This window comes from Mycobacterium sp. H4Y (assembly GCF_000364405.1).
Classification (GTDB): Bacteria; Actinomycetota; Actinomycetes; order Mycobacteriales; family Mycobacteriaceae; genus Mycobacterium; species Mycobacterium intracellulare.
Genome location: NZ_AKIG01000001.1, coordinates 806,771 through 864,441, shown reverse-complemented (window position 1 = coordinate 864,441; position 57,671 = coordinate 806,771). Strand labels below are relative to the sequence as shown.

46 protein-coding genes and 2 tRNA genes (2 of these 48 running past the window's edge) are annotated in these 57,671 nt (G+C 68.2%); 23 read left to right on the top strand and 25 right to left on the bottom strand.

What is annotated here, in order from left to right; genetic code table 11:
• Both W7U_RS03960 and W7U_RS03955 read right to left on the bottom strand, forming a co-directional pair.
• Positions 1–1,703: the 5' portion of an acetyl/propionyl/methylcrotonyl-CoA carboxylase subunit alpha gene (locus tag W7U_RS03960; protein WP_008255119.1), read on the bottom strand. The gene continues 295 nt to the left of window position 1, outside the view; only the first 1,703 of its 1,998 coding nucleotides appear in the window; its start codon is at positions 1,701–1,703; its stop codon lies off the left edge, out of view.
• A 5-nt stretch (positions 1,704–1,708) separates the two neighbouring features.
• The gene (locus W7U_RS03955) at positions 1,709–3,298 is read right to left on the bottom strand and encodes a carboxyl transferase domain-containing protein (RefSeq protein ID WP_008255118.1); all 1,590 of its coding nucleotides are present in this window, start codon (positions 3,296–3,298) and stop codon (positions 1,709–1,711) included.
• A gap of 195 nt (positions 3,299–3,493) precedes the next feature.
• On the opposite strand from W7U_RS03955, the gene W7U_RS03950 reads away from it, so the two are divergent.
• Both W7U_RS03950 and W7U_RS03945 read left to right on the top strand, forming a co-directional pair.
• The gene (locus tag W7U_RS03950; RefSeq protein ID WP_008255115.1) at positions 3,494–4,150 is read left to right on the top strand and encodes a TetR/AcrR family transcriptional regulator; all 657 of its coding nucleotides are present in this window, start codon (positions 3,494–3,496) and stop codon (positions 4,148–4,150) included.
• A 63-nt stretch (positions 4,151–4,213) separates the two neighbouring features.
• Positions 4,214–4,993: an MmpS family transport accessory protein gene (locus tag W7U_RS03945; protein WP_020822085.1), complete on the top strand. Its 780-nt coding sequence runs from the start codon at positions 4,214–4,216 to the stop codon at positions 4,991–4,993.
• Between the two features lie 63 nt (positions 4,994–5,056).
• Here the strand turns inward: W7U_RS03945 and W7U_RS03940 are convergent, their stop codons facing one another.
• Complete coding sequence (locus tag W7U_RS03940) at positions 5,057–6,409, bottom strand: MFS transporter (protein WP_036428674.1); 1,353 nt, start codon at positions 6,407–6,409, stop codon at positions 5,057–5,059.
• Between the two features lie 68 nt (positions 6,410–6,477).
• Here W7U_RS03940 and cmrA point away from each other — a divergent pair, with 68 nt between their 5' ends.
• Positions 6,478–7,284, top strand: a complete 807-nt coding sequence (cmrA, locus tag W7U_RS03935; RefSeq protein ID WP_008255108.1) for a mycolate reductase — start codon at positions 6,478–6,480, stop codon at positions 7,282–7,284.
• A 137-nt stretch (positions 7,285–7,421) separates the two neighbouring features.
• Here cmrA and W7U_RS03930 read toward each other — a convergent pair whose 3' ends face one another.
• Entirely contained in the window at positions 7,422–8,639 is a 1,218-nt protein-coding gene (locus W7U_RS03930) for an IS30 family transposase (RefSeq protein WP_020821705.1), read from the bottom strand.
• Positions 8,640–8,713: 74 nt separating this feature from the next.
• Positions 8,714–10,282, bottom strand: a complete 1,569-nt coding sequence (locus tag W7U_RS03925) for a helicase HerA-like domain-containing protein (RefSeq protein ID WP_008255099.1) — start codon at positions 10,280–10,282, stop codon at positions 8,714–8,716.
• 202 nt (positions 10,283–10,484) lie between these two features.
• On the opposite strand from W7U_RS03925, the gene orn reads away from it, so the two are divergent.
• The 3 genes from orn to W7U_RS03910 all read left to right on the top strand — a co-directional run bounded on the left by orn (position 10,485) and on the right by W7U_RS03910 (position 11,743).
• Positions 10,485–11,132, top strand: a complete 648-nt coding sequence (gene orn / locus W7U_RS03920; protein ID WP_008255097.1) for an oligoribonuclease — start codon at positions 10,485–10,487, stop codon at positions 11,130–11,132.
• Between the two features lie 49 nt (positions 11,133–11,181).
• Positions 11,182–11,257, top strand: a tRNA-His gene (locus W7U_RS03915).
• A gap of 108 nt (positions 11,258–11,365) precedes the next feature.
• The gene (locus tag W7U_RS03910) at positions 11,366–11,743 is read left to right on the top strand and encodes a hypothetical protein (RefSeq protein ID WP_008255094.1); all 378 of its coding nucleotides are present in this window, start codon (positions 11,366–11,368) and stop codon (positions 11,741–11,743) included.
• Between the two features lie 9 nt (positions 11,744–11,752).
• Here the strand turns inward: W7U_RS03910 and W7U_RS03905 are convergent, their stop codons facing one another.
• The 3 genes from W7U_RS03905 to W7U_RS03895 form a co-directional block, all read right to left on the bottom strand.
• Entirely contained in the window at positions 11,753–12,964 is a 1,212-nt protein-coding gene (locus W7U_RS03905) for an Ig-like domain-containing protein (RefSeq protein ID WP_014711121.1), read from the bottom strand.
• Between the two features lie 132 nt (positions 12,965–13,096).
• Positions 13,097–14,011 carry a DMT family transporter gene (locus tag W7U_RS03900; protein ID WP_008255089.1) on the bottom strand — a complete coding sequence of 305 codons (915 nt, stop codon included), beginning with the start codon at positions 14,009–14,011 and terminating at the stop codon, positions 13,097–13,099.
• Positions 14,012–14,085: 74 nt separating this feature from the next.
• Positions 14,086–16,452, bottom strand: coding sequence for an MMPL family transporter (locus tag W7U_RS03895; RefSeq protein WP_008255087.1), 2,367 nt, complete (start codon positions 16,450–16,452; stop codon positions 14,086–14,088).
• 194 nt (positions 16,453–16,646) lie between these two features.
• Here W7U_RS03895 and W7U_RS03890 point away from each other — a divergent pair, with 194 nt between their 5' ends.
• The 4 genes from W7U_RS03890 to W7U_RS03875 all read left to right on the top strand — a co-directional run bounded on the left by W7U_RS03890 (position 16,647) and on the right by W7U_RS03875 (position 20,382).
• Complete coding sequence (locus W7U_RS03890) at positions 16,647–17,885, top strand: GNAT family N-acetyltransferase (protein ID WP_008255085.1); 1,239 nt, start codon at positions 16,647–16,649, stop codon at positions 17,883–17,885.
• 180 nt (positions 17,886–18,065) lie between these two features.
• Positions 18,066–18,138: transfer RNA gene (locus W7U_RS03885), tRNA-Lys, on the top strand.
• 129 nt (positions 18,139–18,267) lie between these two features.
• Complete coding sequence (locus W7U_RS03880; protein ID WP_008255084.1) at positions 18,268–18,534, top strand: hypothetical protein; 267 nt, start codon at positions 18,268–18,270, stop codon at positions 18,532–18,534.
• Positions 18,535–18,642: 108 nt separating this feature from the next.
• Entirely contained in the window at positions 18,643–20,382 is a 1,740-nt protein-coding gene (locus W7U_RS03875) for a DUF3556 domain-containing protein (RefSeq protein WP_008255082.1), read from the top strand.
• Here W7U_RS03875 and W7U_RS03870 read toward each other — a convergent pair.
• The gene (locus tag W7U_RS03870) at positions 20,369–20,596 is read right to left on the bottom strand and encodes a DUF3618 domain-containing protein (protein WP_008255080.1); all 228 of its coding nucleotides are present in this window, start codon (positions 20,594–20,596) and stop codon (positions 20,369–20,371) included. The genes W7U_RS03875 and W7U_RS03870 overlap by 14 nt on opposite strands.
• 104 nt (positions 20,597–20,700) lie before the next feature.
• On the opposite strand from W7U_RS03870, the gene bcp reads away from it, so the two are divergent.
• On the top strand, positions 20,701–21,174 hold the full coding sequence (gene bcp / locus W7U_RS03865; protein WP_008255078.1) for a thioredoxin-dependent thiol peroxidase: 474 nt from the start codon (positions 20,701–20,703) through the stop codon (positions 21,172–21,174).
• On the opposite strand, the gene W7U_RS03860 is transcribed toward bcp, so the two are convergent.
• The gene (locus tag W7U_RS03860; protein WP_008255076.1) at positions 21,171–22,547 is read right to left on the bottom strand and encodes a cytochrome P450; all 1,377 of its coding nucleotides are present in this window, start codon (positions 22,545–22,547) and stop codon (positions 21,171–21,173) included. The two genes, bcp and W7U_RS03860, sit on opposite strands and share 4 nt — an antisense overlap.
• Before the next feature lie 135 nt (positions 22,548–22,682).
• On the opposite strand from W7U_RS03860, the gene W7U_RS03855 reads away from it, so the two are divergent.
• Positions 22,683–23,123 carry a nitroreductase family deazaflavin-dependent oxidoreductase gene (locus W7U_RS03855; RefSeq protein ID WP_008255075.1) on the top strand — a complete coding sequence of 147 codons (441 nt, stop codon included), beginning with the start codon at positions 22,683–22,685 and terminating at the stop codon, positions 23,121–23,123.
• Here W7U_RS03855 and W7U_RS03850 read toward each other — a convergent pair.
• The 5 genes from W7U_RS03850 to W7U_RS03830 all read right to left on the bottom strand — a co-directional run bounded on the left by W7U_RS03850 (position 23,120) and on the right by W7U_RS03830 (position 35,974).
• A complete protein-coding gene (locus W7U_RS03850) occupies positions 23,120–24,454 on the bottom strand; it encodes a dipeptidase (RefSeq protein ID WP_008255072.1) in 1,335 nt (444 codons plus the stop codon). The two genes, W7U_RS03855 and W7U_RS03850, sit on opposite strands and share 4 nt — an antisense overlap.
• A 99-nt stretch (positions 24,455–24,553) precedes the next feature.
• Positions 24,554–24,946 carry a holo-ACP synthase gene (locus W7U_RS03845; RefSeq protein ID WP_008255070.1) on the bottom strand — a complete coding sequence of 131 codons (393 nt, stop codon included), beginning with the start codon at positions 24,944–24,946 and terminating at the stop codon, positions 24,554–24,556.
• Positions 24,947–24,955: 9 nt separating this feature from the next.
• The gene (locus tag W7U_RS03840; RefSeq protein WP_008255069.1) at positions 24,956–34,210 is read right to left on the bottom strand and encodes a type I polyketide synthase; all 9,255 of its coding nucleotides are present in this window, start codon (positions 34,208–34,210) and stop codon (positions 24,956–24,958) included.
• 551 nt (positions 34,211–34,761) lie between these two features.
• Positions 34,762–35,484 carry a DUF1906 domain-containing protein gene (locus tag W7U_RS03835; protein ID WP_008255068.1) on the bottom strand — a complete coding sequence of 241 codons (723 nt, stop codon included), beginning with the start codon at positions 35,482–35,484 and terminating at the stop codon, positions 34,762–34,764.
• A gap of 49 nt (positions 35,485–35,533) precedes the next feature.
• Complete coding sequence (locus W7U_RS03830) at positions 35,534–35,974, bottom strand: hypothetical protein (RefSeq protein ID WP_008255066.1); 441 nt, start codon at positions 35,972–35,974, stop codon at positions 35,534–35,536.
• Positions 35,975–36,061: 87 nt separating this feature from the next.
• Between W7U_RS03830 and W7U_RS03825 the strand changes: the two genes are divergently transcribed.
• Positions 36,062–36,901, top strand: a complete 840-nt coding sequence (locus W7U_RS03825; protein ID WP_081490072.1) for a helix-turn-helix transcriptional regulator — start codon at positions 36,062–36,064, stop codon at positions 36,899–36,901.
• 81 nt (positions 36,902–36,982) lie between these two features.
• A complete protein-coding gene (locus tag W7U_RS03820; protein ID WP_008255062.1) occupies positions 36,983–38,128 on the top strand; it encodes an SRPBCC family protein in 1,146 nt (381 codons plus the stop codon).
• Here W7U_RS03820 and W7U_RS03815 read toward each other — a convergent pair.
• Positions 38,117–39,472, bottom strand: a complete 1,356-nt coding sequence (locus tag W7U_RS03815) for a lipocalin-like domain-containing protein (protein WP_008255061.1) — start codon at positions 39,470–39,472, stop codon at positions 38,117–38,119. The genes W7U_RS03820 and W7U_RS03815 overlap by 12 nt on opposite strands.
• 137 nt (positions 39,473–39,609) lie before the next feature.
• On the opposite strand from W7U_RS03815, the gene W7U_RS03810 reads away from it, so the two are divergent.
• On the top strand, positions 39,610–41,076 hold the full coding sequence (locus W7U_RS03810; RefSeq protein ID WP_008255059.1) for an aldehyde dehydrogenase: 1,467 nt from the start codon (positions 39,610–39,612) through the stop codon (positions 41,074–41,076).
• On the opposite strand, the gene W7U_RS03805 is transcribed toward W7U_RS03810, so the two are convergent.
• Genes W7U_RS03805 through W7U_RS03780 form a run of 6 tightly spaced genes read right to left on the bottom strand, consistent with a single transcriptional unit; the run spans position 41,071 to position 45,761 of the window.
• Positions 41,071–41,601 (bottom strand): hypothetical protein, encoded by a 531-nt coding sequence (locus tag W7U_RS03805; RefSeq protein WP_008255056.1) that lies wholly within the window; start codon positions 41,599–41,601, stop codon positions 41,071–41,073. The two genes, W7U_RS03810 and W7U_RS03805, sit on opposite strands and share 6 nt — an antisense overlap.
• On the bottom strand, positions 41,594–42,055 hold the full coding sequence (locus W7U_RS03800) for a MaoC/PaaZ C-terminal domain-containing protein (RefSeq protein WP_008255054.1): 462 nt from the start codon (positions 42,053–42,055) through the stop codon (positions 41,594–41,596). The genes W7U_RS03805 and W7U_RS03800 overlap by 8 nt, the downstream gene beginning before the upstream one ends.
• Positions 42,052–42,582: a MaoC family dehydratase N-terminal domain-containing protein gene (locus W7U_RS03795; RefSeq protein ID WP_008255052.1), complete on the bottom strand. Its 531-nt coding sequence runs from the start codon at positions 42,580–42,582 to the stop codon at positions 42,052–42,054. The genes W7U_RS03800 and W7U_RS03795 overlap by 4 nt, the downstream gene beginning before the upstream one ends.
• 13 nt (positions 42,583–42,595) lie before the next feature.
• Positions 42,596–43,021 (bottom strand): nuclear transport factor 2 family protein, encoded by a 426-nt coding sequence (locus W7U_RS03790; protein ID WP_009957528.1) that lies wholly within the window; start codon positions 43,019–43,021, stop codon positions 42,596–42,598.
• Between the two features lie 36 nt (positions 43,022–43,057).
• Complete coding sequence (locus tag W7U_RS03785; protein ID WP_008255048.1) at positions 43,058–44,623, bottom strand: AMP-binding protein; 1,566 nt, start codon at positions 44,621–44,623, stop codon at positions 43,058–43,060.
• Positions 44,624–44,633: 10 nt separating this feature from the next.
• Positions 44,634–45,761: a Rieske 2Fe-2S domain-containing protein gene (locus W7U_RS03780; protein WP_014382134.1), complete on the bottom strand. Its 1,128-nt coding sequence runs from the start codon at positions 45,759–45,761 to the stop codon at positions 44,634–44,636.
• 106 nt (positions 45,762–45,867) lie between these two features.
• Between W7U_RS03780 and W7U_RS03775 the strand changes: the two genes are divergently transcribed.
• The gene (locus W7U_RS03775; RefSeq protein ID WP_008255044.1) at positions 45,868–47,106 is read left to right on the top strand and encodes a cytochrome P450; all 1,239 of its coding nucleotides are present in this window, start codon (positions 45,868–45,870) and stop codon (positions 47,104–47,106) included.
• A 169-nt stretch (positions 47,107–47,275) separates the two neighbouring features.
• Here W7U_RS03775 and W7U_RS03770 read toward each other — a convergent pair whose 3' ends face one another.
• Positions 47,276–47,470 (bottom strand): ferredoxin, encoded by a 195-nt coding sequence (locus W7U_RS03770; RefSeq protein WP_008255043.1) that lies wholly within the window; start codon positions 47,468–47,470, stop codon positions 47,276–47,278.
• Between the two features lie 19 nt (positions 47,471–47,489).
• Positions 47,490–49,895, bottom strand: coding sequence for a CoA transferase (locus W7U_RS03765; RefSeq protein WP_008255041.1), 2,406 nt, complete (start codon positions 49,893–49,895; stop codon positions 47,490–47,492).
• A 94-nt stretch (positions 49,896–49,989) separates the two neighbouring features.
• Here W7U_RS03765 and W7U_RS03760 point away from each other — a divergent pair, with 94 nt between their 5' ends.
• Both W7U_RS03760 and W7U_RS03755 read left to right on the top strand, forming a co-directional pair.
• A complete protein-coding gene (locus W7U_RS03760; protein ID WP_008255038.1) occupies positions 49,990–50,811 on the top strand; it encodes an FCD domain-containing protein in 822 nt (273 codons plus the stop codon).
• A gap of 19 nt (positions 50,812–50,830) precedes the next feature.
• Positions 50,831–51,547, top strand: a complete 717-nt coding sequence (locus tag W7U_RS03755; RefSeq protein ID WP_008255037.1) for an SDR family oxidoreductase — start codon at positions 50,831–50,833, stop codon at positions 51,545–51,547.
• A 3-nt stretch (positions 51,548–51,550) separates the two neighbouring features.
• Here the strand turns inward: W7U_RS03755 and W7U_RS03750 are convergent, their stop codons facing one another.
• Positions 51,551–52,411 (bottom strand): LLM class flavin-dependent oxidoreductase, encoded by an 861-nt coding sequence (locus W7U_RS03750; RefSeq protein ID WP_008255034.1) that lies wholly within the window; start codon positions 52,409–52,411, stop codon positions 51,551–51,553.
• Between the two features lie 74 nt (positions 52,412–52,485).
• Here W7U_RS03750 and W7U_RS03745 point away from each other — a divergent pair, with 74 nt between their 5' ends.
• From W7U_RS03745 to W7U_RS03725, 5 genes are all read left to right on the top strand, one after another.
• Complete coding sequence (locus W7U_RS03745) at positions 52,486–53,565, top strand: acyl-CoA dehydrogenase family protein (protein ID WP_036428666.1); 1,080 nt, start codon at positions 52,486–52,488, stop codon at positions 53,563–53,565.
• Positions 53,566–53,570: 5 nt separating this feature from the next.
• Positions 53,571–54,668, top strand: coding sequence for an acyl-CoA dehydrogenase family protein (locus W7U_RS03740; protein WP_029385638.1), 1,098 nt, complete (start codon positions 53,571–53,573; stop codon positions 54,666–54,668).
• Positions 54,665–55,822, top strand: a complete 1,158-nt coding sequence (locus W7U_RS03735; protein WP_009957675.1) for an acyl-CoA dehydrogenase family protein — start codon at positions 54,665–54,667, stop codon at positions 55,820–55,822. Before W7U_RS03740 ends, W7U_RS03735 begins: the two co-directional genes overlap by 4 nt.
• A complete protein-coding gene (locus W7U_RS03730; protein ID WP_008255026.1) occupies positions 55,819–56,754 on the top strand; it encodes an acyl-CoA dehydrogenase family protein in 936 nt (311 codons plus the stop codon). The genes W7U_RS03735 and W7U_RS03730 overlap by 4 nt, the downstream gene beginning before the upstream one ends.
• 134 nt (positions 56,755–56,888) lie before the next feature.
• On the top strand, positions 56,889–57,671 hold the 5' portion of the coding sequence (locus W7U_RS03725; protein WP_008255024.1) for an AMP-binding protein. It continues 726 nt past the right edge of the window; 783 of the gene's 1,509 nt are visible here — the first part of the coding sequence; its start codon is at positions 56,889–56,891; the stop codon falls past the right edge of the window.

Below are 57,671 nucleotides of genomic sequence, written 5' to 3'. Positions count from 1 at the left end.
CCCCGCTCGTCGGCGATCCACAGGTGCCGGTCGGCTTCGGCCCACCGGTAGTCGCGGCGCAGGCCGTCGATCACCGCGCTCATCCGTGCCGGCTCGACTTGCACAGCGGCCGAATAGGTTTCCCCGTCGCCGACCTGCACCGTGGCGGACTCGGGAAGCCCCCACACGGACACGGTCTCGCTGCGCAGCGGGGTGCGCATGTCGGTGCGAACCGGCGCCGCGCTGCCGCCCACGCGCCATCCCGTGGGCGCCGCCCAGGGATTGCCGGCGAAGTGGCGCGCCCGGGACGCCAGGGCCGATTGCCGATAGAGGCCGGCCGCCGCGAGCACGTCGTCGGGGGCCGGCAGCGGCGCGAAGTCCGCCAACCGCTCGTCCAGCAGGGCGGTGTCCAGGTCGCCGGCGCGTACCCGCTCGTCGGCGAGCAGGAACCGCAGAAATTCGATGTTGGTTTGCACGCCCAGGATCGCGGTTTGGCTCAGCGCCCGGTCGAGTGTCGCCAGCGCCTCGTCCCGGTCGGCCCCGTGGGCGATCACCTTGCTCAGCATCGGGTCGTAGTCGCTGCCGACCAGCGTGCCGGGCAGCAGCGACGAGTCGACCCGCACGCCGTCGCCGGAGGGTTCGAAGACCCGCAGCACCCGGCCTCCGGTGGGCAGGAATCCGCGCGCCGGATCCTCGGCGTACACCCGCGCCTCGATCGCGTGCCCGTGCAGTTCGATGTCGTCCTGGGCGAACGTCAGCTTCTCGCCGGCGGCGACGCGCAGTTGCCACTCCACCAGGTCCAGCCCGGTGACGGCCTCGGTGACCGGATGCTCCACCTGCAGGCGGGTGTTCATCTCCATGAAGAAGAACTCGTCGGGACGCTCGGCGGAGACGATGAACTCGACCGTGCCCGCGCCGACGTAGTCGACGCTGCGCGCGGTGTTGCAGGCGGCCGCCCCGATGCGCGCCCGGGTGGCCTCGTCGAGCAGCGGCGAGGGTGCCTCCTCGATGACCTTCTGATGGCGTCGCTGCAGGCTGCACTCCCGCTCGCCGAGGTGCACGACGTTGCCGTGCGTGTCGGCGAGCACCTGCACCTCGATGTGCCTGGGGCGCAACACAAACCGTTCCAGAAACAGCGTGTCGTCGCCGAACGCGGAGGCGGCCTCGCGCCGGGCGCTGACCAGCGCCTCGCGCAGCTTCGCCGGCTCCTCGACCAGGCGCATGCCCTTGCCGCCGCCGCCCGCCGAGGGCTTGATCAAGACGGGGTATCCGACCTCGTCGGCGGCCGCGACCAGCGCGTCGTCGCTCAGCCCCGGTTTGGCCACGCCGGGAACCACCGGAACGTCGAAGGCGGCAACCGCGTTCTTCGCGGTGATCTTGTCGCCCATCACCTGAATCGCCTGCGCGGGAGGCCCGAGAAACACGACACCGGACCGCTCGCAGGCCGCGGCGAAATCGGCGTTCTCGGAGAGGAATCCGTACCCCGGGTGGATCGCCTGAGAGCCGGTGCGCACGGCCGCGTCGACGACCTTGTCGATGCTCAGGTAGCTCTCGCGCGCCGCGGCCGGTCCCAATCGGACGGCCTCGTCGGCCTCGAGGACGTGCCGCGCGCCGGCGTCGGGATCGCTGTAGACGGCCACCGAACGGATGCCCAGGCGGCGCAGCGTCCGGATCACCCGCACGGCGATCTCGCCGCGGTTGGCCACTAATACTGTCTCGAACACTGCACTCACATCCGGAAGACGCCGTAGGAGACGGGTTCCAACGGTGCTTGGGCGCACACCGAAAGGGCAAGCCCGACAAATGTTCTCGTGTCGGCCGGGTCGATGATCCCGTCATCCCACAGCCGGGCCGTCGAATAGTATGGGTTGCCCTGGTCCTCGTACTGCCCGCGGATGGGCGCCTTGAACGCCTCTTCCTCGTCGGCCGACCACGGTTTGCCCGCCGCGCTGAGCTGCTCACCGCGCACGGTGGCCAGCACCGAGGCGGCCTGCTCGCCGCCCATCACCGAGATCCGGGCGTTGGGCCACATCCACAAGAACCGCGGCGAGTACGCCCGTCCGCACATCGAATAGTTGCCGGCCCCATAGGATCCGCCGATCACCACGGTCAGTTTGGGCACCCGGGCGCAGGCGACGGCGGTGACCATCTTGGCGCCATGCTTGGCGATGCCGCCGGCCTCATAGTCCCGGCCGACCATGAACCCGGCGATGTTCTGCAGGAACAGCAGCGGGATCTTGCGCTTGTCGCACAATTCGATGAAATGCGCTCCCTTCAAAGCGGATTCGCTGAAGAGCACCCCGTTGTTGGCCACGATCCCCACCGGGTGGCCGTGGATGTGGGCGAACGCGGTCACCAGGGTCTTGCCGTAGTTGGCCTTGAATTCGCTGAATTCGCCGCCGTCGACCAGGCGCACGATGACCTCATGCACGTCGTAGGGCACCCGCGGGTCCGGCGGCACCACGTCGTAGAGCTCCGTCTGCGCGCACGGCGGCGGGACCGGGGATCGCACCTGCCACGGGCTGGGCTCGCGCGGGCCGAAGGTGGCCGCGATCGAGCGGACGATCCGCAACGCATGTTCGTCGTCGTCGGCGAGGTGGTCGGTGACACCGGACACCCGGGAGTGCAGGTCGCCGCCGCCGAGCTCCTCAGCCGACACGATCTCGCCGGTCGCCGCCTTGACCAGCGGCGGGCCGCCCAAAAAGATCGTGCCCTGCTCGCGCACGATGACGGCCTCATCGCTCATCGCCGGCACGTAGGCGCCGCCCGCGGTGCACGAACCCAGCACCGCGGCGACTTGCGGAATTCCCTTGGCGCTCATGGTCGCCTGGTTGAAAAAGATGCGGCCGAAGTGCTCGCGGTCCGGAAAGACCTCGTCCTGGCGCGGCAGGAAGGCCCCGCCGGAGTCCACCAGGTAGATGCACGGCAGCCGGTTCTGCAGCGCCACCTCCTGCGCGCGCAGGTGCTTCTTGACCGTCATCGGGTAGTAGGTGCCGCCCTTGACCGTCGCGTCGTTGGCGACGATCACGCACTCGCGCTCCGACACCCGGCCGATCCCGGTGATGATGCCGGCGCCGGGAGATTCGTCGTCGTACATGCCGTCGGCGGCCAGCGGTGAGAGCTCCAAGAACGGGCTGCCGGGGTCGAGTAGGCGGTCCACCCGTTCGCGCGGCAACAGCTTCCCGCGGCTGACGTGACGTTCCCGTGCGCGCTCGTTTCCGCCGAGCGCGGCCGCGGCCAGCCTGGTGTTCAGCTCGCCGACTAGCCGGCGGTGCTCATCGGCGAACGACGCCTCGGGAGCCTTCGCGGGCGAGGTCATCACCTTGTCCATCGCCGCAGCAGCCTCCTTGCCGTCGGGCGGGCCAGCTTTTGAGTTAATGGTCATTAACTCGGTGCCTGAGAATACCATTGCCGGCGTTGCCGGTCCAGGGGGCACCGTGCCCGGCGAATAACGCGAGTTAATTGCGAATAACTCGTGCTACGTTGGTGACGATTCACCACACGGAGGTCCGTCATGACAACGTCTGCCTCCGAAGGCCAGGCCGCTGGCGCTGAGGCCCCAAATCGTCGGAGCCAGTTGAAATCCGACCGCCGCCTACAACTGCTGTCCGCCGCCGAGCGGCTGTTCGCCGAGCGTGGATTTCTCGCGGTCCGACTGGAGGACATCGGCGCCGCGGCCGGCGTCAGCGGTCCCGCCATCTACCGGCATTTCCCCAATAAGGAATCGCTTCTGGTCGAATTGCTGGTGGGCATCAGCACCCGGCTGCTCGCCGGCGCCCGGCAGGTGCGGGCCCGAAACTCCGATGCTTCCGCCGCGCTGGACGGCCTGATCGACTTCCACCTCGACTTCGCCCTGACCGAACCCGACCTGATCCGCATCCAGGATCGCGACCTGGCGTACCTGCCCGGGGCGGCCGAGAAGCAGGTGCGCAAGGCGCAGCGTCAATACGTCGAGGTCTGGGTGGGGGTCCTGCGCGAACTGAGCCCCGAGCTGGCCGAGGCCGACGCCCGGCTGACCGCGCACGCCGTGTTCGGCCTGCTGAATTCGACGCCGCACAGCATGAAATCCCCCGATACGTCGCGCAGCAAGGGCGCGGGCGCCGCACGATCGCGCGCCGTCATGCGGGCGATGACGATCGCCGCGCTCGAGGCCGGAAACCAGTGCCCCTGAGCTCCCCGCCACAAGGTGAGTAAGCGCTTCAGCGCCCCGCACAGGTACCCTGCAAGCCATGAGGTGGACATGAACGATTCACGTCCCACCGAGCGGTTTAGTCCATCGCTACCGGGGCCGCAACAGCGCGGGTACGCGCCGCCCGCCGACCCCGCGTACGCCGATCAGACGCCGTACGCGCCCACCTATGGCGGGACGATGCCGCCCTGGGCGGCCACCGCCAACGAGACGAACACGACAAAGCGGTTACCGGCGTATTGGCAGCAAGAGCTGCCGCCGTCGGACGACCCGCACTCGCGGGGCATGGCTCCCCCACCTCCCGAGGGGCCGAAATCGCCGCGCTGGCTGTGGATCGCCGCCGGCGCGGCGGTGCTGCTGGTCGTCGCCTTGGTGATTGCGCTGGCGCTCGCCAACGACGCGATCAAGACCCAGACCGCCGTTCCGCCGTTGCCGGCGATGCCAGAAACGACGCCGGAGAGCCCGACCCCGTCGGCGCGTAAGTCGCCGACCCTCATCCCGGCGCCGATACCCCCGACGAGCGGCCCCGAGCTGCCCACCTCGACGACGGGTCCGGCGGCAATGCAAGACGTCGTCTACACCGTCACGGGCGAAGGCCGCGCGATCAGCATCATGTACATCGACACCGGCGACCTCATCCAGACCGAATTCAACGTCGAGCTGCCGTGGAGCAAGCAGGTCAGCCTGGCGAAGTCGGCGGCGCACCCGGCCAACGTCACGATCGTCAACATCGGGCACAGCGTCACCTGCACCGTCACCGTTAACGGGGTTCAGGTGAGCAAGCGCGTCGGCGGGGGGCTGACGATCTGCGACGCGCGGGGCTAGTGCCGATCGCAAGCGCGGCGCATGCGCCGGGCGCAGCGGGTCGGCCCATCGGGCTGAGGCGCCCTACGACGGCTCGGCCACGGCTTCGGTGACCGGGACCCCGCGCTGCGGGACGCGGACCACCAGCATCGCCACCAACCCGGCGATCAAGACCAGCGAAATCCCGCCCAGGCCGGCGCGCACGGCGCCGAACACGTCGACGAACACCGAGAACAGCCATGGCGCCAGGAACGCTACCGCCCGCCCGGTCATGGTGTAGAGGCCGAACGCGACGCCTTCCCGGCCGTGTTTGGCCATCTGCAGCAGCAGGGCGCGCGACGACGACTGCGTCGGCCCGATGAACATGCACAGCAGCAGCCCGCACACCCAGAAGGCCGCCGGGCCGGACGACGCCATCAGGGTCAGTCCCAGGGTGATGATCGCGGCCAGCGAGGCCACGATGACGGGCTTCGATCCGACCCGGTGGTCGACGAACCCGCCCAGCACGGCGCCCACCGCGGCGACGACGCACGCCGCCACCCCGAAGATCAGCACGTCCGCCTGGGAGATGCCGTACACGTTCACGCCGAGCACCGCGCCGAAGGCAAAGATCGCCGCCAGCCCATCCCGGAACAGCGCGCTGGCGACCAGGAAGTACACCAGGTTGCGGTCGCGGCGCCATTCCGCGGAAACCTCGGTCCACAGCTTGCGGTAACCGCCCAGCATGCTCGTGGGCTGATACAGCTCGGCCGGCCCGCTCAGCCGTTGCGCCACGAACAGCAACGGCAGCGCGAACACCGCCAGCCAGGCCGCCGCCACCAGCATCGCCTCGCGGACATAAAGCCCGTCCTGCAAGGGAATTCGCAGCAGTCCACGCGTCGCGCCCGGTCCCGAGCCCGATCCGGAGATGAATCCGGTGTAGATCACCAGCAACAGCAGGACGCTGCCGCCGTAGCCCGCCGCCCAGCCGAATCCGGATATCCGGCCGGCGGTCTGCGGTGTCGAAAGCTGGCGCAGCATGGCGTTGTACGGGACGCTGGCCAAGTCGCCGCAGGCCGCCGTCGCCCCCAGCAGCACCAGGCCCGCCCACAGGTAGCCGGGCCGGTCGCGGATGAAGAACATCGAGGCGGTCAGCGTCACCGCCGCGGCCGTCAGCACGCTCAGGGCCACCCGCCTGCGATGCGGTGACTCCACCCACACACCGACCGCGGGCGCCAATATCGCGACGGTCAGCCCGGCGATGGCCGCGGCCCGGCCCAGCCAGCTCGCCGGGGTGGTGCTGCCCCCGATGCCCACCCCGACGCTGCTGGTCAGATACACGGCGAAGACGAACGTGGCCACGATCGCGTTCAGGCCGGTCGAGCCGCAGTCCCACAGCGCCCACGCCACAACGCGAGATCGCACGGGGGCGGCGGAACGCAACTCCGGCTGACTCATGCCCGGCACTCTAGCGGCGCCACCGATCGGCTGCGGATCGCGTTTCGCCGGCTGTCTACGATTGGCGCATGCCGGTACCCGCTCCAAGCCCCGAGGCGCGCGCCGTTGTCACCGGAGCTTCGCAGAACATCGGTGAAGCGCTGGCCACCGAACTCGCCGCCCGCGGACACAATCTGATCGTCACCGCGCGACGCGAGGATCTGCTGAAGGATCTCGCCGCCCGCCTGAGCGACCAGTATCACGTCACCGTCGACGTGCGACCCGCCGACCTGGCCGACCCGGGCGACCGCGCGAAACTGTGCGACGAGCTGGCCGCCCGCCCCATCTCGATCCTGTGCGCCAATGCGGGCACCGCGACGTTCGGTCCGGTGGCGACGCTCGATCCGGCCGGCGAGAAGGCCCAATTGCAGCTGAATGTCTTAGGGGTGCATGACCTTACGTTGGCGGTGCTGCCCGGCATGGTCGAGCGCAGGGCTGGCGGCATCCTGATTTCCGGTTCGGCCGCGGGCAATTCGCCGATCCCCTACAACGCCACCTACGCGGCCACCAAGGCGTTCGTGAATACCTTCACCGAATCGCTGCGCGGCGAGTTGCGCGGGTCCGGCGTCAACGTGACGCTGCTGGCGCCCGGCCCGGTGCGCACCGACCTGCCCGCCGACACCGAAGCGTCGATCGTGGAGCGGCTGGTGCCGGACTTCCTGTGGATCTCTACGGAGCACACGGCCCGGGTGTCGCTGGATGCGTTGGGCCGCAACAAAATGCGCGTCGTTCCCGGACTGACGTCCAAGGCCATGTCGGTGGCGAGCGGGTACGCCCCGCGCGCCATCGTGGCGCCCATCGTGGGCGCGTTCTACAAAAAGCTCGGCGGCGGCTAGGCGCGGGGCGGGTTGGGCAGCCCTCCTCTCACGGTCGTGCTGGCCCTCCGCTCACGGTTCGGGCCGGCCCCTCCGCTCACGGTCGTAACGCAGCGGCGGTTTTGCGCGCTCAAAGTCAAGTGGCTAATGCATTTTTGTTAGGCGGCTTGGTCGAGGAGGGCGGCCAGGCGTTGGGCGGGGGTGTCGAGGTCAAGGGTTGGGCGCGGTCGTCGGTTGAGGGTGTCTTGGATGCGTTTGAGGTCTGCTGGGGTGTAACCGCTGAGGTCGCTGCCCTTTTCGAACCAGAAGCGCAGGAGGCGGTTGGTGTTTTCGTTGGTGCCGCGTTGCCAGGGCGAGTGCGGATTGCAGAAATAGACCGGGGTGTTGAGTTGCAGGTGAATGTCGCGCCAGCGGGCCATTTCGCTGCCACGGTCCCAGGTGATTGATCGACGAAGGTGTTCGGGTAACTGGCGCATCGCTTCGATCATCGCGCCGGCCACCGTCTCGGCGGTGTGATCGCCGGGCAAATGCAGCAGCATCGTAAAGCGGGTGGACCGCTCGACCAGGGTGCCGATGGCGCTGTTGGGGCCGACGATCAGATCACCTTCCCAGTGGCCGGGCACCGCGCGGTCGGCGGCCTCGGCGGGCCGGTCGCTGATGGTGAACACATCGTGGAATTTCCCCCGCCGTTCGGTGTGGTCCCGGGATTTGCGGGCCGCGCGTTTCGTCGACAAACGCTTACTCAGGTCGGCGCGCAGTTGACCACGAGTTTGGACGTAGAGGCACTGGTAGATGGTTTCGTGGCTCACCCGTGCCAGCCTGTCATCGGGGTGATCGCGCGCCAAGACATCGGCGATCAGTTTGGGACTCCATCCCTGATCCATCCAGTCCTCTATGGCCTCGCATAGCGCGCGGTCTTGGAGTTTGAATGCTTTGGGACGCTTGGCTTTCTTGGCGGCGCGGGCATGGGCAAGACCAGCGTGGTAATCCCCGTCGGGATTGCGATTGCGTTTGAGCTCACGGGAGATGACGCTGGCGTCGCGGTCGAGCTCGTCGGCGATCTCGACCTGGGTGAGGCCCTTGTCCAGACCCCGCATAATCACCAGGCGTTCATCGAAACTGAGCCGGTGTCCCCGCGCGCCCGGCCGGGTCAGATCACCTGGTTCGGCAAGGCCGGTATCAGAGCCCGTACCACTTCGTAATTGCATTGATCCAGCGTCATGCCACCAGCTCCATCCGGTCTGGATCGACACACCGACCTGACGGCCGGCTTCACGCAATGATTCCCCTGCACACACCCGATCAAAGAACTCTCGCCGCATCGAACGCGGATAAGCAACTGACACCTGCAACCTCCTCAAACGTGGAAATTGCATTGACCGTATGAATCTGCCGCGCGATTCTTCGCCGTGGCGTTACGCCCGCGATCGACGGCGACGGAGGCACCCCACTACTTTCGGCGGCGGCGACCGCCGGTGCCACCGAAAATGCTTCTCACCGCTTCGCGTATCGCCGTGTTGATGCCGCTTTTCACCGTCGGGTTCTGCAGCACTTCCTCCCACATCGACGGCCCCTTTTCCCCCTTGGGTTCCGCCGGCTCCGGCATCGGCGGGACGGGTTCGTTCGCGGGGACGGGCGGGTAGTCGGACTGGGCTTGGGGCGCCTGCGGATCCTGGGGGGCCGGCTGGGGTCGCGCCGGGGGCTCAGCCGTGTGTCCGTACTTTGCCTGCAGCGGACTGTCTTTGGCCGCGGCCCCGATGGCCTCGTTGCCGATCGACGCCATCAGCGAGCGGGGCACCCGCATGCGGGTCCACGCGACCGGGGTGGGCGAGCCCTTCTCGGAGAGCACGGTCACGACGGCCTCGCCGATCCCGAGCGACGTCAACGCCGACTCCAGGTCGTAGACATCGGTTTTCGGGTAGGTGCGCACGGTCTTGGACAGTGCCTTCTGGTCGTCGGGCGTGAACGCCCGCAGCGCGTGCTGAATCCGCGCGCCCAACTGGGACAGCACGTCGTTGGGCAGGTCGGTGGGCAACTGGGTGCAGAAAAACACCCCGACGCCCTTCGAGCGGATCAACTTGACGGTCTGCTCGACCTGCTCGAGGAAGGCCTTGGACGCGTCGGCGAACAACAGGTGCGCCTCGTCGAAGAAGAAGACCAGCTTGGGCTTGTCGATGTCGCCGACCTCGTCCAGGACGGTGAACAGGTCGGCCAGCAACCACATCAGGAAGGTGGAGAAGATGACCGGGCGCAACGACTGTCCGCCGAACTCCAGCAGCGAGATGATGCCGCGGCCGCCCTCGACGCGCAGCAGATCGTTCGGGTCAAGCTTCGGCTCGCCGAAGAACGTGTCGCCGCCCTCGCCCTCGAGGTTCACCAGCGCGCGCAGGATGACGCCGGCCGTCGTGGACGACACCCCGCCAAGGGATTTCAGGTCGGCCTTGCCCTCGTCGCTGGTCAGGTGAGTGATGGCATCACGCAGGTTGGCCAGGGTGACCAGCTGGTAATTCTTTTCCTTGGCCCAGTGGAAGATCAGGCCCAGGGTGGACTCTTGAGTGGCGTTGAGCCCCAACACCTTTGACAGCAGAACCGGGCCGAAGCTGTCGACGGTGGCCCGAACCGGAACGCCGAGCCCATCGGTGCCCAGCGACAGGAACTCAACCGGGAAGCCCGTCGGAGTCCAGTCGTCTCCCGTGTCGCGGGCACGTGCGGCGGTTTTGTCGTCGCCCTTCCCCGGTGCGGACAACCCGGACAGGTCGCCCTTCACATCGGCCATCAGCACGGGTACACCCGCGGCGCTGAGCTGTTCGGCGATCAGCTGCAGCGTCTTGGTCTTGCCGGTTCCGGTGGCGCCGGCCACCAGCCCGTGCCTGTTCACGGTCGCCAGCGGAATGCGGATCTGCGCCGTCGGATCGGCGGCGCCGTCGACCACGACGGTGCCCAATTCCAGTGCCTGGCCATCGACGGCGTAGCCGTCCGCGATCCGGCTCGCCGGCGTTGCGGCTGAATCGGTGCTCATCGTGCTGCGCCCCCTCTTCCCCAGTGATTCGGCATGCAGTTCGACAACGCTCACCCTACTTCTCGGGCGGACCCGGGGGCGAGGCCCAACGGCGACCCGCCGCGCCCGGCTCCGCCGCGCTTGCGATCGCCACGGGTGTTGATGGTGGCGACCCGCCGCGCCCGGCTCCGCCGCACTTGCGATCGCCACTAGTCTGAGCGCTGTGCGTGACGAATTGGTGTGGATCGACTGCGAGATGACCGGACTCGATCTCGGTTCGGACAAGCTGATCGAGATCGCGGCCCTGGTCACCGACGCCGATCTGAACATCCTCGGCGACGGTGTGGACGTGGTGATCCACGCCGACGACGCCGCCCTCTCGGCGATGGGTGACGTGGTGACCGAAATGCATTCGCGCTCCGGGCTGATCGACGAGGTGCGGGCGTCCGCCGTCGACCTGGCGACCGCCGAGGCGATGGTGCTGGACTACATCGGCCAACACGTCAAGCAACCCAAGACGGCGCCGCTGGCCGGAAACTCGATCGCCACCGACCGCGCGTTCATCGTGCGCGACATGCCCGCGCTGGACACGTACCTGCACTACCGCATGATCGATGTGAGCTCGATCAAAGAACTCTGCCGCCGCTGGTATCCGCGGATCTACTTCGGTCAGCCCACCAAGGGGCTCGCCCACCGCGCACTGGCCGACATCCATGAGTCGATCCGCGAATTGCAGTTCTATCGGCGCACCGCGTTCGTCTCCCCACCGGGCCCGTCTACCAGCGAAATCGAGGCGGTGGTCACCTCCCTTGACGGTGGACGAGACGCACCGGGACCAAGCGATTCGGCCAGCGCGCCGACGAGCCGCTAGTATCTACAGTCGCTGCTCGTGCAGGCCTGCGGGTCGGCACACAGCCATGGTGGGTGTAGTTCAGTTGGTAGAGCGTCAGGTTGTGATCCTGAATGTCGCGGGTTCGAGTCCCGTCACTCACCCCATTGGTCAGGGAGCGCCGCTCCCTGACCTTTTACGGTGTTAGCGACTCCGCGCACCGCTGTTGCACCGGTGAGTGGAATGCAGTGAATCGACAACGTCTTGCCTCGCCCATGATGGGAGCGGCCATCGCGGCCGTCGCGCTGTTCCTCGCGGGCTGCGGTGGTTCGAGCCACACGTCAACGACGGTCACATCGACCCCGCCGGCTGAGACCAAGACGGTGACGAAGACAGTCGCCCCGCCGCCCCCACCGGGCCCGAAGACGTCCATCGAGGCCAACGGCACCTACATCGTCAACAAGGACATCGCGGCGGGCACCTATCGGACCGATGGCGGCAAATACGGCTGTTATTGGGCGAGGCTGCGCAGTTTCGACACCAACGACATCATCGACAACAACGTCGGCGACGGCCCCCAGGTAGTTCGGATCCTGCCGACAGATACCGCGTTCATGACCAGAAGCTGCGGAAGCTGGCACAAGATCGACTGACCGCGCCGGTCAGGTGTTGGCGTTGCCCGCTTTCCACTCCGGCCACGGGACGTTCCAGTCGCCGAGCCCCTCGGTGCCCGGCAAGGTCGGGCCCACCGTGTGCACAACCTCGACGATGTCACCGCTCTTGCTGTGGTCGTAGAACCATTCGGCGTTGCTGGGGCTGACGTTCAGGCACCCGTGGCTGGTGTTGGTGTGGCCCTGGGCGCCGACCGACCACGGCGCGGAGTGCACAAAGACTCCGCTGTAGGACATCTGGGTGGCCCAGTCGACTTCGGTGCGATATCCGTTGGGCGAGTTGACCGGAACCCCATAGGTCGACGAATCCATGATCATGTGTTTGAACCGCGCGCCAACGATGTAGATGCCGTTGGCCGTTGGCGTGCTGTCCTTGCCCATCGACGTCGGCATGGTCTTGACGACCTCACCGTTGACCCGCACGGTCACGGTCTTCGTGGTGTCGTCGGCGGTCGAAATCACCTCGTCGCCAATGGTGAAGTGCGTCTTGACGTTGTCCTCACCGAACATCCCGTCGCCCAGATCCACGCCGTAGGTGTTGACGGCCACGTCGATGGCCGTTCCCGACTTCCAGAAATGCTCTGGGCGCCAACGTACTTCGCGATTGTTGAGCCAGTAGAACGCACCCTCCACCGGTGGGTTCGTGGTGATGGTGATAGCTTTCTGGGCCGCCGCCCGGTCCGCGATGTTCTCGTCGAAGCGGATCGCCACCGGTTGGCCGATGCCCACCACCTCGCCGTCGACGGGACTGACGTACGGCATGGTCAGGTGGGCCGGTGAGCTGGTCGCGAAGGTCATCTGCTTGCTGGCCGCGCCACCCAGCCCGGTCGCCTTGACGTTCAGCGTGTAGCGCCTGTTGTAGCCGAGCTGCTCGGTGGTGGACCAGCGCAGCCCGTCGGGGCTCAGCTTCCCGCTGATCGACCTGCCGTTTTCGTTGACCATGGTGACCGACGCGAGCACGCCGTCGGCGACGCTGACCGTCACGGGCGCATCCACCGTCACGCCGACGGCGCCGTCGGTCACCGAAGCCGTGAGCTTGGGGACCAGCAGGTCGGCAAAGGGCGTGCCCTTGTCGAAGATCACCTTCGCCGGCGCGGCCGCGTGGTTGCCACCGCAGGCGACGGCAAACACGGCAACCGCGGCGATCGCGGCCGCCAGCCACGATCTGCGTCCACGCAAAGGCGTCATCCAGTGACCTTCCATTCAATTCTCGAAGTTGGTCACCGCTGACCTCGCTGCAGGCATTCTAAAGGGTTTCGCCGACTCGACATGCCCACACCGGCGCGGGCGGCCGTTCGGTGTCTGCGCCGCAATGAATTCGTCACCAGGGCGAGGTCAGCGACCTCGCGGCACCACATCTGCGCGGGCTTCCTGCAGCTGCGCTTCGGCCCGGTCGCGGGTCGCGACGGCCTCGACGCGGGCGAGTTTGATGATGGCCGCCGTCATCACCGACGCGGCCGCCACCAGGGCGATCATCCCGGCGCGACCCGTGTTCAGCGTCTCGCCGAGGACGACCACGCCCAGCACCGCTGCCACCACCGGCTGTGACATCTGCAAAGTGGGCATGGACGCCGTGAGTGGCCCGGCCCGAAACGCCGACTGGCTCCACGCCACACCGCCGAGCGCGACCAGGATGCAGGCGTACAGCTCGGGAGTCCGAATCACCGCGCCGAGGCCGTCCCCGAGCCGGGCGACGACCTCCTTGGTAAGCACCGCGAAGATGCCCCACAGCGACCCCGACACGAACGCGAACAGCACCGCGGCCACGGCCCCGCCGCGGCTCCGTCCGGCCAGCACACAGCCGACCAATAGCGGGCCCAGGACGACGGCCACCGCGGCCCAGGTTCCCAGCGCGGCGCCCGAATGCCCTGCCCGCGGATTGCCGACGATGACGACCACGCTGACCCCGGCCGTCAACAAGGCGGCCCACATCCACTCGCCGGCGGTCACCGCGCGATGCGACAACCTGGCGTTGATGGGCAGCGCGAAGAGCACCGAAAACATCAGCAGCGCCTGCACCAGCAAAACCGATCCGCCGGCCAGGGCCGCTGCCTGCAACCCGATGCTGGCGGCCAACAGCACAGTGCCCCACCACCATCGTTGGCTGCGCAGCAGATTGGCGAACAGCTCGACCGAACCGACCGCCCTGTCGGTGATGCAGTGCGCCGCACGTTGCTGCAGGACGTCGCCGACCGCGACGCACAACGCGGAACTCAGCGCGAGCAGGGCGGCGATATCGGTTCGGCCCATGGGGATTACTCCGACCCATCCCGGATCGGCGCCGCGGTACCGGTCGAAGGCGTTGCCTCACAACACATGTCGGGTCACCCGCGCCCCGTCGTGGCCTTGGTGGGCCACCGTCTGATCAGTGCGCGGCCCGCGTCGGGCGCGTCGCGGGCCCAGCGGCCGCGTCCGACCGCGATCTCGCCGTCCTCCCCGATGGCGGACCGTTCGCGCAGCCAGACCAACGGCCGCGGCGCCCACCACGTCCAGCGGCCCAGCAGGTGGATGAACGCCGGAACCAGGACCATGCGCACCAGGGTGGCGTCGACCAGCACGCCGAGCGTGAGGCCCAGACCCAGCATGCGCATGAACGACACGTGCGCCGGGATCAGCGCGGCGAACGAAATCGACATCACCACCGCGGCGGTCGTGACGACGCGGCCGATGCCGGCAATGCCCAGGGCCGCACTCTCGTCGGTGGCGGCGCGCGCCTCGGCCGCGGTGGGCGGCGTCTCGCGCATGGCCTGCGAGGCCAGCCAGTACTCGTGGATGCGCGAGACCAGAAAGACCTCGTAATCCATGGCCAGCCCGAAGGCGATGCAGAACAGCAGCACGGGGATGTTGGCGTTCAGCGTCCCGTTGGGGGTGGTGCCCAGGGCGCCCAGGTGGCCGTCCTGGAAGATCCACACCATCGCCCCGAACGCCGCCGTCAACGACAACACGTTGCACACCAGCGCCTGCACCGGCAGCACCGCGCTGCCGGTCAGCAGGAACAGCAGCGCGAACGTGATGAGGGCGATCAGGGCGAACACGATCGGCAGACGCTGGGTGATCGCGTCGACGCTGTCGCGGTTGATCTGCGCGAGCCCGGTCATCTGAACCGCGCGCCCGCCCGGCCCGGCGACCTGATGCAACCGGTCCAGCTGGGTGTTCGAGGCCTGCGAATAGAGCGGCGCGGTGGTGGAGACGGTCAAGAACGCGCTGCCGTTGGCGACACCGGTGGGGGCGACGGGCGGCCCCACCCGATTGCCCTCGGCGAACGTCCCGGCCGGTGCGCTGACGGACGACACGTCGGGCACGCGCGACAGGTCTGCGGCGTACCGCTGCAGCTCGGCGGGGGTCACGCCGCGGGCGTCGGGCACGACGACGGACACCTCGGTGCCGAACCCGTTCGCGAAGTCGTTGTCCAGCATGTCGGCGACCTGGCGCGCCGACGCGGATTCGGGCAGCACGCGCTCGTCCGGGAAGCCCCACTTCACCCCCAAGAACGGCGCGCCCAGCAACAGCAGCAGGGCCACGACGCTCAGGCCGATCGGCATGGCGTGGCGCAGCACGTACCGGGTCGATCGGTACCAGAACTGCTCCTCGAGTGGCTGGTGTGCGTGGTCGCGAAACGACCGCTGTCCGTGCAGGATGCGGTGCAGCACCCGTCGGGCGTCCAGCACGTGCAGTCGGGGCCCCAGCAGCACGATCGCCGCCGGGGTGACCACCACCGCGGCGATCGCCACGATGATCGCGGTGACCACGATGGTGTAGGCGGACGATTTCAGGAAGTACATCGGGAACAGCGCCATCACCGCCATCGACAGCCCGACGGTCGTGGCCGAGAACAGCACGGTCCGGCCGGCGGTGGCCATGGTGCGATACAGCGCCCGGTCGCGGTCCTCGGTCCGGGCCAGCTCCTCGCGGTAGCGGGTGATGATCAGCAGGTTGTAGTCGATGGCCAGGGCCAGGCCCATGGCGATGCTCAGGTCCAGGGCGTAGGTCGACACGTCGGTGGCGAAGCTGATCAACCGCAGCACCGACATGGTGCCGACGATGGCCAAGAGGCCAAGGACGATCGGCAGCGTCGCCGCCACCACACCGCCGAGCACCCAGACGAGGACCGCGAAGCTCAGCGGGATCGCGATGGACTCCATCAACAGCAGATCCCGCTGGTTCTGCCCGTTGATCTGCGCGTATGCCACGGCCATGCCGCCGGCGCGCACGGTTACGCCGTCGCGGTCGTGCACCAGGTCGCTGGTGAGCGTGCTGGCGTACTTCTGCGCGTCGTTCTCGCCGCCTTTCAGCCCGGCGACGATCATCCCGGATTTGTTGTCCTTGCTGATCAGCTGGGACGCGGCCTGGGGGCGATCGGGCGGCATGGTCCACGCCGACGACACGTTGAGCACCCATGGCGATCGTTTCAGCTGGTCGACGATGCCGGTGGCGACCCGGCGCGCCGATTCGCTGCGGACGCCGTCCGGGGCCGTCACCACGATCAGCATCTGCTGATCGGTTTGGTTGAACCTGTCGCGCAGAACCTCGGTTGCCCGCGCGGACTCCGAGGTCGGGTCCTGGAAGCCTCCGCCGGAAAGGCTGTTGACCACCGGAAGCCCGAAGACTGCGGCCCCCACCAGCACCAGGAAGGCGATCCCGACGATACGGCGCGGGGCGGCAATGGCTAGCCGGGTGATTACCTGCAGCATGGCGTATCGCCTACCCGAAACCGCGCCTTTTGACCCGCCCCAGCGCCGACTGTTCGCATCGAGCAGTCACCCGGCGGCGGCCCACGAGGTTTGACCATCTGGTACTCGGGTATCGAACGTAAAAGCACACTCAGCACGTGGATTCGGTGTGCGCAGTGCCGGATTGCCTGGGCTACAAGCGGATTGGATGTGCAATGAACACGACGGACGACGGCACCAACATTCGGCATCCAAGCGAAGACGACTGGCAGGCGGTGTTTGAAAATCAGGCCCGCACGTTCGGCGATCCGGTGGGTCCCGAAGATCTCGAAGCGTGGAAACGCCGAGTCAACCTCGACGACATCCTCATCGCCGAGGACGTCTCCGATCCCGAGCATCCGTTTCTGGTGGGAACGTCGATCATCTACCGCGCGCAGCTCACCGTGCCGGGTGGCGCCAACCTGCGAGCCGCGTGGCTGACGATGATCGCCGTCGCGTCAACGCATCAGGGCAAGGGGCTGTGGGCGCAGCTCAGCGCGAAGGGACTCGGGATTCTGTTGGACCGCGGCTATCCGATCGTATGTGGGGTCCCGACGCAGACCGCGATGTACGACGGCTTCGGCGCCGGGGTGGCCAGCTACAGCCACACCTATTCGATCGACCGCCGCTTCGCGAAGTTGCGGGCCGCACCGAGCGGCAGCCGGGCACGCGAGGTCAATGCCGCCGAGGCGAGACGACACTTGCCAGAACTCTACGAACGGTGGTGTGCCGCAACCAATGGCGCGATCACCCGGGACGACGCGTGGTGGGCCGACTACCTGGACGACCGGGAAACCCAGCGGGGCAACGGGTCGGCGCTGCATTACACGATCCATCCCGACGGCTTCCTGACGTATCGGATCGTCGGATCGCAACAGCATGCGTTTCGCCCGCCCCTGGGCACGGTGGTTGTCGAGGACTTCTGCCCTATCACCGAGGAGGCTCACACCGAGCTGCTGCAGACGCTGTTGGTCCTGGAGATGTTCTATCGCGTAGAGATCGACGTGCCGGGCGACGATCCGCTTCCGCTCAAACTCACCGATCAACGCGCCGCGGAGATCAAGGGCGTGAGCGACTTCCTGTGGGTGCGCATCAACGACGTCCCCGAGGTGCTGGGCGCCCGCACCTACACCGCCGATACCGACATCGTGCTCGACGTCACCGACCCGCTTCAGCTCGCGGGCGGACGGTTCCAGCTGCAAACACGCGGTGGCGCCGGGAAGTGCACGCCCCACGACGGGACCGCGGACATCGAGATCGGCCTGGCCGACCTGGCCACCATCTACATGGGGGCGCACCGGGCTTCCCAGCTGGCCCGGGCCGGCCGCATCACCGAAGTACGCGCGGGCGCGCTGGCCGAACTGGACGCCGCCTTCGCCACCGACCGCGCGCCCTTCTGCGGCACGGTGTTGTGAATGAAACTGCGCGACAGTACCTTTCGTCTTCCATGCAGATCGCGCGGCGAACGGTTGACGACGGCCCAGCCCGGCAAGGCCCAACCGGCTGCGCGGGCACGCTATCCTGGGAAACGGTCGGGATTTCACTCCGCGGCAAGACGCCTGTTATTGTCGCCTACGCGGTCTGACTGACCACAAGCGCCGTTAGCTCAGTTGGTAGAGCAGCTGACTCTTAATCAGCGGGTCCGGGGTTCGAAACCCTGACGGCGCACAGCTCACCGATAGTTCATCGTTCGGTGGCTTTTGCTTCCACACTGGCGCCAGTGTCTCGGATCTCCCTTTTCATGGCCCTCGCGGGGGACCTACCATCGCTGCGACGGTGTTTGTCCAGAGGGGACCTGTGAAAACAGAGCTGAAGTGGGTCGAACCCCACGAGGGCCACTTCCACGCCAACATCGATGACCGCAGCGAGTACCGCGTCCACGCGGTCTCCACGGGAGGCTTCCGCGCCGAACGGGTCGACGAGGGCTTCGTGCACCACGATCTCGGCCGGGCGACCGACGCCGCGGGAGCGCGGGCGATCTGCCAGGACCTGCACACGCGGGCGATGCGGCGCGCGGCGTGGGAGGCGTACATGGCCGAGAACGATCCCCCGGGTTGGGAGTAGCCGGCGCGGGCCCAGCCACCAGTTGCCGTCGTATCCCCCCGCGAAAGCCCTTCGTACAGGTAATTTCTTGCTGGCACCGATTGGTCTTGCCGCGTCGAAGGAGCTGCAATGGGGTTCATCCGGCCCAATCTGCCCGTCGTCGACGTGGCCAACTGGAGCGCACGACCACGCGCCGAACGCATCGTGCCGATGGCCCGCCACATCGCCCAGCACGGCTTTGGCACCCCGCTGGTGATGCACGTGATGTACGGCGTGAAGATCGCGCTGTACATCCTCGGCGGCTGGCTGTTCGCGTGGTCCACGCGGGGCATCGGTGGCTTCACTCAGGTCAGCGCCTGGTGGGCGGAGCCGATCGTGTTCCAGAAGGCCGTGCTGTACACGATGCTGTTCGAAGTCGTCGGCCTCGGATGCTGTTTCGGTCCGCTCGCCGGGCGCTACTTCCCACCGATGGGTTCCATCCTGTACTGGCTGCGCCCCGGCACCATCCGGTTGCCGCCCTGGCCCGACCGGGTGCCACTGACCAAGGGCAGCAACAGAACTCCCGTCGACGCGTTGCTCTACGGTGTCCTGCTGGCGCTGCTGGTGTTCGCGCTGCTGTCCGACGGCACCGGCCCGATTCCCGCCCTGGACACCGCGATCGGCGTGCTGCCGCGGTGGCAGACCGTCGCCGTCCTGGCGGTCCTGGCCCTAATCAGCTTGCGCGACAAGGTGATCTTCCTGGCCGCGCGCGGCGAGGTGTACGCGCCGCTGACGCTGACGTTCCTGTTCGCCGGGACGGACATCGTCGTCGGGGCCAAGGTCGTCTTCATGGTGATCTGGCTCGGCGCGGCGACATCCAAGCTCAACAAGCACTTCCCGTTCGTGATCTCGACGATGCTGGCCAACAACCCGTTCATCCCGTCGGGACCGCTCAAGCGGTCGATGTTCAAGCGCTATCCCGACGATTTGCGGCCCAGCGCACTGGCGGGTTTCATCGCCCACTTCTCGACCGCGGTCGAAGGGCTGGTGCCGCTGGTGCTGTTGTTCTCCCACGGCGGCTGGCCGACGGCGCTCGCGGCGTTCGTGATGATCGTGTTCCACCTGAACATCCTGCTGGCCTTCCCGATGGGCGTGCCGCTGGAATGGAACGTGTTCATGATCTTCGGCGTGCTGTGGCTGTTCGTCACGCACGCGCCCCTGGGCCTGTCGAACATCGGCAACCCGTGGCCGATCGCCCTCCTGTTCGCCGTGATGGCCGGGACCGTCGCAGCGGGAAACCTCTACCCGCGCAAGGTCTCCTTCCTGCCCGGCATGCGCTACTACGCCGGCAACTGGGACACCACCCTGTGGTGCGTGCGCCCGTCGGCCGACGAGAAGTTCCGCGTCGGCTCGCGCGCGCTCGGCCCGATGCAGCACCTGCAGCTCGAGCGGTTGTATGGCAGCAAAGAGGAAACCCTGGTACCGCTTCACCTCGCGCTCGCCTTCCGCGGCATGAACACCCACGGGCGCGCGCTGCTCACCCTGGCGCACCGAGCGATGGCCGACTACGACGAGGACGACTACAACCTGTGCGAGGGGGAAGTCCTGTGCGCAATGGTTCTCGGCTGGAACTTCGGCGACGGGCACATGCACAACGAGTGCCTCATCGAGGCGCTGCAGCAGCGGTGCCGGTTCGAGCCCGGCGAGGTGCGGGTCGTGATCCTCGACGCCCAGCCCATCCACCGGCAGCGGCAGGAGTACCGGCTGGTCGACGCGGCGACCGGGGAATTCGAACGCGGCTACTGCGAGGTCGCCGACATGGTGGTGAATCAGCCCTGGGCCGACGACATTCCGGTGTACGTCCAGAGCGACCGCGTCAGCGGTTCCTGACGCGGCGAACCGCCACGACCACGACCAACGCCCCGACCCCGGCCAGCGACGCCAGCACCACGGGCTTCTGCACGAACCCGATCACCCGGGCCTTGAGGTCGTCGGCGAGGCGACGCGGGTTCGCCCGCTCGGCGAGGGAGTCGACGGTGGCCGCCAGCTGGTCCCGGGCGACGTCGATGTCTCGCTTGATGGCTTCGGGGTCGCGGTCCGCCACTGTGTCCTCCAAGTCGCCCACTATCCGGCTCATGCACCTGCCCGAACTACCCTAGATCAGCTGGCGGTAACCCCGACGCTCCGGTGAACAGAAAGGGCCCCACCTTGACCGAGACCACGCGGCTTGCACCCGGCGACAAAGCGCCCTCCTTCAACCTGCCCGACGCCGACGGCAACAAGGTGTCGCTGGCCGACTACAAGGGGCGCCGGGTCATCGTCTACTTCTATCCGGCCGCGTCGACTCCCGGGTGCACCAAGCAGGCGTGCGACTTTCGGGACAGCCTGGCCGAGCTCAACGGCGCCGGCCTCGACGTCATCGGCATCTCCCCCGACAAGCCAGAGAAGCTCGCCAAATTCCGTGACGCGGAGGGGCTGACGTTCCCGCTGCTGTCCGATCCCGATCGCAAAGTGCTGACGGCCTATGGCGCCTACGGCGAAAAGCAGATGTACGGCAAGACCGTCACGGGCGTCATCCGCTCGACGTTCGTGGTCGACGAGAAGGGCAAGATCGCCGTCGCGCAGTACAACGTCAAAGCGACCGGCCACGTCGCCAAGCTGCGCCGCGACCTGTCCGTCTAGCTGATTACGGCGGCCTCGGTGTACTCGGTGATCGGCCGCGCGATCCCCTGTTCGTCGCACACCCGCTGCAGCTTCTCCAGCGTCTCGTCGATGCCGGGTCCAAGCCGCCTGCCGGGGGTGAAGGTCGCCGGAAGGTGCTGCATGCCCTGGATCACGCCGATGGTCGGATAGTGCACGGTGCCTTCGGGGTCGCAGCGGTAGTCGGGCATCCGGTCGAGGACCGCCGTGAGCATCGACTTGAACACCACCCGCGCGACATTCGAGCCGATGCAGCGGTGGATGCCTAGCCCGAAGCTGAAGTGCCGGTTGTTCTTTCGCGCGAGGTCCAATCGATTCGGATCGGGGAACACCGCGGGATCGCGGTTGGCCATCGCCCAGGACAGCCACAGGCGATCGCCCTCCTTGAACTGCGTGCCCGCGATCTCGAGATCGGCGGCGATCGTGCGGCCGTCCCCCGGCGCGGGCGTGAAGAAACGCAGGAATTCCTCGGTCGCCGAGGCGAGCAACGTCTCCGATTCCCGCCTCAGCAGTTCGCGCTGCTCGGGATTTTCGCCGAGCCATTCGAGCGCGTGCGCGGTCAGCGCCGTCGTCGTGTCGAAACCTCCGCCGATGATCAGGCCGAGCATTCCGAGCAGTTCGGCGTCGGGGGCGGGTTCGCCGTCGATCCGCAGTCGTGCCAGCGCGTCCACTATGCCGGGGCGCGGATTCTCGCGGATCTCGAGGAGGTGGTTGAACAGGTCCGCGCCCATCGCCATCGTCTGCTCCAAAACCCTTGGGGCGTCCGGGGAATCGGCGGGCGTGTAGACGTTGGCGTGGGCCGGCTCGCAATAGAGTTGCCACTTCTTCAGCGGAACGCCCATCAGGGCCAGCGTCAGGACGGCCGGCACGACGTTCGCGAGATCGTCGACGAAGTCGATCCGCCCGGTTTCGATCTTCTCGTCGATGCTGGCCCGCACGATCTCGTCGACGAATGGCTTCCAGCGTTTGATGGCCGCCGGCGACAGGTAGGGGTTGAGGATGCTGCGGTAGGCGGAGTGCTCGGGTTCATCCATCTCGAGCATGCCGCCACGCACGCCGGTGCCCTGCGGAATCGTGGGAATGGTGATGCCCTTGTAGCCGGTGCCTTCGCCGGTGACGTCGTGGTCGTTGGACACGTGCGGGCATCGCGCGAGCTCGAAGACCTCCCGGCTGCCCGCCGCCACCCAATGCCCGTCGTAGGTGTCGGTCCACGCCACCGGGCACTTGGCGTGCATCTCCTCGGTGATTGCGGTGAACCGCTCGCGGTACTCCGGGGTGTGGCGATCGAAGTGGTAACGGTGGGTCTTGCCGGCCTTGGTGGGGGTGATGCCGGTGAGGGTGTCTTCCGTACTCACGGTGGCGTCTCCTGCGGACGAGTGGCTGCTGCCTGTAGAAGCAGTATGCGACGAGACTGTCGGTCTCGTTAAGCATTCGCGCGGCTTGTCGGCTCATCTGGCAGAGATCCTGTCCACGCGGCGATACTGGCTTCCATGAGTTCCCTCGCCGAGAAAGCGCTCACCGGATTCATCCGGTTCCACGATCACGTGTATCGCGGAACTCACGGCTGGATCGGGCACCGGATGATGTGGATGCCCAGCCTGTTGCTGCACACGGTTGGTGCGAAGACGGGCGCGCCACGCACGGCCGCGCTGGCCTATGGCCGCGACGGCGAGGACTACCTGGTGACCGCGTCCAACGGGGGCGCCGCGCGCTCGCCGGGCTGGTACCACAACGTGAAGGCGCGCCCCGAGGTGGAAATCAACGTCGGCCCGCGGCGTTTCGGCGCCACAGCGCGTTCCGTCCTGCCCGGCGACACCGAATACGACCGGCTGTGGAAGATCGTCAACAAGGTCAACAAGGGCCAGTACGCCAGGTACCAGGAGCAGACGTCGCGCCCGATTCCCGTCGTGGTGCTGACGCCCAACCGCTAGGCCAGGTTGGCCAGCAGCAGCGCCTCGCTGATCGCGGCGCGTTCCAGGACCCCCAGGTGCAGGCTCTCGTTGATGCTGTGCGCCTGGGTACCCGGGTCTTCCACGCCGGTGACGAGGATCTTTGCCTGCGGGAAGGCGGCGGCGAATTCCGCGATGAACGGGATGGAGCCGCCCATGCCCATATCGATGGGCTCGGCCCCCCACGCCCGCCGGAACGCCACGCGGGCCGCGTCGTAGACGTCGCCGCTGGCCTCGATGGCGTAGGGCTCGCCGAGGTCGCCGCGGGTGACGCTGACGTGGGCGCCCCACGGTGCGTGGCTTTGCAAATGGGCGGTGAGGGCGTTCAGGTGCGCGGCGGCGTCGCCGCCGGGGGCCACGCGCATGCTGATCTTGGCCCGTGCCCGCGGGATCAGCGTGTTCGACGCCTTCTCGATGGGGGTGGTATCGATGCCGATCACCGTGATCGCGGGTTTGGCCCACAGCCGTTGCGGCACCGAGCCCGACCCGATCTCCGACACGCCGTCGAGCAGGCCGGAGTCGGTGCGGACCCGCTCGGCCGGGTAGTCGGGGTAGTGCAGCGCGGCGGTGTCGGTTTCGTGCAGGCCCGCCACGGCCACGTTGCCGTCGTCGTCGTGCAGGCTGGCCAGCAACCGCACCAGCACGGTGAGCGCGTCGGGCACCACCCCGCCCCACAGGCCGGAGTGCAGCCCGTGGTCGAGCGTGGCGACCTCCACCACGCAGTCGACCAATCCGCGCAGCGACACGGTCAGCGCCGGGGTGTCGACACTCCAGTTGTCCGAGTCGGCGATGACGATCACGTCGGCGGCCAGCGTGTCGCGGTGGGCGGCAAGCAATCGGGCGAGCGAGGGCGAGCCGGATTCCTCTTCGCCTTCGACGAACACGGTCACGCCGACGGGCGGCCGGCCGCCGTGTGCCCGAAAGGCCGCCAAATGCGTTGCGATACCGGCCTTGTCGTCGGCGCTGCCGCGGCCGTAGAGCCGTCCGTCACGTTCGGTGGGCTCGAACGGCGGCGACGTCCACTGGCCGCGGTCGCCCTCGGGCTGCACGTCGTGATGGGCATACAGCAGCACGGTCGGCGCGCCGGGCGGCGCGGGATGGCGCGCGATGACCGCGGGCGCTCCCCCCTCGCTGACGATCTGCACGTCGCCGAAACCGGCCTGCGACAACAGATCTGCCACCGCCTGGGCGCTGCGGTGCACCTCGGAGCGCCGGCCGGGATCGGCCCACACCGATTCGATGCGCACCAGGTCTTCCAGGTCGCGCCGCACCGACGGCAGCACCTCGCGGACGCGGTCAACCAGATCGCTCATGTCTTCCTCCTACGCGCGCGCCGTCGAGTGTGGGGGCCAGGTACGAAGACCGGCGTGAATTCGTCCAGAGGACCCACACTCGAAGACAGAGGGAGGAGCCTACGTCGTCTCCAGGATCGCCACCGCGGCAGCGGTGTCCCCCTCGTGCGTCAACGACACGTGAATGATCACATCGGCCAGGTGTTTGGCGATGTCGCCGCTCAACCGCACCCGCGGCCGCCCCCACATATCGGTGACCACCTCGATGTCGCGGTGGATGTCCTCGGGCAGCACGGGCCGCTGCGCGAAGCGAGACCCCGACCATGCCTTGATCACCGCCTCCTTGGCCGCCCAGCGGGCCGCCAGGTGACGCGCCGCCGACGAACTCTTGTCCGAGGCGTCGCGGCGCTCACCCGGGGTGAACGTCTCGGCGAAAACAGTTCCCGGCTGGTCGACCTGCTCGGCGAAATCAGGGATGGAGACGAGATCGATGCCTACTCCGACGATCGCCACGCACCGACCCTAGCCGACGTAAAGATCGTCTTCGCCGAGGCGGGCGTCGGCGTTGAGCAACATCGCCGCCTCCTGACGCTTCTCCGGCTCGTCGTGGTTGAACCGCCGGTCGGCCGGCTTCTCATACATCGGACGCCCGCCGGCGATCGCGGAGGCAAGCCGGCGCTGACCGGCCAGCAGGCGCTGCTCGGCCCGCTTGCGGTAGCCGTCCCGATCGGCCGGGTCCAGCGCGGCGATGAACGCCTGCGGGTGCACCAACGCGATCAGACCCGACACGTGGCCGAAGCCGAGGCTGGTCACCAGACCGGCCTTGAGCGGGAACTTGCCGCGCAGGTCCAAAGCCTCACGCACCCAGACGAAGTGACCGGCGGTGGCCAGCTCGTCGTCGACGCAATCCAGGCTGCGGTTGGGCGGGATGACGCCGTCACGCAGCATCTGGCACAGGCCCATCAGCTGGAACGCCGCCGCGCCACCCTTGCTGTGACCGGTGAGGGTCTTCTGGCTCACCACGAACAGCGGGTTGCCCGGCGACCGGCCCATCGAGTCGGCCAACCGCTCGTGCAGCTCGGTCTCGTTGGGGTCGTTGGCCAGCGTCGAGGTGTCGTGCTTGGACACGACCGCGATGTCGTCCGCCCCCACACCCAGCTTGGCCAGCGAGCGGGCCAGCTGCGAGTCCTTGCCACCGCGGCCGGCGCCGAGGCCTCCGAGCCCGGGCGCCGGGATCGAGGTGTGCACACCGTCGGCGAAGCTCTGTGCGTAGCCGACCACGGCCAGCACCGGCAATCCCATCTTGGCCGCCAGCGCGCCGTTGGCCAGCAGGATGGTGCCACCGCCCTGGGCTTCCAGGAACCCGAGGCGGCGCCGGTCGTTGGCGCGCGAGAACTTCGAATCGCTGATGCCCTTGGCCCGCATCATCTCGGTGTCGGCGGTGGCCGCCATGTCACCGAAGCCGATGATGGCCTCCAGGGTCAGGTCGTCGAACCCACCGGCGACCACGAATTCGGCCTTGCCGAGCCGGATCTTGTCCACGCCCTCCTCGACCGACACGGCGACCGTCGCGCAGGCCGCGACCGGGTGCACCATCGCGCCGTAACCACCGACGTAGGACTGCATGACGTGGGCCGCAACGACGTTCGGCAGCACCTCCTGCAGGATGTCGTTCGGCTTGGCCCGGCCCAGCAGGTTGCCGTGGTACATGGTCTGCATCGAGGTCATGCCGCCCATGCCGGTGCCCTGCGTGGAGGCCACCAGGCTGGGGTGCACCCAGCGCAGCAGCTCGGTCGGGGTGAAGCCCGAGGACAGGAACGCGTCCACGGTCGCCACGATGTTCCACAGCGCCACCCGGTCAATGGAATTGGCCATGTCCGGGGTGATGCCCCACACCGTCGGGTCGAACCCGGTGGGGATTTGCGCGCCGACCGTCCGCGACAGCTTGGTCTTCCTCGGAACGCGGATCTCGGTGCCCGCCTTGCGGATCACCTCCCAGTCGCTGGAGTCCGGCACCGGCCGGGCCACGGTGTGCTCGGGATCGAACTCGACGAACGCACGCGCGTCGGCCTCGCTGGACACCACGAACGAGAAGTCCTTGTCGAGGAACACACTGACCAGAAGCGGTGAGGCGTGATCGGGATCGATCGCACCGTCGTCGACGAATTCGCGGATGCCGCACCGCTCGACCACGGCGTCGTGGTAGCGATCGACCAGCTCCGACTCGTCGACCAAGTCGCCGGATTCGGTGTCGTACCAACCGGGTTGGGGATCGTCCTCCCACTTGACCAGTCCGGTGGTCCAGGCCAGCTCGAGCACACCGGCCGCCGACAGCTCGCCGGCCACCTCCATCTCGAAGCGGGTCCGCGACGAACCGTACGGCCCGAGTTCCGCGCCGCCGACGATGACCACCAGGTCGTTGAGGTCGACGTCGAGGTCCGCCCATTCGGGGGGCGGCGCGGGGCTGTAGCCGCGCGGTGGGGACGGCAAGGCGGCGATGCCGCCCTCGGCCTCGGGCGCCTCGGGGTCGTCGTCCTCGCCCGAGGCGGATCGCTCGCGGGCCTTGGCGGCCAGCTCGGCCATGTCGAGGTTGGCCTCCCCGAGCCCACCGGTCAGGTCGGCCTTGATCGGCTCTGCGGCGGCCGCCACCTTCGACTCGATGTCGCAGAGGGCCAACAGCATTGCCGCCATCTCGTCCGTCGAGTACGTGGTGACGCCGGCCTCCTCGACCGCGTCGACGATGGCGTCGTTGTGGCCCATCAGCCCGGTGCCGCGGGTCCAGCCGATCAGCGCGTGCGCCAGGCTGACCCTTGCCGCCCACGAGGATTCGGCGTGCCAACGACTCACCAACGCGTCGAGCGCCGACTTGGCCTCACCGTAGGCGCCGTCACCGCCGAACATTCCGCGGTTGGGTGAACCGGGCAGCACGACGTGCAGCCGCGACGCGATGTCGCGCTCGGCGCCGATCTTCGACAGCCCGCCGATCAACCGCTGCACCGCCCACAGCAGCACCTTCATCTCCATCTCGGAGCGGGAGCCGGCCTCCGACAGGTCGCCGACGACGCGCGGCGCCGCGAACGGGAACAGCAGCGTCGGGGTCTGCGCGTCCTTGATGTGAATCGACTGCGGCCCAAGGCTTTCGGACTGCTCGGTGCCGACCCACTCGACCAGGGCGTCGATATCGGAGTAGGAGGCCATGTTGGCCGCGACCACCCACAGCGCCGCGCCGTAACGAGCGTGGTCGCGATACAGGCCCCGGTAGAACGCCAGCCGCTCGTCGTCGAGCTTCGACGTTGTGGCGATGACCGTGGCGCCGCCGTCGAGCAGTCGCGCGACGACCGACGCCGCGATCGAGCCCTTGGAGGCCCCCGTCACCACGGCGACTTCGTGTGCGTAGGGGCCGGGATCCGGATTCTCGGCGCCGGCCGCGATCCGGCCGAACAGCGACGCGTGGATCTGCCGGCCCGCGGACAGGGCCTTGCCCTGCCACCAGGTGGCCTGGGTGGCCACGACATGACCTGCGCCCTCGAACCTTTCGGACAGCTCCACCCACCGGGCGTCGATGTCGCCCTCGTCGGTCAGCCACAGCTTGACCAGGTCCTCGCGGGCGCTGGCCCACCGGTCGTCGAACAGCACCGCCTTCTTCGGCTCGAACACGGGCGCGACCAGGCGTGGCCAGTCCGCGCCGAGTTCGGCGGTCACCAGGTCGATCAGCTCGGCATCGGTGGCCGCCGGCGACGCGCTGACCGGGTCGTCGAGGCCCAGCTGGTTCAGCACCAGGCGGGCCGCCGACGCCAGCACGCCGTCGCGTCCGGTGATCTGGGCGGTGAATTCGCCCAGCGCGGCCGCGTCGATGGTCGCACCGCCACCGCTACCGCCCGACGACGGCAGCGCGACCGAGATGCCGTGGCGCGCGGCGACGGACGCGACCGCGGCGTCGATGGCCTTGTCGACGGCGGCGGCGTCGGCCAGGGCCCCCTCGTGCAGATGACCCATGGCGCCGCCGCGGACGCTGGTGCCCTCGCGGGTTCCCAGCGCGACTTCGACCGTGACGTGCTTGGCCCAACCCTCGCCCAGCTCCCAGGTCTTCTTGACCCGCTCGGCGATGGCGGCGGGCCGCTTGCCCGACGGGCCCAGCACCGTGCGCAGCTGGTCGTTGATCGCGTCGGAAAGCACTGGGCCGTAAGGCTTGTAGGTGCGCGCCAGCTTGGTCACCTGGGCGCGCAGCCCGGCCAGGTCGGCTTCGGCGGCGCCGTCGATGGCGCCGAGGTTCAGCTCCGAACCCAGGTCCACCAGCAGCTGGTTGCGCCGCGATGAGGCACCGTCGGTGATGGATTCGATGGAGTCCAGCTCCTCGATCTGGTCGATGCGCATCTTGGCCGACAACGCGATCAACGCCAACGTCGCGTCGGCGGCGTCGAATCCGATGTCGTCGGGGCGCGGGCCCGATGCGGCGGCCGCCGGTGCGGGGGCGGCCGGGGCGGCCTCCACCGGCGAACCGGATGCCTCCGGCGCCTCGACCGCGACCTCGTCGACCTCGGGCTCCGGCTCGGGATCGGTGTCGGTCGCGAACAGCACCGCGGCGTCGCGCTCGGCGTTGAGCACTTCGACTGTGCTGTGGGCATATTCGGGGAGCTTGAGCGTGTTGGTGGCCAGCCCGGCGACGGTCGGCGCGGACTTCACGCCGATCTCGACGAACCGCTCCACACCCAGGCCGCCGGCGGCCTCCTCGGTGAACAGCAGGTCCTGGGTCTCGATCCAGCGCACCGGGCTGGCGAACTGCCAGGCCAGCAGCTCGATCAGGACGGTGCGCGCCATCTCGATGCGACGCTCGGCGAGCCAGGTGTCGTAGTCGGCGAGGATGGGGTCGAGCGGCTCGGCCGGCACCAGGTCGCGGATCTCCTGGATGAAGTCGCGGTCCAGGGTGAACGGGCGGGGCACCAGGTTGGGGATGTAGCGCCCGATGATGACGTCGGGATCCTTGTCGCGCGGCATGACCCGGTCGAGGGAGCGCCGGAACTCCGCGACTCCCACCCGCAACACCCGCGAGTGGAACGGCACGTCGATGCCCGGAACCAGGATGAATGAGCGCTTGCCGCCGGTGATCTCGCGACGCCGCTCCACCTCGGCCTCCAGCGCCTCGAGCCCGCGGACCGTGCCGGCGATCGCATACTGCGAGCCGCGCAGGTTGAAGTTGACGATCTCGAGGAATTCGCCCGTGCTCTCGGCGATTCCCGCGACGAACCCCGGGACCTCGTCATCGGGGAGGTCGATCTGCGACGGCCGGATCGCCGCCAGCCGGTAGTTGGACCGGCCCAGCTCGTCGCGGGGCACGATGTCGTGCATCTTCGATCCACGGTGAAACACCGTCTCCAGCAACGCTTCCAGCTCATAGATGCCGGTCACGCAGGCCAGCGCGGTGTACTCGCCGACGGAGTGCCCGCAGGCGATCGCGTCTTCGACGAAGGCGCCCTGCTCGCGCATCTCGGCGACCTGCGCCGCCGCCACCGTGGCCATCGCGACCTGGGTGAACTGCGTCAGGTACAGCACCCCCTCGGGGTGGTTGTAGGGCACCCCGCTGGCGATGATGCTGGTCGGGTTGTCGCGCACCACGTGCAACACCGAGAAGCCGAGTGTGTCGCGGGTGAACTTGTCCGCCTTGTCCCACACCTTGCGGGCGGCCTTGGACCGGGCGCGGACGTCCATGCCCATGCCCTTGTGCTGAATTCCCTGACCGGGGAACGCGTAGACGGTGTGCGGGGCCGCCAGGCGTGCCGTCGCCGACATCACCAGGTCGGATTTAACCTTGGCGGTGACCTCCAAAACCTCTGCGCCCTGGTCGATTCCGACGCGGTCGACGCGGAAGGCGACCTCGTCACCGGGCCGCACCATGCCCAGGAAGCGCGCGGTCCAGCCGATCAGTCGCGCCGGCGGGCGGGCCTGGCCGTCGGTGGCGGTCACCGCGTGCTGGGCGGCGGCCGACAGCCACATGCCGTGCACGATGGGCGATTCCAGCCCGGCCAGCAGCGCGGCGGCCCGGTCGGTGTGGATGGGGTTGTGGTCGCCGGACACCACCGCGAACGGTCGCATGTCGACGGGCGCGGTGGTGGTGACGTCGCGGCGGCGCCGACGCGGAGTGTCGGTGGCGTTTTCGGAGACCGCGCCGCCGGCGCGCACCGGGTCGGCAAGTTCTGCGGCACCGGTGCGTCCGAGGATCGCAAAGCGCTCGTCGAGGGTCGCGATCACCTCACCGTCGGCGCCGGCGATGGTGACCGAGACGGGAACGACGCGCCCCATGTCGGTGTCGGCGGCCGCCAAAGCCGTTGCGGTGATCGTCAATTGGGCCGGGTTCTTCGGCAGCGCGCCGACCATGTGCGCGGCGTGGTCGAGATGCACCAGGCTCAGCAGCCCCTCCACCACCGGGATGCCGGTGTCGGTGACCGCCGAACCGATTGCGGAGAAGACCGCGGGCCAGCACGGGCCGACCAGGGCGTCGGGCACGGTGGTGAGGCTGGGCGCCAACGGCTCCCCGAAGGTGGCCGTGACACCGGTGTGGTCGGCGACGCGCTCGGGGTCCCAGTCCACCGTGACGGTGGCCGTTCCGTCGGTGACCGGGGGCATGAACTCCGGCCCGTCGACGCCGGCGGCGATCGCCAGCACCGACCGCATGGCCGTGGCGGCGTCGTCGGTGGAGACCACCGGCGTCGCGCCGTCAACGGTGTTGGGGGGCAAGGTGAACGGAATCTCGACCCAGACCCCTGACACCGGGACGCTGAGGACGACGCGGTCGCCTTCGACCTGCAGCCGCGCCCCGGTCGACGAGTGCGTGGCGCGGCGGCTTTCGGGTCCTTCGGAGTCTCCGTGCACCAGCCACTCGGAGGGGTCGGCGATCCGGTGGACCGGATTGATCGCGGTGCGGCCGGCCCACTGCACGTCCGGGGCATCCAGCACGACGGCCAACGGCCCGGTCACATCCGCGCGGCCGGTGCGGCGCGACGTGACGGCCGTCGGCTCGATCCCGGCGGCCAGCGCCTCGTCGACGGCCGCCTGCTCGAAGCGGTCCAGCAGTTCACCGACGGGTTCGTCCATTCGGGTGATCCCCGCGACGGCCGCGGTGCCCGGAATGATGCACACCTGGTCGGCGTCGTAGCGGGCATCGTGGGCCTGCCACAGCGAGTCGCTGCGCCACCAGCGCCGCACATCCTTGTCGATGACCGGCACGAAGTTGACCGGCTTGCCCACCGTCTTACACAGGGTGACGAAGAACGGAACGTCGGCCGGGTGCAGTTGGACGGTCTCGGCGTCGGGGTAGCGCTCGAGCAGCAGATCGATCGCCGCCCCGGGGTTCTCCAGCAGGGCCTCGTCGTTGAAGAGCGTCTCGATGGGGCCGAAATCCTTTGGGTGCAAACGCGCTTCGGCGCGCTGCAACATCTGCTGGAAACGGTCGCGCCAGGTGTCGGCCAGCCACGGGCTGCCCGGTGAGGCGGTGTCGGCGGTGGAATCGCCGTCCCCGATGGCCAGCTCGACGTAGCGCTGCAGCCACTGCAGGTAGGTCATCTCGCCGGCGTCGCCGAAGTACGGCTTGGCGGTGGTGGCCATCGCCGCGATGATCTCGTCGCGGCGCTGAGCCACGGCGTCGGCGTCACCGGCGACCTCGTCGAGCAGCCGTCCGCACCGCGAGGCGCTGTTGTCGATCTCGTGAATGTCCGCGCCGAGCTGGCTGCGGCTGGATGCCATGCCACCGGAGGCTTTCCCGGCGCCGATCCACTGGTCGGTGCCCTGGGTTTCCACCAGCATCCGCTTGACCGACGGCGAGGTCGTGGCCTCCTTGGCCGCCATTGCCGCGGTGCCGACCAGGATGCCGTCGATCGGCATCAGCGGGAAGCCGTAGGCCTGCGCCCAGCGCCCGGACAGGTAGTCGGCCGCCCGCTCGGGCGTGCCGATGCCGCCGCCGACGCAGACGGTGATGTTGGAGCGCGACCGCAGTTCCGAGTAGGTCGCCAGCAGCAGGTCGTCGAGGTCTTCCCAGGAGTGGTGGCCGCCGGCGCGGCCGCCCTCGATGTGCGCGATCACCGGTTTGGTGGACACCTCGGTGGCGATGCGGATGACCGAGCGGATCTGCTCGACGGTGCCGGGCTTGAAGACGACGTGACTGATGCCGACGTCGCCCAGCTCCTCGATCAGCTCGACGGCTTCCTCGAGCTCGGGGATGCCGGCGCTGATGACCAGCCCGTCGATGGCCGCGCCGGACTGACGCGCCTTCTGCACCAACCGCTTTCCGCCGACCTGCAGCTTCCACAGGTAGGGGTCGAGGAACAGCGCGTTGAACTGGTAGGTGCGACCGTCCTCCAGCAGCCCGGAGAGCTCGTCGATCCGGTTGGCGAAGATCTCCTCGGTGACCTGCCCGCCTCCGGCGAGCTCGGCCCAGTGGCCGGCGTTGGCCGCGGCGGCCACGATCTTGGCGTCGACCGTGGTCGGGGTCATGCCCGCGAGCAGAATCGGCGAACGGCCGGTCAGGCGGGTGAACTTGGTCGAGAGTTTGACCCGGCCGTCGGGCAGGCGAACCAGCGTCGGCGCGTAGCTCGACCAGGCCCGCGCCACCTCGGGGACGGCGCCGACGGTGAAGAGGTTGCGCTGACCCCCGCGGGTGGCGGCGGGCACGATGCCCACACCCAGGCCGCGGATCACCGGTGCGGTCAGCCGGGTCAGGATGTCACCGGGACCCAGGTCCAGGATCCACCGGGCGCCGGCGTCGTTGACGCGGGTGATCTCCTGCACCCAGTCGACCGGGCGCACCAGGATGGATTCCGTCAGTTCCCGGGCCAGGGCGACGTCCAGGCCCACCTTCTCGGCCCAGGCGCCGACGATGTCGATGCCGTCGGCCAGGCGGGGGGTGTGGAAGCCCACCTCGACCTGCACCGGATCGAACACCGGCGAGAAGACGTCGCCGCCGCGCAGCTTGTTCTTCCGGTCGGCCTCTTCCTTCTCCGAGATCTGCTGGCAATAGAGCTCGAAGCGGGACAGCTGTTCGGGGGTGCCGGTGATGACGACCGAACGGCGGCCGTTGCGGATGGACAGCACGGGCGGCAGGACGGTCCGCACGTCCTGCGCGAACTCGTCGAGCAGCCGGCTGATGCGCTCGGGGTCCGCATTGGTGACCGACACCATCGGCGGCCGGTCGCCCAGCACGGAGATCCCGCGGCGACGGGCCACCAGCGTCCCGGCCGCGCCGATCAGCTGGGCCAACGCCAGCAGCTCGACGTCGCGAGCGCCCCCGCCCTTGAGCGCCTCGACGGCGAGCACGCCCTGGGAATGCCCGGCGACGGCCACCGGCGGCGTCGCGCTCAGATCCATGCCTTGCCGCGCCAGCGCGCGCACGGCCGCGATCTGGGTGAGCAGCACGCCCGGGATCGATACCGCGGCCGAGGTCAGGTGCTTGTTCGACGGGATCGGGTCCTCGGCGGCCAGCGCGCGGACCCACGTCAGCGGCTCGAAGCCGATGGGACGCACCACGACCAGCTCTTTTGCCACCGGCTCGAGGAGCAGTTCGACCTCACCGACCAGCCCCGCCAGATCCGATTCGATGCCGGCCGACGACACCAGTTCTTCGAGGGTCTCCAGCCAGGCACTGCCCTGGCCACCGAACGCCACGGCGTAGGGCTCACCGGCCGTCAGGCGGTCGACAAGAGCGTGGGTGTCCCCGGCTGGGTGCTTGCCTCCCTGCGGGCCCTGCCCGTCGCGCTCGGCGGACACCCGGTCATGCTCGTGGATTGTCACCTTCTCTGTCTCCCCTGGTATGCGTCTTTACGTCTCGGTTCGTATGGGCGGTCACCACCAGAGGGTGGGCACTCGCCAGTGCTCCTCGATGCGGCGTGGTTCAGCGTCGAATCACAGCCGGGAAACGGCGGCCGGTGCGTTGTCGGCGACCGCCCGGATGGCGCTGAGCGGTGCGACGGACTTCATCGGCTGTACTAAGAGTGTCATAAGATTCCACCCCCGTTTTGCGTGGTGATCGGTTACTGGCGAGTTCTACGCATGGGTAACCGTGTCCTGGGTAACACGGGGTTTGACCGGCGGCGCGGACGCGATTCCCAAACCTGCTGCATGCAGGTGGTTACGGTCGAGTAGCTATAACTGCGCAGATCAAAGCAGTTTTGTTATCGAATCGTTATATAAATTTTTGGGGCCGCGGAGCGCCGTCTGAGCGGCATCACCGATGCCGACCGCCGGGCGGGCACACCGACCCGACGCGAAAATGAGCGAACGAGTGTTTGCTGGGCTTTCTAAGAGTCCGCATCCCGGTCGGACCGGACGACGATGTGGGGCCGCTAGGCCCACTGCCCGAATTGGGGCTTGAGGATCTCGTTGATGTCCACGCCCACCCCGCCGACGCTGCGTTTGTCGATCTCAACCTGGTGCAAGTGGGCGGCGGGATGGGCATACCCCTTGGGCGAGCCCCAGTTGTGCTGCCAGAAGTAAGAGCCCAAACCGTCGTGCAGTGCCCAGTCGATGGTCTTCGAATTGGCGTACACGCCTGTGCGCTGATGGCCGATGACCGACTCCCACGACCGCAGGTACGGCGCGATCTGGCTCTTGTACTGCTCATAGGAGGGGTCGTCGTCGATCGAGGCATAGATGGGCGCCGTGGCGGGGCCGCCGGCCGCGGCGTGGAGCTGCATTCCGCGTTGCGCGTGCTGCAGGCCGGCGTTGGCGCCGCCCAGCCAGTCCGCGGTGTTGCCCTTGCCGTACTGGTAGCAGGAGACGATCTTGAGTCCATTGCTGTGCAGGTCGCGCGCCTCGGCAACCTGGATCGGCTTGCCGAGCATCCACTTGCCACCGGGCCGTCGATCAGAGACGTACCGGATCGATCCCACGGCGCCCGCGGCCCGGATCTGGCTGGCCGGGATGACTCCGGCCGCGTAGTCCAGCAGGGTGCCCAGCGACGCCGAGGCCGGCGCGGCGCCGAGCGACGCGCCGGCGGCGCCCAGACCCAACAGGGCAGGCGCCGCGGCCGCGTATTTGAACAGGTCGCGCCGCGAAACCGATGACACAAGCCACAGGGTACGACACAAACCCCATATGACACATTGACCACACTGGTCACATGTGCGTCACGGTGCCGCCTCGGCGCTGCAGCGCGCCCACCGCGCCCAGCACGGCGTACGGGCCGGTCACCGCCATGAGGCTCAGCAGCGAGCGGACCCTGGGGTCGCCGCGCTGGAGATGTCTCAGCTCCAGCAGGGCGTTGATGTTGTCCAGCGTGTCGACCATCAGGCCGATGTATTGCCAGCGCCGCCGATTGGGTTCGTCGCTGCCGAGATAACCGATGCCCAGGGCCAGGGCCCGCGCCCCGAAAATGCGGATCAGATACTTGAGCTCCGTGGACAGCATGTGATCGGGCACCCCGTTCATCCGAGTCTGGGACGCCGGGTAGGCAAACGCCGTGGCGCCCAACAGGATCCGACCGACGGCGGCGGCGGCGAACGCGCGGCGCAGGCCCGCGGGCTGCGGCGGTGAGGCTGGTTTCGTTGTGGTGGTCATGCATGCAGTCTTCGCCGCGCAGGTAAGTAGGTCGATTACCTTCGAGGTAGTGGTTTAGCTCCACGCAACGGCGTTAGGTTCTTCACGATGCCTGGGAGTACAGCGGGTCTGGCGGTGCGCGAGTGGCGCACCCGTCGGCGATTGAGCCAGATGGAACTCGCGCATCAGCTAGGTGTTTCGCCCCGCCACCTCAGTTTTGTCGAGACCGGCCGGGCCAATCCCAGCCGCGCGTTGTTGCTGCGCGTCGGCGAGTCCCTGGACCTGCCGCTGGCCGCGCGCAACCGACTGCTGCTCGACGGCGGCTACGCACCGATGTTCGGCGAGCACACCCTGGACGCCGAACGCATGAGGCCGGTGAAGGCGGCCGTCGACGCGGTACTGGCCGGCCACGCCCCGTACCCGGCCATCGTCACCGATGCCTGCTGGAACCTGATAGCGGGCAATGTGGGGTGCGTCGTGCTCGCCGAAGGGGTCGACGCCGAACTGCTGCGCCCACCGATCAACGTCATGAGGTTGTGCCTGCACCCGCGGGGATTGGCGCAGCGGTTGCTCAACCGCGCCGAGGTGCACGCCGCCATCCTGGGCCGGGTTCGCCGGCACGCGCAGGCCACCGCGGCCCCGGACATCCGCCGTCTTTACGAGGAGCTCTCGAGTTATCCGGTGCCCAAGGGCGGCGACCGCGGCGAGCGGACCGGCGAGCTCTACGTGCCGTTTCAGATGCTCACGCTGGACGGCGCCGAGCTCCGATTCGTCAGCATCATCGCCACCTTCGGCAGTCCGCTCGACATCTCCGTGGAAAGCCTGATCATCGAGTCGTTCTTTCCCGCGGACCCGGCGACCGGCGACTACCTGCGCGGTCTCGACGGTGATCGGAGGCTGCGCGCGATCGCTCAGCAGCACCCGCAGTTGCTTCCCTACATCGGCTAGGGTCAGCGCGTGGACCTTAATTTATTATCACTATAAAGTTAGTAGAGTTACCGCGAGCGCTTGACTGCCACCGGAGTTCAGATGGAACGCGACCAGCTCATCGACCTGACCCGCCGCGCCTTGAAGTTGGCGCGCGACAAGACAACAGACCTCGCCCCGAGCGAGCACCGGGTCGAGGCGCGGGACTACACCAGTCCCGAACGCCACGACCTCGACCGGGCCATGCTGCTGGCCAGCCCGCAGTTGGTCGGCTACGTGTCCGAACTTCCCGCCCCGGGGGCGTATTGCACCAAGACGGTGATGGGTCGCTCCATCCTGTTGACCCGGACTGCCGATGGATCGGTGAAGGCGTTCGACAACGTGTGCCTGCATCGGCAGTCGCAGGTGGTCACGGGATGCGGCACCGCGAAGCGGTTCACCTGTCCCTACCACGCGTGGACATACGACAACACCGGGCGGTTGGTGGGTGTGCCGGGGCGTGAGGGTTTCCCGGACATGACGCTGGGCTCCGACGGCCTGGCCGAACTCCCGGCCACCGAGTTCGCCGGATTCCTCTGGGTTTCACTGGATCCCGGTACGACGCTGGACGTGGCCGCGCACCTGGGGCCGCTGGCCGACGAACTCGATTCCTGGGGCATCGGGCGCTGGTCGCCGTTGGGCGAGAAGGTGCTCGACACGCCGATCAACTGGAAGCTGGCGATCGACACCTTCGCCGAGAACTACCATTTCGCCACCGTCCACCAGCAGACGTTCGCCACCATCGCCCGCAGCAACTGCACGGTGTTCGATTCCTTCGGCCCGCACCACCGGCTGATCTTTCCGCTCAACACCATTCTGGAGCTCGACGAGCTGCCCGAGGAACAGTGGAATCCGTTCCACAACATGGTCGTGATCTACGCGCTGTTCCCCAACATCGTGCTGTCGGTGACGATCGCCAACGGCGAACTGTTCCGCGTCTACCCCGGTGATCAGCCGGGCCGCTCGATCACCGTGCACCAGAACGCCACACCGCAGGACCTGTCTGACGAATCGGTGGCCGCCGGCGCTCAGGCCGTCTTCGAATACGCGCACGCCACCGTGCGCGACGAGGACTACCGGTTGGTGCAGGGGCTCCAGGCCAACCTCGAGTCGGGCGCCCGCGACCACCTGGTGTTCGGCCGCAACGAGCCGGGGCTGCAGCACCGACACATCACGTGGGCGCAGGCGCTGGCGAGTTCAGCTCGCTGACTCATCGGCCGACAGCACCGCGACCAGATCGTCCAGAAGCGTTGCCAGCGCACCGGTTTGAGAGGGGCGCACCGCGGTCAGCAGTTCGACCGCCTCGCCCCGCCGCCCGGCGGCCACCAACGGCACCAGACGATCCGCTGTTGTCTGCAGGTCGGGGTCGGAAGGTTCGATGTTCGCGACGGTGGTGGTGAGCACCTCGACCAGCTCCCAATCCCGATACAAGGCGAGCGATCGTTCGTTGAAGGCGAACGCGGTCACCGGCTGCCCGCCCAGCATCCCGCGGTAACGGTAGGGCCCCTCCATGTATTCGATCGGCAGGCCATGCGCGGGCGCCGGCACCACCGGCTCACCGACGATGTCGAGTCCCAGTGTGGGACAGGTGATCCGGTGACGGTCGGGCATGTACCGGGCCGGGGCAAGCGGGCGCACCAGGGGCCGCACCGTCTCCGGCCACCGAACGTAGCTGCTGATCGTGACCTCGATGTCTTCGGCGCATTGCGGCGACGTGGCGGGATCGGGGTAGCTCGTGGTGACACCGGTGAAGGGCTGCAGGACATTGCCGTTCGTCCGGTCGAACTGCCGCCACACGCTCAAGTCGACGCCGTTGTCGAAGTTGATGGTGCGCCATTCGTGCGACCGGGCCCGCGGATCCCCCGCCGTTCCCCCGCCGCCGGCGTATTTTGGAAACCATTGCCGATCGACATGGCCACTGTTGCCGGAGACCTGGTGGATCTCCTCGCCCCAGCATAGGGTGCCGGTCATCGCCATACCGGTCTGGAAGTAGGAGTAGGTGTCGTCTTGGCCGAAGCAGACGATCTTGCCATTGTAGGTCGAGGCGCCCACCGGAGTCGGTGCGCGCGTGGGGGTTACGGCCAGGTCCAGCCGCATCCGCCGGCCGGAATGGTCCTCCCCCACCAGGCTGACGCGGTAGGTGTAGGGCAGTAGACCCCCGTCGCCGTTGCGGCACGTGGTCCAGGACGCGGTGCCCGCACCGCCGGCGTAGCTGATGTCGAGATAACCCGTGGCCAGCTCCAGCTTGCGGGACGCCCCCGGTTCGAGGTTGGCCGGCGGCATGTCGTAATCCGTGTACGTGCCGTAATCGCCGGTGTCGAGGTCGAAGAGCGCCATCGTGTAGAAATCGGCGACGATCGTCCCGCCGGGCCGGTTCTTGTTGAAAATCGTCAGGAAGGCAAAGGACCGGTCTGTCTCGGCGGCGTCCAGCTGGCCAGCGATGAACCAGGTGTCCGACTCCTGGTCGGGGTGTTCGCCTTCGGCGGCGGGAAACTCGAGCTGGCCGTCGCCGGGCACCAACTGGAATGGGTAACTGCGCCAGTCGCTCTTCATATCGCGCCCGCCTCGACATCGTCGCTGATGATCCGCTCGCGGCTTCCCGCCTCGCTCTTTCTTCGCTATGTTAGCGTCAATAGCGAATTACGGTCACGGTCGTACTGCACCCACCGCTGCCTCGAGGAGGCGCCCCGATGACGAAGAATTCCGACCATCGTTGTTACGACGAAGTGTTCATCGGAGGGCAGTGGCGCAAGCCCGCCAATCCCCAACAGCTCGAAGTGATCTCGCCGCACTCCGAGGAGCCGGTCGGTCACGTCCAGGCGGCCGGCCCCGAGGACGTCGACGCCGCCGTTGTCGCCGCTCGGCACGCCTTCGACCACGGACCGTGGCCGCGGATGAGCCACGCCGATCGGATGGCCAAAGTCGAACAGCTCGCCGCGATCTACGCCCGCCACAGCGACGACATGGCCGACCTGATCACCGACGAGATGGGATCACCGCGCAGTTTCAGCCGGATGGGCCAGGGGGTGGCCGCCGCGTCGCTGATCCACCTCGCGCTGGCCGCCGCCCGCGACTTTCCGTGGACCGAACGCCGCCAGGGCGTGCTCGGCGAAGTGCACCTGCGCCGGGCCCCGGTTGGGGTGGTGGGCGCGATCGTGCCCTGGAACGTGCCCCAGTTTTTGATCATGCCCAAGCTGATCCCCGCGCTCATCGCGGGGTGCACGGTGATCGTCAAGCCCGCACCCGAAACGCCTTTGGACGCTTTGTGGTTGGCCGAGATGATCGAGCAGCTTGACCTGCCCGAGGGCGTGGTCTCGGTGCTGCCCGGCGGCACCGACGTCGGCGAGGCGCTGGTGCGCCACCCCGGCGTGGACAAGATCGCGTTCACCGGGTCCAGCGCCGTCGGGCGCCGGATCGCCGCGCTGTGCGGGGAACAACTGAAACGCGTGAGCCTGGAGCTGGGCGGCAAATCGGCGGCGATCATCCTCGACGACGCCGACATCGACAAGACCGTGGCCGGGTTGAAGAGCGCGGGCCTGATGAACAATGGCCAGGCCTGCGTCGCCCAGACCCGCATCCTGGTCAGCGACCGCAAGCACGACGAGGTCGTCGACGCCCTGGCCGGCATGATGTCAGCGCTGCACGTCGGTGACCCGGCCGATGAGGCAACGGACATCGGACCGCTTGTCGCCCAACGCCAACAGCGCCGCGTCCAGGACTACATCCAGTCCGGCCGCCGCGAAGGGGCCCGCGTCGTCCTGGGTGGCGAACAGAGCCCGTCCGAGCGCGGCTGGTACGTGCAGCCGACGCTGTTCGCCGACGCCACCAATGACATGCGCATCGCCCGGGAGGAGATTTTCGGGCCGGTGCTCACGGTGCTGCGCTACCGGGACGAGGACGACGCGATCCGCATCGCCAACGAAACCGACTACGGTCTGGCCGGTTCGGTGTGGACGTCCGACATCGGGCACGGCCTCGACGTCGCGGCCGCCGTCCGCACGGGGACCTACGGCATCAACATGTACACCCTCGACATCGGGGCACCGTTCGGCGGTTTCAAGCAATCCGGCATCGGGCGCGAGTTCGGCCCCGAGGGTCTGCACGAGTATGTCGAACTGCAGACGCTGATATGCAAAGGGCAGTTGCCACCCCTATGAGGTGCGCGGCCTCCACCGGGGGTCGCGGCCCAGGCCGGCGAGAAGCCTTGTCTGCGCGTCACTTTCGGCGGGTACGGCAAGCGGGGCCTTGAACATCGCCCCCGAGCTCAGCGTCTGGGAATCCGTCGGTAACCCGACGCAAAACCGTTCACACCACTCGGGGTCCAAGCTGTCGTCGGCCCCCGCCGCACGCGCGAGGTCCCAGGTATGCACCAGGACATCGCGGGTCAGATTCGGGATGAGCGGGTAGGCATCGAGCCGTGTCGCTACGCCCGAGGTAAAGGCCTCGGTCAGCGAGCGGTACGTCAGTCGCCAGCGCTCGAGGGGATCCTCACGCGGGCGGTCGGGCTTGAGTCCCAAGGGACGCAACAGGAGTACGTCGTGAAAGCCGATGACGTGCTCGAGCACTCCTCGGGCATCCCAGGCATCGCCCGGGGATGGACGGTCCCATCTGCCGGTCGCCGCGGCAACCGCCTCACCGAACCGGCGGCACACCGCCAGGTGCAGTTCGGCGTTGTCATCCATCGCCGTGATGCGGGTCCTCGGGCACCTGCAGCGTCAGCTCGACCGGGCAGCACAGCGCGCCATGCTGATTGGTCACCTGGATTTCGAGGTCGACCAGGCAGCGCGGCGGGTCCACCGAGGTGTCCCGCCGTTTGGCCACCGCCCGCCCGCGCCCGGTCATGGTGTCGCCGGCGTACACCGACCCGGTCAGCCGCATGGAGCGCCGCATCACGCGGCTGCGCGGCCCCGCCCACTCGGTCGCGACGCGGTCGGCGAAGCCGGCGAGGTGCATCGTGTTGACGTAGATCGTCGGATTCCCTTGAGCTTGAGCGTAATCCGGGTCGAAGTGGCCGGGGAAGTAGTCCCACGTCGCTCCGGCGTTCTCCACCACGCGCTGGTAGCTGATGTGGTCAACCACCTCGGGCAGCTCGACCGGGACGGTGATCCGGTCGAAGTCCAGGCCGTCGCCGGTCACGAGGGCGGCCCGGGGGTGAAGCGGAACAGGGTGTTGCGGGAGGTGGCGACCACGGCGCCGTCCTGGCGGCGATAGGTCTCCAGCGTCTCGACGAAATGGCCGACGCCCAGCCTGGTCCGCTTTTCCGGCGACACCGACACCAGCTCGTCGACGACGGTCAGGACGTCGCCTTCCACGATGGGTTGGGGAAACTCAACCTCGTTGGCCGCGTTGATGAATGTGGTGCCCGGTAGCGGCACCCGCAGGGCGATCAATGAACCGGACCTCCTCCCTCCGGGCTGCCAGGGCGGCGTGATCAACCAGCCCATCAGCAAAGCGGGTGGCGCGAGCAGGCCTCCCCATTGCCGACGAGCGAACTCGGAATCCCAATAGGAACGGTTCCCGTCGCGGACCATCGCGGCGAACAATTGGATGCGTGCGGCGCTGACCGCGGTGGCCGCGGTGCGGGGTTCGCTTTTCGTGCCGACCATCCGCAACGCATCCTCGTAGGTGCCGAAGGCCAGCCGCTGACTGAAATCCTGGTCCACGTATCGATGCCGCTCACATGACGAGCGGATGCCGGCTCGGGACCGAATCCCACTGCAACGTACGGGATGTGAAGTACCATCCGCCGCGCTCGTAGACCAGTGTGTCGTGGAAGACCCCGGTGGCCCGCAGCGCGGTGTCCTCGAACATCGCGGCGAAAAGCACGGCGACGCAATGTTGGTCGGCGTTGACCCCGTCGACGGCGATCTCGTGGTCGACCGTGATCAACCGTTGCCCGTCGCCGCCGTCGAAGGCCGCGCGCAGATCGGTGAACGCCTCGCCGTCACGGGTATAGCTGGCGCCGGAATGGCGGAAGGTGGCGATCCAGCGCTCGCGGTCGCCCTCCGAATAGGCGCGATTGTGCCGGGCGTTCAGGTTGAGGATGGCGGCGCGGCCGGTGGCGGCATGGAGCAGCTGCTGTTCCTGATAGGTCATGGTCATTGTGCTTCGCAGCCTCTCTCACAGTGACGGGCAACGTTACCGGGCAACGATATACCCCTCTTTTTCCCGATCCCATGCGCCCGGACTCACGCCCCGGTTGCGCAACAGGTCTTTGCGGATGCGGCCGATGATGTTCTTTGGCAGTTCGTCCACCGTCTCGACGTATCGCGGCACGCAGAAGTACGGCATCCGGGCCGCGCAGAAGTCGAGCAACTCGGCGCAGTCCAGTGTGGCCCCGGGACGCAGGGTCACGGCTACCAGGATGTCGTCTTCGCCCAGCTCGCTGGGGACTCCGACGGCCGCTGCTTCGGCGACGGCGGGGTGACGCATGACGACGGTCTCCACTTCGACCGATGAGACGTTTTCGCCCCGCCTGCGCAACGAGTCTTTGACGCGGTCCACATAGGTCAGGTTCTGATCGGCATCGAGCCGGCCCAGGTCACCGGTGCGAAACCACTCCGGGTGCGGGTCCACCCGCATCCCCTGGCCCACATAGCCTTCGCTCATTACGTGGGCCCGCTTCGGCCGGCACGCGATCTCTCCGACGGCGCCGGCCGGTAGCGGATCGCCGCGCTCGTCGATGATGCGCACGTCGAAATCGGGGTTGGGCCGGCCCGAGGTTCCGGGTACACCCTCGTCGGCCACGGCCTTGAGGGCGATCGGGAACGCCTCGGTCAATCCGTACATCGTGACGATGCGGCAGCCGTAACGCTTTTCGATGTCACGGTAGGAGGCCGCGTCGATGGGCGCGGCGGAGATGAACCGGAGCGGCAGCTGCGCGTCCCGCGTATCGGCGGGCAGGTTTTGCAGCATCGAGACCATCGCGCCGGCGCCGGCGAAACCGACGGCGCCGTGGGCGCGGATCTCATCCCACACCTGCGCCGGGTGAAAGGCTTTCGCCAACACGGTGGTTCCACCGACCAGCATCGGTGCCAGCACGCTGGGCGCCGCACTCAGATGGAAGAGCGGCATCGCCGTCCACAGCACCTCCCCCGCGCCGAACTCCCACGCCGAAGCGACGGTCGCCGCCACCGAGAACAGGTAATGCCACGTCGTGGCAACCGCTTTGGAGGGCCCGGTCGTGCCCGAGGTGTAGAACAGCACGCCCACGTCCGCCGCGCCGGCGGGGCTGTCGCCCACCGGGTGAACCGGCGTGCTACTCAACGCCTCGGTGAGCGAAACATCCAGCACCACAATGTCGGTCGCCGCATTCAGTCCGCCCGCGACCTCGTCGACGCGGGGCCGCCGCTCAGCATCGGTGAGGATCACCTTGGCGCATGACAGCCGAAGGGTGTGCAGCAAAAACTCACCCTTGTTCGCGGCATTGATGGCAGCGCTGACCGCGCCGATGCGCGCCGCGCCCAACCAGAAGTAGACCCATTCCGGGCAGGTGGCGGTGAACAACGCCACGCAGTCGCCGCGGCCGACGCCCAAGCCGGACAGTATGTTTGCCGCCGCGCGGGACCGCCGCCGCATCTGCTCGAAGGTCACGTCGACACCGGCGATCGACATCATCACCCGGTCGGGATGCTGCTCGGCCCGCCGATCCAGCACAGCCGGCACGGTGAAACCGTCGACACCGAAATCGGCGGGACCGGGCATCAGGGTTTCATCAGGCTTTCGCGGCCGCCGGGTCCGGCGCGCCGTCGGCGGTGTAGCCGAAATCGGACGGCGACGGTTGCGTTCCCGGGTAGAAGCGGTGCGCCCAGCGGCGAAGGGCCGCGTAATCGTGCGCCTCCTCGGGAGCCAGATTCGGCTTCTCGAGATACTTCATGTTCTCCCAGGTGAAGAAGTCCTGCTTGATGACTTCTTGCTGCAGCGCGAGGAACCGGGCGGCGCGTCCGGTCGGCACGTCACCGGTGTCGCCCGGCTCACGAACGGAGGCCTGCGTGTAGAAGTAGTCTGTGTAGTCCTCGTCGACCGGCGTCTGTCCGGTGACCTGAACGGTGGCCACCAGCTCGCTGGGGAATCGCACCACGCCCAGCCCCAGCGAGTAGTTGTCGTAGATGATCTTGGCGTCGACCGGCCCGTTCGGGGTCAGCCAGGTCTGCGCCCGGCCCCCGCCGAAATGGGCGTTGACCGTGGCGTGTAGGTGGTAGCCGGACACCTCGAACGACGCGGTGGTGGCGGGATTGGCGGCCTTGTGCACGTACTGAACGTGGTACGGGTCGGCGGCGTTCTCGATGATCATCTGCGGGTGCACCTTGACCCGGTTGAGCATCTGGGTGTGCGGGTGCAGGGGGTAGTACTCGTTGGTCTCCAGCTCGGGCAACACCGGCGGCTGCCAGTACGGCGCCCGACCGTGCCGCTCGTGCCAGGCCAGCACGAAGCCGTACCACTCCATGCTCGGATAGGTCCGGATGCGGACGTTGTTCTTGCAGCCGATCTTGCTGTAGGGAATCAGCGCGTTGCTGCCGTCACCGCGCCATTGCCAACCGTGCCAAGGACAGACGATGTTCTCGCCCTCCACGGTGCCGCCGACGGCGAGGTTGGCGCCGAGGTGCTGGCAGTAGGCGTCCATCACATGAACCTGGCCCGACTCGGTGCGAAAGAGCACCAGCTCCTCACCGAAGTAGTGCGCGCGCTTGACCTGACCGGGAGCCAGGTCGGAGCCGAAGGCGACGATGAACCAGCCCGTCGGGAAACGGTAGGTCGACAGGGCGATGCCGGCCTGCCCGAACTCTCGTTCTGAGGGGTCCTCGGCCGACTCCGGGGCCGGGTCCGAAACTGTACGCGTCACGAGCACTCCAGTTCGACGACTAGCTCTATTTTTACTATCTTAGGCATAGAACGTCAACGCGGCGCTCACCGGTTCCCGGTGCGTCGCCGCAGAATGGGGCCCGGCGATGACGGCTGCAGCGGTCGACCTGTCCGATCTGTCTTTGTGGTGCAACGGCTTTCCCGACGACCTGTTCGCCGAGCTGCGACGCAGCAGCCCACTGTTCCGGCACGAGCTGACGCCGGGAGTGGCCCAGACCGTGCACCGCGATTTCTGGATGGCGACCAAACACCGGCACGCGGTCCGCCTGCACCGCGACACCGAGTCGTTCACCGCGGCCGACGGCCCGCTCATCCAGCCGGTCGCCATGTTCTCGTCGTTCCCGACGATCATCACGTTGGACCCGCCGGAGCTGAACAGACGCCGCAAACTCATCTCCAACGCGTTCAATCCGCGCGCCATAGCCAAACTCGAGGAGGGGATCCGCGCGCGTGCCGCACGGATGATCGACGACTTGCTGGCCGCGGGCGGCGGGGACTGGATCGAGGACGTCGCCGACGCGTTGCCGATGTCGGTGATCGGCGACATCATCGGCATCCCGGACGAGGATCGGCCGCGAATCTTCGGCATCTTCGACCAGATCCTCAAAGCGCTTGCGCCCGAAGCACACCCGAGCGGGCGGGTAGAACTCGATCTCTTCGCTTCGGTGTTCAGGTACGCGATGGAGCTCACGGCCGAAAAGCGGCGCAATCCCACCGACGACATCTGGAGCACGCTCGCGACTGCGGTGATCACCGGCGAGGACGGCGAGCGATTCAGCTTGCCCGAGAACGAGCTCGAGTTCTTCTTCTTCGTGCTGGCGTTCGCCGGCAGCGACACCACCAAGAACGCGTTGGCCATCGGGCTGCAGGCGTTCGTGCGCAATCCACAGCAAATCGAGCGGTATCGCGCGCAGGAAGCGTTGCGGCCCGGCGCGGTCGAGGAGGTGCTGCGCTGGGCGTCGCCGGTGGCGTACTGGACGCGCACCGCGAAGGTCGACGTCGAGATGGACGGCCAGCGCATCGCCAAGGGCGAGCGGGTGGTGTCGATGCTGCGCTCGGCCAACCGCGACGAGGAAGTCTTCGATTCACCGTTCGTCTTCGACATCGGCCGCCAGCCCAACCCGCACGTGGCGTTCGGGGGCGGCGGACCGCACCACTGCCTGGGCGCCATGCTGGCCCGTGCGGAACTGCGCGCGGTCTTCGACGAACTGCTGCTGCGCTGCGATGACATCGAAATCGGCCCGGCCAAGGCCGCCCATCCCAACCTGACCACCAACATGTCGATCTACGACGAGATGGCGATATCGCTACGCGAGCGCCGCTGAGTCTGATTGCCCGACTCCTCACTCGCGCCGTTCCGGCGCTCGCCGTCGTCCGGCGAGTCTGATTGCCCGACTCCTCACTCGCGCCGTTCCGGCACTCGCCGTCGTCGGGCGAGTCTGATTGCCCGACTCCTCACTCGCGCCGTTCCGGCGCTCGCCGTCGTCGGGCGAGTCAGTCCTCGACAAGCCGCAGCGCGGCCTTCGGGCACTGATCCACCGCGGCGCGCACGTCGATTTCCAGCCGCGCCGGCACGAGGCCCTCCGCGATCTGCACCACGTCGGCGTCCCCCAGCTCGAACACGTCCGGCGCAAGCGATTCGCAAAAGCCGTTGGCCTCGCACAAGTTTTCGTCGACCGTCACGCGCATCAGATGCCCTCCACTTCTCTTACAGACCCTTGGGGCGGGTCCCGATCACCCCGCTGGCCGCGAGGCGTGTCAGTTCTTCGTCGGTCAGCCCGCACCGATCGCGCAGGATCTCTTCATTGTGCTCGCCCAGCTTCGGCGGCGGCCGCAGCAGCCAGTGGTCCTGGCCGTCGAGCAGGGCGAACGGCGGGGACGGGTAGAGACCGAGGCCGGTGCTGCCATGGTGCAGCGCCTCGAAAAACCCGCGGTCGCGCAGCTGCGGATTGTCGGTGACCAGCGACGGCGATACCACCGGCGCGGCGGGAATTCCCGCGCCGGCCAGGCGTTCCACCGTCGGTTCAAGGGTCTGGCGGGCGAACCACTCCGCCAGCCGGGCGTCGATCTCGTCGGCTCGTTGCCGGCGACCGGCGACGGTGGACAGGGCCTCGTCCCGGCACCACGCGGGACGGTCCATCACGTCGACTAGCGCGTGCCACTGCGCGTCGTCGCGAATGGTCACGGCGATCCAATCGTCCTTGTCGCCGGCGCAGCGGTAGATGTTCTGGATCGCCGTGCCGTGACCGCGATTGCCCCGACGGCTCAGCGTCACACCGAAGACCTCGGACTCGATCGCCTGGATCGCAGTGGCGTTGAGCACCGTTTCCAGCATCGGCAACTCGACCAGCTGGCCCGTCCCGGTGCGCTCGGCGAAGCTCAGCGCGGCGAGCACGGCGAACGCGGCGTGCACACCGGCCAGCGGGTCGCAGGCCCCGCGCGGGGTCACCGGCGGGGCCTCGGGCAGCCCAGTCACCCAGGCCAAGCCCGCGATCTGCTCCATGGTGGGCGCGAAGCCGACCCGATCCCGCCACGGGCCCTCGACGCCGAACGCGGGCATCCGGGCGAACACCAGTCTGGGGTTGACCCCAAGCAGCACCTCGGCGGTGAGGCCGAAGTGCTCCATCACCCGCGGCGAGAAATTCTCGATCACGACGTCGGCGCCGGCGACCAGTTCGGTGAACAGGCGACGACCCTCCTCGGATCCCAAATCCAGTGTCACCGAACGCTTGTTGGTGTTCATCGCGTGGAACACCCAGCCGTACTCCCACCAGTCGTCCACGTCGGTGCGCATTCCGCCCGAGTAGCGGATGCCGTCGGGCCGCTGGATGGATTCGATCTTGACGACGTCGGCGCCGAAAGCGGCCAGCAGGTGGGTCGCGGCGGGCCCGGCCCAGAACGCGGTCAGGTCGATGATGCGAACACCGGCCAGCGGTAACCCGTCCAGCGCCGGTTCGGATTCGGATTCGTCACGGCGCCAGGGTGTCTCGTCATCGTCCTCGCCAAGTGAGGGCGTGGCACCCACGCGTGCGGGCGCGCAGGCCGACATCAACCACGGCGGGCGGGGCTGGTGAAAACCGGCGGGGTTGTGGATGAAGGCGTCGCGCTGGCGCACGTATTCCAGATCCCGGATGGTGGAGCCGTTGCCCAGCGCGGCGATCGGCAGCCGGAACAGCTGTCCGAGCTCGACGATTTCGGCGACGGTCCGTTCGGCCAGCCAGGGATGGATCTGCTCGCGGATCAGGTCGCGGTATTGCCACCGGCCGATCTGAAACCGCAGCTGTTCGATCTCCTCCAATTGCGGGCATTCGACCATCGCGGCGAAGTCGAGCCACTGCTGCCCGGTGACCATGGTGATCCCGACGTAGCCGTCCTTGGCGGGCTCGATCGACGGCACTTCGGTGGTGCGGCGGATCGGCGGGACGCGCAGCAGCTGCGAATGCAGCCATTCGCTGCTCTGCATCGCGGTGAGCGCTTCCAGCATGGACAGGTCGAGATGCTCGCCGGGCCCGCCGCGCTCGACGCGGCGGCGCACGGCCAGCGCGCCGAACGCCGCAAACACTCCGCCCATGTACTCGCCCAGATCGCCGCCGATGGAAATCGGGGGCCCGGCGGGATCGCCGCGGAAGCCGGGCGAGCCCGCCCACGCTTGCAAGGTGAACTCGCTGGCGGCGCGGTCCGCGTAGGGTCCGCTCCAGCCGAAATCGGAGATCGTCACGATGACGGCCCGCGGCGAGTGTTCCAGCAGTTGCCGCGGGTCGATGCCCATCGCCGCGGCCCGCGCCGGGCCGGCGGTGACGACGACGACGTCGGCGGCGGCCAGCGTGGCGCGAAAGCGCGCCGAATCCTCGGCGCCAGGCGCGAACGTCATGCTGCGCTTGCCCGCGTTGAGGTAGCTGAAAAAAGGAGCGGTGCCGTCTTCGGCGACCGGCGAACAGCTGGCGGTGTACCGGCGCAGCCAATCCCCTTGCGGCGGTTCGATTTTGCAGACCTGCGCGCCGGCGTCAAGCAGCAGCTTCCCGCAGTAGCTGCCCGCTATCCGGTCGCTGATCTCGACGACACGCAAATCGTGTAGCGGTGTCGGCCGGCTGTCGGACCGCTCGCTCAATTGCACCCGCCCTTCCGATCGACGCGCGATCAGAGAAGCTATTTATATCATTACTGCTAAAATAGCTAAGCCAGCGAGTTGCTTTTGTTTCGAGGATCGGATGACCGCCTTGGGAATTGGCCCCGACGCCCGGCGCCGGTTGTCGGCGCCGCGGATCGCCGAAATCGTAGCCGATGAGTTGCGTCGTCAGATCATCGACGGCGACCTCGCCGATGGCGATCTGCTGCCGCGCCAAGAGGTGCTCGTCGAGCAGTTCAACGTGAGCCTGGTGTCGCTGCGCGAGGCGTTGCGGATCCTGGAGACCGAGGGGCTGGTGTCGGTGCGGCGGGGCAACCGCGGCGGTGCCGTCGTGCACGCCCCGGCGAAGACCAGCGCCGCCTACATGCTCGGCCTGTTGCTGCAGAGCGAGTCCGTTGAGGTGGCCGATCTCGGCATGGCGTTGCAGGAACTCGAGCCCGCCTGCGCGGCGCTGGCCGCCCGCCGTCCGGACCGGGCCGAGACGCTGGTGCCCGAACTCACGCGGATCAACGAGTCGATGGCCGAACACCTCGAAGACGGCCGCCGGTTCACCGAAATCGGCCGTGAATTCCATGATCTCGTCGTCCGCGGCTGCGGCAACCACACGATCATCGCGGTCGTGGGCAGCCTGGAGACGCTGTGGACCAGTCACGAACGGCAATGGGCCGACGAGAGTGCGTCGCGGGGCACCTACCCGTCGCTGGCTCAGCGCCGCGCCGTGCTCACCACCCACGTCAAACTGACCGAGACGATCGCGGAGGGCAACGTCGACCGGGCTCGTCGTATCGCCGGACGCCACCTCGCCGACACCCAAACCTACGTGCTGTCCGGTCAGCACGATCAACGCATCTATGCGCTCTCCCCGCAGGCCTTGTCGCGGTCGCGGGACATCCGGCACTCCTGAAGGGCGGCCTGCAACGGTCATGCGAACCGCATTGGTCACCGGCGGTAGCGGCGGGATCGGAAAAGGGTGCGCCCGCAAGCTCGTTGAGCGCGGCTACGACGTGGTGCTCTCGGCGCGGCGGGAAGATCCGTTGCGCGCCGCCGCCGAGGAGATCGGTGCGCGCCACGTGGTGGCCGACGCCTCCGATCCGATCGGATTCCCCGCCGCGATAAGCGCATTGGGGGAAATCGACCTCGTCGTCCACGCGGCGGGGGCGCTCGGCGGAACCTACGCGCGCAAGCAGACCTTCGAGCAGTGGCAGGCCATCATGTCGGCCAACCTGGATTCGTGCTTCGTGGTGACGTCCGCGGTGCTGCCCAGGATGAAGGCGGGCTCGCGGCTGGTGTTCATCTCGTCGTCGGCGGCACACGAGCCGATGCCGGCCCGCACCGCGTATTCCGCCTCAAAGGCCGGCATGAACGCGTTCGCGCGGGCCCTGGCGCTCGAAGTCGATCGCGACGGCATCAGCGTGCATATCGTCACGCCCGGCCCGGTGGCCACCGAGATGCTGCAGGACGTTCCGTTCGAGATGTACGCGATCGCGGTCTCCGACGTCGCCGAGGCGGTCGTCTGGCTGGATACCGTCGACCCATCGGTCGATTTGCCAGAGATCCGCCTGTCCGCGGTGGAGCGCGGCCCCTACGCGCGGCCGCCGGTCGTGCCCACCGAGGCCCGCCGCCGCGCGCAACGGGGTTGACGCCTACGGCGCCGGGAACGGCTTGATCACCGATTCGCCGAACTCGTGCAACGAGTCCGGTGCGGCGAAGTCGGCGAACCAGACGTAGAACCGCTCGACCCCCTGCCCGGCCAGTCCGCTGAAGTGCCCGACCAGCTCGCGGGCATCCCCGCAGACCAGTCCGGATCCCAGGTTGCCGAATCGCCGGGTGCTCACCTCGCGCACGGTGTCGGGATCGGCGCCGGACCGGACGAAGCCCACCATCTGCTGGATGGACAACCGGGCCGTCCCGGCGGCCGTGGCCAGCGTCGGCAGCTTGTCGAGCTGATGGGCAGGCAGATTCCACCAATCCGCGTATCTGCGAACGAGTTCCATCATCCGGGGTCCGCTGCCACCCAGGACCAGCGGTATCGGGTAGGACCGACGCGGGGCCTGCGGCGCCACCGCGGCCTCCCCCGTCCCGTCGCCCCAGTACTGCCTGAGCAGCCTCAGGTGGCGGTCGAGCTGATCGACCCGTGCTCTCGGATCCTGCTGGCCGACATCGAATCTGGCGAACTCCGCGGGCCACGACCCCGCCCCCAGACCGAGCTCGAATCGGCCGCCGCACGCCTCTGAGAGGGTGACGGCCTGTTTGGCCAGCACCGCGGGATGCCGGAAGGCGTCGCAGAGCACCAGATGACCGATCCGCAGCCGCTCGGTCTTGGCGGCCACCCAGGTGGCGATCCCCATTGCCTCCCAGATGCTTTCGTCGGGCAGGCCGGGCGCCTCGAGGTGATCGATGAAAGCGATGCCGTCGAAACCGCTGGCCTCGGCCCGGCCCGCACGCTCGGTGATGTCGCCCGCCGACAACCGGACCTGCGGCAGGAACAGGTACCACTCGGCCATGCGCCACCTATGCGTCCGACCCCGTGTCATTGACGGCAGGGCTAGTTTATTATCTTTACTATGTTAGAGGTCTTATGGATGTAGGGCTGAACTCGGAGCAGTTGTCGCTCCGCGACGCCGTACGCGACATATTACGTACGGAGTGCCCGCCTGAGGCCGCCCGCCAAGCGCTCACGGATCCGGAGCGCTGGCGCGCCCTGTGGAAGACGGTCGTGGATCTCGGGTGGACCGAGCTCGCCGCCCCCTCCGAGGAAGAGGCGGGCGACTACGGGCCGGTCGAGCTCGCCGTGGTTCTCGAGGAATGCGGTGCCGCCCTCGCCCCGATCCCCTTGCTGAGCAGCGTCGGTCTGGCCGCGGGCGTGCTGCGTGACGCCGGACTCGACTCGGTCCTGGCCGACATCGCCGGTGGAACCGTGGCGACGCTGGCCGTCCACGCGCCCGGGTCGCGCCTGCCCGGGGCGCCGATGACCCTGAGCGACGGCCGGCTGCGCGGCCGTGCGGTCGCGGTCCCCCACCTGTCGCGCGCCGAGGTGGTCGTCACCCTTGCCCGCGACGACGCCGGTGACACCGTCGCGGCGGTCGCGCGTTGCGGCGACGGTGTCACCGTGGTGCCCGCGGCTGACTCCACCGACCCCGCCCAGCCGTTGGCGACGGCCGACATCGACGCCGAGCCCGTGGCCGTCGCGAGCGCCGACGTCGAGTCCGCATTGACGGCGCCGTGGGTGGCCTGCGCCGCGGACCTGATCGGCGTCGCGAGCGCCGCGTTGCGCCGCTCGGTCGAGCACGCGAAGTCGCGGCGCCAGTTCGGCCAACCGATCGGCGCATACCAGGGGATCAAACACGCGTTGGCCGACAACTACGTCGGCCTGGAACGCGCCCGCAGTCTGACGTATGCGGCCGCGGCCCGGCTCGCCGATCCGGCTGCGGCACCCGGCGACGCGTGGACCTCCGCCGCGCTCGCCAAAGCGGCGGCCGGTGACGCGGCCGCCGCCTGTGCGCGCACGGCGGTCCAGGTGCACGGCGCGCTCGGTCAGACCTGGGAGCACGACGTCCACCTCTACGTCAGGCGCGCCTGGCAGGGCGCCGCGCTGCTGGGCGACAGTCGCGCGCTCTACCACGAGGTGGGCCGCCGATTCTGCGGGGGCGCCGCGTGAGCCCGGTGGTGGACGAATTCGGCGCGTGGTTGGCGGAGTTCCTGCCCGACGACTACTACGAGAAGTATCGGCAGTACCGGTGGGACCTGGGCCTGCGGCGCGATTACCAGCGGGCCGCGTTCGAGGCCGGATGGATCCAGCCGACCTGGCCCCGCGAACACGGCGGACGGTCCCTCGGTCTGCGCGACGCCATGGAGGTCCGGCTCGAGGCCGCGCTGCGCTCGGCGCCCAAACTGCCCAACATCGCCGGTCCCAACGTCGCCGCGCCCGGCATTCGTCAGTTCGGCACCGCCGCCCAGGTCGAGCGCCTGCTCGTCCCGCTGTTACGCGGTGACGAATGGTGGGCGCTGGGCATGTCCGAACCCGAAGCCGGGTCCGATTTCGCCGGACTGCGCACGCGCGCCGAACGCGACGGCGACGTGTTCCGGGTCAACGGCCACAAGATCTGGACCACCCAGGCCCACAAGTCGCGGTGGTGCACCCTGTATGCCCGCACGGATCCCGATGCGCCGAAACACCGCGGCATTTCCTGCCTGATCCTGGATCTGCACGCGCCCGGGGTCAGGATCGAGCCGATCCGCATGGCCTCGATCTCCGACGAGACGTTCTGCGAGGTCTTCCTCGACGATGTCGAGGTGCCGGGCGACAACCTGCTGGGGCCGCTCAACGGCGGCTGGAATGTCGCCCTGTCGTCGCTGCAGCATGAACGCCAGATGATCTGGATCATGAACTGGGTCGAGATCAAACGCGGGCTCGAGGCGGTGCGCACCGCCGGCGGCGGGGTCTCGGGCGACGACGTCTACACCGAGCTCGGCTCGCTGATCGCCGACGCCGAAGCCCTGCGGGCCACCGGATATCGCGCGCTGGGCAACGAGCTGGCGGGGCGGCCCAGCCCAGAAGCCGACACCATGAAGCTGCTCGGATCGCTTACGTTGCAGCGTGTTTGGGAACTCGGCGCCGCCGCTGCGGGCCCGGAGTCGGCCGCCGATCCGGACCTGCTGTTCGAACGTCAGGACGCGCTGGCCGCGACCATCTACGGCGGAACGTCGGAGGTGCAGCGCAACATCATCGCCGAGCGGCTGCTCGGACTGCCGAAGGGATGACCACGATGGACTACGACCTCGGCGACGACGCCGGACAACTGCGAAGCCACCTGCGCGAGCTGGTCGCCAACCACATCCCCGCCGACTTCCTCGGCGCCTGCACCGAAAACCCGCAGGACCTCGCCACCACCGAGACGTTCTGCAAACTGCTGGCCACCGAGGGGCTGCTCGCGCTGGCGTGGCCGAAGGAGCATGGCGGCGGCGGGGGTTCGGTTTGGCAGCAGACGGTGCTGCGCGAGGAGATGTGGGCGCAACACGAGCCGCGCGGTCCGCAGTACATGGGGATCAACTGGGTCGGGCCGGCGCTGATGCGGTACGGGACCGAGGAACAGAAAGCCAAGCACCTGGCGGCCATCGCCGCCGGGGATGTCATCTGGTGCCAAGGCTTTTCGGAGCCCGAGGCCGGAACCGACCTGGTGTCGTTGCGTACCCGCGCCGTCGCCGACGGTGACGGATGGCGCATCACCGGGCAGAAGGTGTGGACCTCGTACGCGCTGATGGCGTCGTGGTGCGTGCTGGCGGCGTGCACCGACCCCGACGCCCCAAAACACAAGCGGCTCACCCTGTTTCTGATCCCGATGGACCGTCCCGGTTTCACCGTCCGGCCGATCCCGTCGATGCTGGGGCCGCACCATCTCAACGAGATGTTCCTGGACGACGTGCAGGCGTTTCCCGGCGACGTGCTCGGCGAGGTCGGCGACGGATGGCGGGTGATGCGCGAGGCGCTGGCCTTCGAGCGGGTGGGCATCGCCCGCTACGCGCGGTGCGAGTCGCTGCTCGAACGCATGCGCAGCCAGCTCGGCGACGAGTGGGACGAGCTGCCCGAGACGATTCGGACGCGGTGGGTGCGGGCGCTGGTCGACCTGCGGGTCGCCCGGCTGCTGGCCTATCGCGCCGTGTCACTGCAGGACGATCCGGCGGCGGGCGCGGCCGCCAGCGCCGCGCGCATCGTCACGACGACCCTCGATCAGCAGGTGGCCGAGCTGCTGTTCGACGTGCTGGGCCCCACGGCGCTGGACAGCGGCAGTTCCGCGCCGCTGCACGGGGCGATCGAAGACCATTGGCGTTACGCACAGGCGGCCACCGTCGCATCGGGCACCATCGAAGTGCAGAAGATGCTGGTGGCACGAGACGTGTTGGGAGGAAGCCGGTGAAAACCGATCTGCCACAAGACATCAGCGACTTCGCCGCCGTCGCGGGCAAGCGGCTCACCCGATTAGGCGGACCGCCGGCCGCGCTGCGCGCCGAGGCCGACGACTCCGTCCGGGACGCGGCCCGTGCCGCGTTGAACGAGGTGGGCGCGTTCGACCTGGACGTGCGCTCGTCCCCGGACGATCTGCTGGCCGCCGCGGTGCTGTGCCAGGCCGCCGGCGCCACGGTGCTGCCCTATCCACTTGTGGAGGAGCTGTTGTCGATCGATGGCGCGCGGCTGGCCCTGGTGAATCCGAAAGCCCCGCGCATCGACCACGGCGATTTGGCCGGCGACTGGATCGCCGCGGACCTGGACGGCAACCGGTACCGGCCGCGGCCGGCCGCGCGCACCGGCGCCAAGCTGGGGCCGTTCCTGGTTCCGGCGACCTTGGGCGCACCCGAGGGAAGCGTCGGAGCCCCCGACGTTAACCTTCATCTCGTGCTCGGATCATGGCGGATTCTGGGAGCGGTGCAGCAGTCGCTGCAGATCGTCACCGAGCACGTGCGCGCCCGGATCCAGTTCGGTAAGCCGCTCGCGGACTTTCAGGCCGTCAGGTTTGCCGTCGCGGACGCCGCCGTCGCGGTGCGCGGGCTGCACGAACTCGCGAAGTACACGATCTGCCGACCCGAATCGCTGCCGGCGCCGATCCATTCGGCCGACGCACTGGTGCTTCGGCTCAAAGCCGCCGACACCGCGCGCCAGGTGATGCGCACGTCGCACCAGTTACTCGGGGCCCTGGGTTTCTGCGACGAGTCCGACGTCAGCGTGCTCGACCGGCACACCCAGCCGCTGATCCGGTTGCCGCTGGGCACCGACGAACTCGCCCTGCGCCTGATCCCCAGCGTGTCGGACGGGTCGCTGGAGACGCTGTTCAGCGAGCCGGTATCTGCGTGAGCCGCCGCACGACGATTGAGGAGGAACGGCGAAGGTGACCGCCGGCGACGATGCAGAGCGAAGCGATGAGGAGGAGCGGCGAAGGTGACCGCCGGCGACGATGCAGAGCGAAGCGATGAGGAGGAGCGGCGCAGGTGAGTAGCGAACCTGTCGCGGCCGAAGCGGCGGCGAACCCGTTCGCCGACGGGGTTCCCTTCGGAACCAAGCTGCGAGAGCTCGCCGAACAACGTGGGAACGATGCCGGCGTCACGATCGTCGCGCTCGACGGCACCGCGCAGACGCTGACGTTCGGTGAGCTCGACGCCCGCGCCAACCAGTGGGGCCGCGCCCTCGCCGCCGCCGGCGCCGCAATCGGTTCCCTTGTGGCGCTTGCTATTCCGAATTCCCAGCATCTGGTGCTGGCGACGCTGGGGTGCTGGAAGATTGGCGCGGTTCCGGTGCCCATGCACTGGGATCTTCCCGAGTGGGAGCGCGACCGGGTGCGCGAGGTGATCGATCCCGCCGTCGTCGTCGATGAAAAGAGCCGCTGGGACCTCGACGCCCGCGCGGCCGCCGAGTCCGACGGCCCCCTGCCGGTGGCCGTCTCCCCCACCGCCAACGGGATCTGCAGCAGCGGTTCGACCGGCGTGCCCAAGGTGATCCTCAACCTGGCGCCCTCACTGTGGATCCCCCAGCAGGGCGAGCCGTTCCTGTCGAACTGGACACCGGTTTCCCAGCCGCAGACGATCATGGTGCCCGCGCCGATGTATCACACCAACGGCTTCGCCACCTTCCTCATGCTGCTGGCGGGCGACCATCTGGTGATACTCGAAAAGTTCGACGCCGCATTGGCTCTCGATGTGATCGAGCGCTTTCGGATCACCAACTTCACCGCGACGCCCACCATGCTGGCGCGCATCGCGGCCCGGCCCGACGTC

Excerpts from the sequence above, each read along its gene's own strand:
- W7U_RS03955 (WP_008255118.1), bottom strand. The coding sequence starts at position 3,298 with ATGACCTCGCCCGCGAAGGCTCCCGAGGCGTCGTTCGCCGATGAGCAC.
- W7U_RS03950 (WP_008255115.1), top strand. The coding sequence starts at position 3,494 with ATGACAACGTCTGCCTCCGAAGGCCAGGCCGCTGGCGCTGAGGCCCCA.
- W7U_RS03940 (WP_036428674.1), bottom strand. The coding sequence starts at position 6,409 with ATGAGTCAGCCGGAGTTGCGTTCCGCCGCCCCCGTGCGATCTCGCGTT.
- cmrA (WP_008255108.1), top strand. The coding sequence starts at position 6,478 with ATGCCGGTACCCGCTCCAAGCCCCGAGGCGCGCGCCGTTGTCACCGGA.
- W7U_RS03930 (WP_020821705.1), bottom strand. The coding sequence starts at position 8,639 with ATGCAATTTCCACGTTTGAGGAGGTTGCAGGTGTCAGTTGCTTATCCG.
- W7U_RS03925 (WP_008255099.1), bottom strand. The coding sequence starts at position 10,282 with ATGAGCACCGATTCAGCCGCAACGCCGGCGAGCCGGATCGCGGACGGC.
- W7U_RS03910 (WP_008255094.1), top strand. The coding sequence starts at position 11,366 with ATGATGGGAGCGGCCATCGCGGCCGTCGCGCTGTTCCTCGCGGGCTGC.
- W7U_RS03905 (WP_014711121.1), bottom strand. The coding sequence starts at position 12,964 with ATGGAAGGTCACTGGATGACGCCTTTGCGTGGACGCAGATCGTGGCTG.
- W7U_RS03900 (WP_008255089.1), bottom strand. The coding sequence starts at position 14,011 with ATGGGCCGAACCGATATCGCCGCCCTGCTCGCGCTGAGTTCCGCGTTG.
- W7U_RS03895 (WP_008255087.1), bottom strand. The coding sequence starts at position 16,452 with ATGCTGCAGGTAATCACCCGGCTAGCCATTGCCGCCCCGCGCCGTATC.
- W7U_RS03890 (WP_008255085.1), top strand. The coding sequence starts at position 16,647 with ATGAACACGACGGACGACGGCACCAACATTCGGCATCCAAGCGAAGAC.
- W7U_RS03875 (WP_008255082.1), top strand. The coding sequence starts at position 18,643 with ATGGGGTTCATCCGGCCCAATCTGCCCGTCGTCGACGTGGCCAACTGG.
- W7U_RS03855 (WP_008255075.1), top strand. The coding sequence starts at position 22,683 with ATGAGTTCCCTCGCCGAGAAAGCGCTCACCGGATTCATCCGGTTCCAC.
- W7U_RS03850 (WP_008255072.1), bottom strand. The coding sequence starts at position 24,454 with ATGAGCGATCTGGTTGACCGCGTCCGCGAGGTGCTGCCGTCGGTGCGG.
- W7U_RS03830 (WP_008255066.1), bottom strand. The coding sequence starts at position 35,974 with ATGACCACCACAACGAAACCAGCCTCACCGCCGCAGCCCGCGGGCCTG.
- W7U_RS03825 (WP_081490072.1), top strand. The coding sequence starts at position 36,062 with ATGCCTGGGAGTACAGCGGGTCTGGCGGTGCGCGAGTGGCGCACCCGT.
- W7U_RS03820 (WP_008255062.1), top strand. The coding sequence starts at position 36,983 with ATGGAACGCGACCAGCTCATCGACCTGACCCGCCGCGCCTTGAAGTTG.
- W7U_RS03815 (WP_008255061.1), bottom strand. The coding sequence starts at position 39,472 with ATGAAGAGCGACTGGCGCAGTTACCCATTCCAGTTGGTGCCCGGCGAC.
- W7U_RS03810 (WP_008255059.1), top strand. The coding sequence starts at position 39,610 with ATGACGAAGAATTCCGACCATCGTTGTTACGACGAAGTGTTCATCGGA.
- W7U_RS03805 (WP_008255056.1), bottom strand. The coding sequence starts at position 41,601 with ATGGATGACAACGCCGAACTGCACCTGGCGGTGTGCCGCCGGTTCGGT.
- W7U_RS03790 (WP_009957528.1), bottom strand. The coding sequence starts at position 43,021 with ATGACCATGACCTATCAGGAACAGCAGCTGCTCCATGCCGCCACCGGC.
- W7U_RS03785 (WP_008255048.1), bottom strand. The coding sequence starts at position 44,623 with ATGCCCGGTCCCGCCGATTTCGGTGTCGACGGTTTCACCGTGCCGGCT.
- W7U_RS03775 (WP_008255044.1), top strand. The coding sequence starts at position 45,868 with ATGACGGCTGCAGCGGTCGACCTGTCCGATCTGTCTTTGTGGTGCAAC.
- W7U_RS03770 (WP_008255043.1), bottom strand. The coding sequence starts at position 47,470 with ATGCGCGTGACGGTCGACGAAAACTTGTGCGAGGCCAACGGCTTTTGC.
- W7U_RS03760 (WP_008255038.1), top strand. The coding sequence starts at position 49,990 with ATGACCGCCTTGGGAATTGGCCCCGACGCCCGGCGCCGGTTGTCGGCG.
- W7U_RS03755 (WP_008255037.1), top strand. The coding sequence starts at position 50,831 with ATGCGAACCGCATTGGTCACCGGCGGTAGCGGCGGGATCGGAAAAGGG.
- W7U_RS03750 (WP_008255034.1), bottom strand. The coding sequence starts at position 52,411 with ATGGCCGAGTGGTACCTGTTCCTGCCGCAGGTCCGGTTGTCGGCGGGC.
- W7U_RS03745 (WP_036428666.1), top strand. The coding sequence starts at position 52,486 with ATGGATGTAGGGCTGAACTCGGAGCAGTTGTCGCTCCGCGACGCCGTA.
- W7U_RS03735 (WP_009957675.1), top strand. The coding sequence starts at position 54,665 with ATGACCACGATGGACTACGACCTCGGCGACGACGCCGGACAACTGCGA.